The following is a 55,304-nucleotide window of genomic DNA, read 5'->3' as shown; positions in this document are numbered from 1 at the left end:
AGCCTGTAAAAAAGTCACAAAGATTTTAAGAATATTTATCTATCACCTAGCAAGAGGCTCTTAATGAACACCTATCGTCAGGATGCATCCGCCCATGACACCCACAGCAAGGTGATCGGTTACCTGTTGTGGATTCTCGGTTTTACCGGCGCTCACCGCTTCTATTACGGCAAGCCGGTGACCGGGACCATTTGGTTCTTCACCCTTGGTCTATTGGGCATTGGCTGGCTGATCGACTTGTTCCTGATCCCGTCCATGGATCGGGAAGCGGACTTGCGCTTTACCTCTGGTCCCGTGGAATACAGCGTGGCCTGGATTCTGCTGACCTTCCTCGGGGTATTTGGCGTACATCGCATGTACCAGGGCAAATGGTTGAGCGGTGTGCTCTACCTGTTCACCGGTGGTTTGTTCTTCCTGGGGGTGCTGTACGACTTCTGGACCCTGAACGACCAGGTCTCCCTGGAAAACGCCAAACGCCGTTGACCCAGTCAGCGGCGCAGGCAGTGATGGCGTTGCATGTAGCTGTTGCCGCAGGCCGCCATCAGGAGCGGCGGCTCCTTCGGAGCCGTTCGCAGCCTGCGGCAGCGGCTACAGGGCGCCAGCCAGGCAATCAGCCTTGATAGCTGATATGCCCATCCACCAGGGTGTAACGCACCGCGCCCGGCAGGCTATGGCCGAGGAACGGGCAGTTCTCGCCCTTGGACAGCCAGCGCTCGCCGGCCACGGTGGAACTGGCCGGGTCGAACAGCACCAGGTCCGCTGCACCCCCTTCCACCAGCTTGCCCGCCGGCAGGCGCAAGGCCTCGGCAGGACCAGCGCTGAGGCGCGCCAGCAGGGTCGGCAGGTCCAGTAAACCGTCCTGAACCAGGGTCAGGGCCAGTGGCAGCAGCAACTCGACGCTGCTGATGCCGGGCTCGGTGGCCCCGAACGGCGCCAGCTTGGCATCGCGCTCGTGGGGCTGGTGATGGCTGGAGATGGCTTGCACCACCCCGGACTTCACCGCTGCACGCAGGGCATCACGGTCGGCCCGCGAGCGCAGTGGTGGCTGCACGTGATACAGGCTGGAGAAGTCGATCAGCGCCTCATCGGTGAGGATCAGCTGATACAGCGCCACATCGGCGGTCACTGGCAGGCCGCGGGCCTGGGCCTGGGCAATCAGCTCAACGCCCCGGGCGCTGGTCAGCTGGCTGAAGTGAGCGCGCACGCCGCTTTGTTCCACCAGCAGCAGGTCCCGGGCCAGGGCCACGGTTTCCGCGCTTTCCGGGATGCCCGGCAAACCGAGGAAGCTGGCGGTAGCACCTTCATGGGCCAGGCCGCCTTCGGCCAGGTCGCGGTCCTGGGAGTGGAAGATCACCGTCAGGTCGAAGGTGGCGGCGTATTCCAGGGCGCGGCACAGGGTGCGGGTGCTGCGGAAGCCTTCCAGGCCATTGCCGAAGGCCACGCAGCCGGCGTCACGCAGGGCAATCAACTCGGCCAACTGTTCGCCTTCCAGTCCCTTGCTCAGAGCCCCGATCGGGAAGACTTTGCTGTTGCCGGCTTCCCGGGCGCGGTCGAGGATCAGTTCGGCCACGGCCGAGGTATCCAGTACCGGTTTGGTGTGCGGCGGGCAGCACAGGCTGGTGACGCCACCGGCCGCGGCGGCGCGGGTTTCGCTGGCAATGCTGCCTTTGCGGCTGTAGCCCGGCTCGCGCAGGGCCACGCTCAGGTCCACCAGGCCGGGCGCGGCCACCAGGCCCTTGGCGTCGATGATAGTGACGGCATTGAAACCATTGGGTGCGGCGCCGATGGCGACTATCTTGCCGGCTTCCAGATGCAGATCAGTGGTTTGATCCAGGCCGCTGCTTGGATCGATGACGCGGGCGCCGAGAATGCTGAGCTTCACTGGGCGTTCTCCTGCTCGAATTGTCGCTGGGCGGTCTGCCCGCTCATGGCCATGGACAGTACCGCCATGCGCACTGCAATGCCGTAGGTCACCTGATTGAGGATCACCGAGTGCGGACCGTCGGCCACCGCCGATTCGATCTCCACACCGCGGTTGATCGGGCCTGGGTGCATGACGATGGCGTCGGGCTTGGCCCCGGCCAGACGTGCGGTGGTCAGGCCGAACAGGCGGTAGAACTCGCCTTCGCTGGGCAGCAGGCCGCCCTGCATGCGTTCACGCTGCAGGCGCAACATGATCACCACGTCCACGTCTTTCAGGCCTTCGGTCATGTCGGTGTAGACCTTGACCCCGTACTGCTCGATGCCGATCGGCAGCAGGGTTTTCGGTGCGATCACGCGGATGTCCGGGCAGCCGAGGGTCTTGAGCGCCAGCATGTTCGAGCGGGCTACCCGCGAGTGCAGGATGTCGCCGACGATGGCCACCGAGAGGTTCTCGAAGCCGCCCTTGTGCCGGCGGATGGTCAGCATGTCGAGCATGCCCTGGGTCGGGTGGGCGTGACGGCCGTCGCCGCCGTTGATGATCGCCACTTGCGGGCACACGTGTTCGGCGATGAAGTGCGCGGCGCCGGAGTCGCCGTGGCGTACCACGAACATGTCGGCGGCCATGGCTTCCAGGTTGCGCAGGGTGTCCAGCAGGGTTTCACCCTTGCTCGCCGAGGAGGTCGAGACATTCAGGGTGATCACGTCCGCCGACAGCCGCTGGGCCGCCAGTTCGAAGGTGGTGCGGGTACGGGTGGAGTTCTCGAAGAACACGTTGCACACGGTCTTGCCGCGCAGCAGCGGGACTTTCTTGACCGCCCGGGCGCCGACTTCGAGGAAGGAGTCGGCGGTGTCGAGGATTTCTGTCAGCAGCTCGCGGTTCAGGCCGTCGAGGGACAGGAAATGGCGCAGCTGGCCCTGATCGTTGAGCTGCAGCGGGCGCTTGGCGTCTAGAGGCGTCATCGCAATGGACTCTTAAAAGGGCGAGTTAGAGGGCGAGGTCTTGGAGCTCGAGTTGAAGCGGCGCAGGACCGGACAATTTTACCCGCTCGTGGGCGGCCAGCGACAGGGTCGCGCCCACCACATTCGGACGAATCGGCAGCTCGGCGGCGTTCAGGTCCAGCAGGCAGACCAGGGTCACGCTGGCTGGACGGCCATAGTCGAACAGCTCGTTGAGGGCGGCGCGGATGGTCCGGCCGCTCATCAGCACGTCATCGATCAGCACCAGATGCTGGCCTTCGATCTCGAACGGCAGTTCCGAGGGGCGAACTTGCGGGTGCAGGCCGTTCTGGCTGAAGTCGTCGCGGTAGAAGGACACATCCAGGGTGCCCAGGGGTGCGTCGCTGCCCAGGGCTTCCAACAGGGCCTGGGCCACCCACACGCCACCGGTACGGATACCGATGAAGCGCGGCTCGCTGATGGCGCGCTGGGCCAGGTGGGCGTTGAGATCAGTGGCCATCTGGCTGATCAGGGCGGCGGGATTGGGCAGGCTCATGGTGGCTCCTTCGTGGGCTCGCGCCTGCTGCCGGGCAGCAGGGCACGGGAACTTACGGCTGGTGTTGGGCCAGGAGGCGCGCAGCCTTGGGCCGCGCATCTTCAGGATTCGGGATCTCAGGTATTCAACAGCGTGGCGTTTTCGTCGAGCCAGCCCTGCAGCAGCAGGGCTGCGGCGATGGCGTCTACCGGGTTGTCGCGGTAACTGCCTTTCTGCCCGCCCCGGGCCAGGCGTTCGCCCTTGGCCTCGAAGGTGGTCAGGCGTTCATCGTGGGTATAGAAGGGCACATTGAAGCGGCCGTTCAGGCGCCGGGCGAACTTCTCGGCGCGCACGCACATGTCGCTGGGGCTGCCGTCCATGTTCAGGGGCAGGCCCACCACCACGGCGTCGGGTTTCCATTCCTTGATCAGGGCTTCCACCTGATTCCAGTCCGGCACGCCGTTCTGCGCCTTCAAGGTGCACAGCTCCCGGGCCTGGCCGGTGATGGCCTGGCCGACGGCGACGCCGATCTGCTTGGTGCCGTAGTCGAAGCCCAGGATCAGTCGCAAGGCCATCAGGCGTGCCCCGCCTGGCTGGTGAGCAGGCTGAGGTTGACCCCCAGGTGCCGGGCGGCGGCTTCCAGGCGCAATTCGCTGCTGGTGTTGAACAGGATGTCGGCGTCGAAGGGACAGGTCAGCCAGGCGTTGTCCGCCAGTTCGGCTTCCAGCTGCCCGGCTTCCCAGCCGGCATAGCCCAGGGCGATCAGGCTCTTGGCCGGGCCCACGCCGTCGGCAATGGCGAACAGCACATCCTGGGAGGTGGACAGGGACAGCCCTTCGAATTCCACCGTGGCCTGATAGATCGGGCCGTTGGGGTGCAGGACAAAACCGCGATCAGTCTGCACCGGGCCGCCGCTGAAGATCGGCACATGCTGGCACAGCAGCGACGGTTCTTCGTCGGGGCGCAATTGTTCGAGGATATCGGCCAGGCTCAGGTCCAGGGGCCGATTGATCACCAGGCCCATGGCGCCGCTGGCATTGTGCTCGACGATATAGGTCAACGTCTGGGCAAAATTCGGGTCGGCCATATGGGGCATGGCGATCAGGAAGTGATGCTTGAGATAGCTGGGGCTGACATTTTTCATGAGCGCTAGTGTGGCGGTGGCGGGCCCGGCTGACAAGCGCGCCCTGTGCAGGAGCTGGCTTGCCAGCGAAGGCGTCATTGGGATTTGCGCCGCTCTGTCGGGCCTCTTCGAGGTCGCAGGGGCGAAAGATCAGTTGCTGGACAGTTTGTCGCCCCGGGCGAAGCGCCAGGTGCGGATGATTTCCAGGCGGTCGATGTCCGACAGGTCGCCGGTAAAGGGGGCGAACGGCGCCGCCAGGCGCACGATGCGTTGGGCGGCCTGGTCCAGCAGCGGCTGGCCGGAGGACTCCAGCACCAGCACTTCGTACAGGGAACCGTCGCGGTTGATCGAGACCATCAGCCGCAAGTTGCCGTAGATCTGCTTGCGCCGGGCTTCCTCGGGGTAGTTGAGGTTGCCGATGCGCTCGACCTTCTTGCGCCACTCGTCCTTATACCAGGCGCCCTTGTCGCGCATGGTGGAGGCGGCGCTCAGGCGGTGGATGCGTGGGCGCTTGGCGTACAGTTGCTGTTCGTTGGCCAGTTCGGCTTCCAGGCTGGAAATCTCGCTGGACAGTTGGGCGCTGTCGAAACGCGGGGTATCGGCCTTTGGCGTCGGGTCTTTCTTGACCTCTTCACGCTGGGTCACGGTCTTTTTCGGCTTCGGCGCGGTGGTGGCCACGGCCGCTTTGGGCGCGACTTCCTTGACTTCAGGTTTGACTGACGGTGGCGGCACGACCTTTTTCACCGAGTTGTCCTGAAAGGGGGCGACTTCGGTGGTTTTCGGAATGGCCTTCTTGTCCAGGGTGCCGCTGCCTTCCTGGTTTTCCTGGGCGAGGAAGTCGGCCTTCTTCGGCTTGGTCTCGCTCTTGAAGGTGGCCAGGGTGATTTCCAGGGTCTTGCTGATCGCCTTGGGTTCGGCAAAGGAAAAGCCCAGGCCGAGGATCAGTGCCAGGTGCAGGAGCGCCGCCAGGAACAGGGTAAATCCCAGGCGATCGGCCGCGCGCACGCCGCTATGGGCCAGCTCGGGGGGCAGATCGGACGGGAGGTTCATCGACGGTTCGACATCACAGGAGGCATCACACAACCAACATCACGGTTTCACAGGCGGCGCATGATAACGCAATGTTGGTTTCAAGCCTTGAGTGCCAAGCTTCAAGCGACAAGCTGCAGCTTGATGCAGATCAAGCTTGCGGCTTGTTGCTGGCGGCTTGCAGTTTGCGTTCGATGGCATCCATCAGCCGCGCGCCGATCTGGGTGCCGAAGGCATTGTCGATTTCACGGATGCAGGTGGGGCTGGTGACGTTGATTTCCGTCAGGTGCTCGCCGATCACGTCGAGGCCGACGAACAGCAGGCCCTTGGCCCGCAGGGTCGGGCCGACCTGAGCGGCAATCCAGCGATCCTTGTCGCTCAGTGGACGGGCCTCGCCACGACCGCCGGCGGCCAGGTTGCCACGGGTTTCACCGGCGGCGGGGATGCGCGCCAGGCAGTAATCCACCGGCTCGCCATCGATCATCAGGATGCGCTTGTCGCCGTCCTTGATGGCCGGCAGGTAGGCCTGGGCCATGATCTGCTGGCTGCCGAGCACGGTCAGGGTTTCCAGGATCACCGACAGGTTCGGGTCGCCGGCGCGGTGACGGAAGATCGAGGTGCCGCCCATGCCGTCCAGGGGCTTGAGAATCACATCGCCATGCTGGGCGGCGAACTCGCGCAATACATCGGCGCGACGGCTGACCACGGTGGGCGGGGTGCACTGGGGAAACAGGGTGGCAAACAGCTTTTCATTGCAGTCGCGCAGGCTCTGGGGCTTGTTCACCACCAGCACGCCGGCGCTTTCGGCCTGTTCCAGCAGGTAGGTGGAGTAGACGAATTCCATGTCGAAGGGCGGGTCCTTGCGCATCAGGATCACGTCCAGATCGCTCAGCGGGCAGTCGATCTCGGCGTCCAGCTCGAACCATTTCTCCGGGTTGGCGAACACCTGCAGCGGCCGCATGCGCGCCCGGGCCACGCCGGCGCCCTGGTACAGATCGCGCTGCTCCATATAGAAGAGGGTCCAGCCGCGCTCCTGGGCGGCCAGCAGCATGGCCAGCGAGCTGTCCTTCTTGTAGGAGATGCTGGCGATAGGGTCCATGACAATCCCGACGCGAACGCTCATGGGTGGATTCCTTTAAGAAAATGAGTGGATGCAAGGCAAAAAAAGTGGCGTCAGAGTGGCGCTGACAAGGGCCTGGGTCAAGGAAAAACCACTGCCTGGCGTGGTCCATAGATTGCAGGGGGGAGAGTGTGCTAAAAAGGCTCGCATGCCGGGCCGAGGCCTTGAAGTTCAAGGGTTTGGGGCGTTGGCCAGCGGTACCGGATCAAATCATTCGCTGGGGCGATGGCAGAGCAGATATGGAACAGCATTCCAACGCCTTGAAGGTGATGGTGATCGACGATTCGAAGACGATTCGCCGCACGGCCGAAATGCTGCTGAAGAACGTCGGCTGTGAAGTCATTACCGCAGTGGACGGCTTCGAAGCGCTGTCGAAGATCGTCGACCACCACCCCGGAATCATTTTCGTCGACATCATGATGCCGCGGCTCGACGGTTATCAGACCTGTGCGCTGGTGAAGAACCACAGCGCGTTCAAGTCCATTCCCGTGATCATGCTGTCCTCCAAGGACGGCCTGTTCGACAAGGCCAAGGGGCGCATCGTCGGCTCCGACCAGTTTTTGACCAAACCCTTCAGCAAGGAAGAACTGCTGAGCGCAATCAAGGCCCACGTTCCGGACTTTGTCGCGCTTGCGCCACAGTAGACACGCACAATGGTGTCCGGCCCGCGGGCCGCGCGCCTATACCGTATGGGGAAGACCATGGCTCGTATTCTGATCGTCGATGACTCGCCGACTGAAATGTACAAACTCACCGGCATGCTGGAAAAGCACGGCCATGAAGTGCTCAAGGCCGAGAACGGTGCCGACGGCGTGGCCCTGGCCCGGGAAGAAAAACCCGATGCGGTGCTGATGGACATCGTCATGCCCGGCCTCAACGGCTTCCAGGCCACCCGGCAGTTGACCAAGGACGCCGAGACCAGCCACATCCCGGTGATCATCATCACCACCAAGGATCAGGAAACCGACAAGGTCTGGGGCACCCGCCAGGGCGCCAAGGACTACCTGACCAAGCCGGTGGACGAAGAGACCCTGATCAAGACCCTGAACAACGTCCTGGCCGGCTGATCGCCCGGCCATGAGCGAATCCCAGACCGCCTTCGAGCTGCTGCTGGAGATCGACCAGCGCTGCCGCCTGCTGGCTGCCGACTTGCCGTCCCAGGAAACCCGCCAGCACAGCTGGAGCGGTATCGGTTTCCGCCTGGGAGAGCACTGGTACGTCGCGGCCATGGGCGAGATCAGCGAAGTCCTGCACGAGCCGCGCTACACCCTGCTGCCCGGGGTCAAACCCTGGGTCAAGGGCGTGGCCAACCTGCGTGGGCGCCTGCTGCCGATCATGGACCTGTGCGGTTTTTTCGGTCATGAACTGTCGCCCCTGCGCAAGCAGCGGCGAGTGCTGGTGGTGGAGTACAAAGAGCTGTTCGCCGGCCTGCTGGTGGATGAGGTGGCCGGCCTGCAGCACTTTGCCCAGGACAGCCTGGAGCCCGGCCTTGGCGGATTCTGCGACGCCGCGATCAATCCCTACCTGCAAGGGCAGTTCCGTCGTGATCAGGTCTGGCAGGTGTTCAGCCCCTTCGCCCTGGCCCGTTCTCCCGGGTTCCTGGAGGTGGCGGCATGAATGACGCCCCGACGGCTGTGCAGCCCGTTTGCAGTGCCATGGCAGGCCCGTGCCTTCCTGGATCAATCCATGCTGCCCTGGCGATGCGTGCGTCCCGGGGACCCGAACGCGGGACCGCCCGCTCGCCACAGGCCTGATCGATGACCAAAGCCAAAACCGGCAAGCCCCTGGAGGGCTCCCGCAGTCGCTCGCAGATCATCGTGCTGTTCATCGCACTGATCGTGTTCATCATGCTGCTGTTCGCCAACTTCGCTTACCTCAATACCCAGGCCACCTACGACAAGCAGTACATCGGCCATGCTGGCGAGCTGCGGGTGCTGTCCCAGCGCATCGCCAAGAACGCCACCGAAGCGGCGGCGGGCAAGGCCGCGGCGTTCAAGCTGCTGGGGGATGCACGCAACGACTTTGCCCAGCGCTGGGGCTATCTGAAGAAGGGCGACCCGGCCACCGGCCTGCCCGGGGCCCCGGTGGCCCTGCGCCAGGAAATGCGCGCCGTGCAGCTGGACTGGGAAAAACTGCTGAAGAACACCGACGCGATCCTGGCCAGCGAACAGACGGTGTTGTCGCTGCACCAGGTGGCCGCGACCCTGGCGGAAACCGTGCCGCAGTTGCAGGTGGAATACGAGAAGGTGGTGGAGATCCTGCTCCAGCGCGGCGCCCCGGCAGCCCAGGTGGCTATGGCCCAGCGCCAGTCGTTGTTGGCCGAACGGATTCTCGGTGCGGTGAATACGGTGCTGGCCGGCGACGAAAACGCCGTGCAGGCCGCCGATGCATTCGGCCGCGATGCCGCACGATTCGGCCAGGTGCTCAACGGCATGCTGCAAGGCAACCCGGGGCTGAAGATCAGCCAGGTCGAAGACCTCGACGCCCGGTCCCGCCTGACGGAGATTTCCGAACTGTTCGAGTTCGTTTCCGGTTCCGTGGACGAGATCCTCGAAACCTCGCCCGAGCTGTTCCAGGTCCGCGAATCGGCGAGCAACATCTTCAGCCTGTCCCAGACCCTGCTGGACGAAGCCTCGCTGCTGGCCACCGGCTTCGAGAACCTGGCCGGCAGTCGCAAGCTGGACACCATCGGCGGTTATGTCCTGGGCCTGCTGGCACTGGCGTCGATCATCCTCATCGGCCTGGTGATGGTCCGCGAAACCAACCGCCAGTTGCTGGAAACCGCCGAGAAGAACGAGCGCAACCAGAACGCGATCATGCGTCTGCTGGATGAGATCGAGGACCTGGCGGACGGCGACCTGACGGTGACCGCTTCGGTGACCGAGGACTTCACCGGCACCATTGCCGATTCCATCAACTATTCCGTCGACCAACTGCGCGACCTGGTGGCCACCATCAACCTCACGGCGGGTCAGGTGGCCGGCGCGGTGCAGGAAACCCAGGCCACCGCCATGCAGCTGGCGGAAGCCTCGGAGCATCAGGCGCAGCAGATTTGCGAAGCCTCCACGGCGATCAACGACATCGCCCAGTCCATCGATCAGGTCTCGGCCACCGCGGCGGAGTCCTCGGCGGTGGCCGAGCGCTCGGTGGAGATCGCCAACAAGGGCAACGAAGTGGTGCACAACACCATCCACGGCATGGACAACATTCGTGAACAGATCCAGGACACCGCCAAGCGCATCAAGCGCCTGGGTGAGTCTTCCCAGGAAATCGGCGATATCGTCAGCCTGATCGACGACATTGCCGACCAGACCAACATCCTGGCCTTGAACGCGGCGATCCAGGCCTCCATGGCCGGGGATGCCGGGCGCGGTTTTGCCGTGGTGGCCGATGAAGTGCAGCGGCTGGCGGAGCGCTCCTCGGCGGCCACGCGACAGATCGAGACCCTGGTGCGGGCGATCCAGACCGATACCAACGAAGCGGTGATCTCCATGGAGCAGACCACCACCGAAGTGGTGCGCGGTGCGCGCCTGGCCCAGGACGCCGGGGTGGCCCTGGAAGAAATCGAGGGCGTATCCAGGACCCTGGCGGCGCTGATCCAGAGCATCTCCAATGCGGCCCAGCAACAGACCTCCTCGGCCGGTCAGATTTCCCTGACCATGAACGTGATCCAGCAGATCACCTCGCAAACCTCGTCCGGCTCCACTGCGACCGCCGAGAGCATCGGCAACCTGGCGAAGATGGCCAGCCAACTGCGCCGCTCTGTATCCGGCTTTACCCTGCCGGCGACCCGGGGACCGGCCCCGAATGACAACCGCTGACGCTGGGAACCCGTTTGCGATCTGGCGAGCACAGAAGGTTTTGACTGGAGTGGTTATGGTTGACCGGCATGACTATGTGGCCCTGGAATGGGTCAAGGGCGAAATTGCCGAGACCTTGAAGCAGGCCTATCAGGCACTGGAGCACCTGGCGGACGATCCCCAGGCCTTGGACGCCCTCGACCAGTGCCTGGAGGGGATTCATCAGGTCCATGGCAGCCTGCAGATGGTGGAGTTCTACGGCGCCGCGCTGTTGGCCGAGGAGATGGAGAAACTCGCCCTGGCCCTGCAGCAACAGCGGGTGGCCCAGCGTGACGAAGCCCTGCGCCTGCTGCGCCAGGCCATCAGCCAGTTGCCCCAGTACCTGGACCGGGTGCAGAGCGCCCGGCGCGACCTGCCGTTGGTGGTGTTGCCACTGCTCAACGACCTGCGCAGCGCCCGGGGTGAAAGCCTGCTTTCGGAAACCAGCCTGTTCAGCCCGCAATTGCCCAGCCTGCCGCCTCTTTCCGACAAGGCCCTGGCGGCCCTGGAGCCCCTGGAATTCCCGACCCAGTTGCGCAAGCTGCGACACATGCTGCAGACCGCGCTGGTGGACCTGCTGCGTGAGCAGGACGCCGACATTTGCCTGGGCCACATGGCCAAGGTCTTCGAGCGCCTGGAGGCCCTGTGCCAGGATGCGCCGCTGGCGCCTTTGTGGCATATCGCCTCGGCCCTGGTGGAAGGCATGCGCCAGAACGAGATCGCCAACAGCCCGGCGGTGCGCAGCCTGCTCAAGGACGCCGACAAGGAACTCAAGCGGCTCCTGGAGCAAGGCATGCCCGGCATCAACCAGGCGGCGCCCGCCGAGTTGCTCAAGAGCCTGTTGTTCTACATCGCCAAGGCGCGCCATCCCACTCCATTGATGCTGACCATGAAAGAACGTTACGGACTGGACGATGCCTTGCCCGACAGCGCGGTGGTCGACGAGGAGCGGGCCCGCATGGCCGGCCCCGATCGCGATGCCATGCGTTCGGTGCTGGCGGCCGTGTGCGACGGCCTGGTGCGGGTCAAGGAGCGCCTCGACCTGTTCGTGCGCAGCGATCGCCAGCACGCCGGCGACCTGGACAGCCTGCTGTCGCCGCTGCGGCAGATCGCCGACACCCTGGCGGTGCTGGGGTTCGGCCAGCCGCGCAAGGTGATCATCGACCAGTTGGCGGTGGTGCAGAGTCTGGCTCAGGGCCAGCGGGCGCCGAACGACGCGGTGTTGATGGATGTGGCCGGTGCCCTGTTGTATGTCGAGGCGACCCTGGCCGGCATGGTCGGCACTGTGGAGCCGGAGAGTCGCGAAGAAAGCCGCCTGCCCACCACCGACCTGACCCAGATCCACCAACTGGTGATCAAGGAAGCGCGTATCTGCCTGCAGCAGGCCAAGGACCTGATCATCGAGTGCATCGAAGGTGACTGGGAGCGCGAGCTACTGGTTTCGCTGCCAGAGCTGCTGACCCAGGTGCGCGGTGCCCTGGCGATGATTCCGCTGCCCCGTGCCGCCAGCCTGATGGAGGCCTGCAACCAGTTCATCGCCGAGCATCTGCTGTTGGCGCAACCCAGGCCGGCCTGGCAGCAACTGGACCATCTGGCTGACGTGATCACCAGCCTGGAGTACTACCTGGAGCGCTTGAGCGAGGACCATGAAGCCCCGGGCGAAAAGATCCTCGACGTTGCCGAGCAAGGCCTGGCCGCCCTCGGTTATGTACCGGTGGAACAGGTGCCGTTGCTGGATCAGCCCCTGAGTCCCAACCAGGCCCAAGTGGCGCAGGACCTGCAGGCGCTGGATGATCCCCAGGTGGCGCAGTCCCTGGCGGATGCGCTGGCGGTGCCAGTATCGGCCCTCAACCCGCCGGCCCTGATCACCCCGGGCAGCCTGCTGCCGCCCCCTCGGGACGAGGAGCCCGTGGACGACGAACTGCGGGAAGTGTTCCTCGAAGAAACCGAGGAAGTGCTGGAAATGCTTCGCGAGTACCTGCCGCGCTGGGCGGCCGACCCCCAGGGCACTTCCGCCCTGAGTGAGCTGCGCCGGGCCTTTCATACCCTCAAGGGCAGCGGCCGCATGGTGCGCGCGCTGGTGCTGGGGGAGTTGGCCTGGGCGGTGGAGAACCTCCTCAATCGGGTGCTGGAACACAGCGTGGCCCCCGGCCCCGAGGTCCTGCAGCTGGTGGAGGACACGCTGGAGCTGTTGCCTGAGCTGATCGCCGAGTTCGCCGTCCAGGGTCAGCGTCAGCGCGATGATGTCGATCGCCTGGCGGCGCGTGCCCATGCCCTGGCCAAGGGCGCCGAGGAGCCCGCCAGCGTGGCGCCGGACGACCACGCCCTCGACCCGCAGTTGCTGGAAATCTTCCGTGCCGAAGCCCAGACCCACCTGGACAGCATCCAGCGTTTTCTCGATCAGGCCGCCGAGCACGTGCCGTTGCAGGCCAGCGACGCACTGCAACGTGCCCTGCACACCCTCAAGGGCAGCGCCTCCATGGCCGGAGTGCTGCCCATCGCCGAGCTGGCCGGGCCCTTCGACCAACTGGCCCGGGAGTACCGGGCGCACCTGATTCCCTTGGACCTGGACGAAGTGGAACTGCTGCTGGAGGCCGAAGGCCTGCTGCGCCGTGGCTTGCGGCAGCTGGACAGTGATCCGCTGGCGCCCATCGATGGTGCCCGCTCATTGGTCGGCCGCGTCCTGGTGCTGCTGGGGGAGCGGCTGGAAGCCTTGCTCAACGCCCCGGACAGTGCCCCTCGGGGCAAGCGTGATCCGCAACTGATCAATAACTTCCTGGCCCAGGGCATGGACATCCTGCTGGATGCCGAAAGCCTGTTGCGGCGTTGGCAGCAGCATCCCGGCGAGCGCCAGGAGCTCAGCGCCTTGCTGGACGAGTTGACCACCCTTGGCGAAGGCGCTCACCTGGCCGACCTGCATCCGGTGGATGAGCTGTGCGAGGCCCTGCTCGATCTCTATGGCGCCGTGGAGGAAAGCAGCCTGGCGGTCAGCGAGGGCTTCTTCAATGAAGCCGAAAGCGCCCATGAAGCCCTGATCAACATGCTCGACGAGCTGGCGGCGGGCCAGGAAGTCAGCCCGCGGCCGGAGCGGGTCGAGGCCCTGCGCAAACTGTTGCACCAGGGCCTCGACCCGTCCGCCACCGGCTTGATCAGAAGCGATGGCAGTCGCGTCCTGAGTATCAGTGAACTGGGGGCGGCCACCGCTGGCCTGGAGCAGGTTGCAGATCCTCTGCAAGCCGATGACGAGATCGTCGAGATCTTCCTCGAAGAAGCGGTGGATATCCTCGAAAGCGCCGACCAGGCCTTGCAGCGCTGGCTGGCCGATCCTGAAAATGCTGCACCGCTGTCGTCCCTGCAGCGGGACATGCATACCCTCAAGGGCGGTGCGCGCATGGCCGAAGTGGCCCCGGTGGCGGAACTGGCCCATGAGCTGGAGTCGCTGTACGAGGGGCTGGTGGACCGGCGCTACAGCCACAGTCAGCACCTGGGCCTGCTATTGCGCAGCAGCCATGAGCAGTTGGCGCTGCTGCTGGAGCAATTGCAGGGGCAACGGCCGCTGGACGAGTCCCGGGCCCAGGTCGATGCCGTGCGGGCCTACCGGCAGCAGGCCGCAAGCCCTGCGGAACCGGTGCCGAGCGCGGCGCAGGAAGACAGTGCTGCCCAGGACCCGGAGCTGCTGGAGATCTTCCTCGAAGAGGGCTTCGACATCATCGACAGCTCCGCCGCGGCCCTGGGGCGCTGGCAGGCCGACCCCCAGGCCCGCCAGGAAGTGGAAACCCTGCTGCGGGACCTGCACACCCTCAAGGGCGGTGCGCGGATGGTGGAGATTGCCCCCATCGGCGATCTGGCCCACGAGCTGGAGTTTCTCTTCGAAGGCCTGTCCGCCGGCCTGCTGCAACCCAGCCCGGCGCTGTTCACCCTGTTGCAGAAAAGTCACGACCGTCTGGCGCAGATGCTCGACGCAGCCCGGGCTGGGCAGCCCATCGAGGCGGCGCAGAAACTCATCGACGCCATCCACGACCTGAGCCATCCCCGTGTGCCGTCCACGTCTGGGGTGCCAACCCCGCTACCGGCGAGCAAGCCCGAGCCTGTCGCACCCGCTCCAGAAGCGGCGGCAGCCGGGGACATGGTCAAGGTATCGGCGGAGTTGCTGGACGACCTGGTGAACCTGGCCGGGGAGACGTCGATCTTTCGTGGCCGCATCGAACAACAGGTCAACGATGCCCGGGTGGCCCTCGGCGAGATGGAAACCACCATCGAGCGGATGCGTGACCAGCTGCGCCGCCTGGACACCGAGACCCAGGGACGGATTCTCAGCCGCCAGCAGGTGGAGGCCGAGCGCCTGGGCTACGAAGAGTTCGACCCCCTGGAAATGGATCGACACTCGCAGTTGCAGCAGCTGTCCCGGGCCCTGTTCGAATCGGCCTCGGACCTGCTGGACCTCAAGGAAACCCTCGACCGACGCAACCATGACGCCGAGAACCTGTTGCAGCAGCAGGGGCGCATCAACACCGAGTTGCAAGAAGGCCTGATGCGCACCCGCATGGTGCCTTTCGAGCGCATGGTGCCAAGGCTCAAGCGCATCGTGCGCCAAGTGGCCGAAGAGCTGGGCAAGGACGTGGAGTTCGTGGTGGGCAACGCCGAGGGGGAAATGGACCGCAACGTGCTCGAACGCATGGTGGCGCCCCTGGAGCACATGCTGCGCAACGCCGTGGACCACGGCCTGGAGTCCGTCGAGGCGCGGCTGGCCGCCGGCAAGCCGCGACAGGGGCGGATCACCCTCGACCTGTCCCGCGAGGGCGGCGACATCATCTTCGACATGCGCGACGACGGTGCCGGAGTGCCCCTGGAGGCGGTGCGCAACAAGGCCATCAAGCGCGGCCTGCTGGACCCGCAGGCGCCCATCAGCGACCGCGAGGTGCTGCAGTTCATCATGCAGCCGGGCTTTTCCACCGCCGAGAAGATCACCCAGATCTCCGGGCGCGGCGTGGGCATGGACGTGGTCCATGAAGAAGTGCGCCAACTGGGCGGCAGCATGAGCATCGACTCCATTGCCGGCCAGGGGGTGCATTTCCGTATTCGCTTGCCATTCACCGTCTCGGTCAACCGGGCATTGATGGTGCAGTGCGCCGACGAGCAGTACGCCATCCCGCTGAACACCGTGGAAGGCATCGTCCGGGTGCTGCCGGGTGAACTGGACGCCTATTACCAACTCGACCCGCCGCGCTATGAATACGCCGGCCAGCGCTATGACCTGTGCTACCTGGGGGAGCTGCTGCACACCGTGCCGCGGCCCAAGCTCCTGGGCCAGGTGCTGCCGTTGCCGGTGCTGCTGGTGCACTGCAACGAGCAGCGTATCGCGGTGCAGGTGGACACCACGGCCGGCACCCGGGAGATCGTGGTCAAGAGCCTGGGCCCGCAGTTCGCGGCGGTGCAGGGCCTGTCCGGTGCGACCATTCTCGGCGATGGCCGGGTGGTGCTGATTCTCGACCTGCTGGCGCATATCCGCGCACAGCAGTTGCAAGCGCCCCTGCCGCGTCCGGCCGGGGAGGAAGCGGCCAGCGAGGTGGAGCCGCCACGGCCGATGCTGGTGCTGGTGGTGGATGACTCGGTCACTGTGCGCAAGGTCACCAGCCGCTTGCTGGAGCGCCACGGCATGAACGTGCTCACCGCCAAGGACGGAGTCGATGCCATGGCCGTGCTGGCCGAGCACACCCCGGACCTGATGCTGCTGGATATCGAGATGCCGCGCATGGACGGCTTCGAAGTGGCGATCCAGGTGCGCAACGATCCCCGTCTGCAGCACTTGCCGATCATCATGATCACCTCCCGTACCGGCCAGAAACACCGCGATCGGGCCATGGCCATTGGCGTCAACGACTACCTCGGCAAGCCTTATCAAGAGTCGGTGTTGCTGGAAAGCATCGCCCTGTGGAGCAAGAACCATGCTTGATCACCGCTCCAGCACCCTCACCGGGCTGTTGTTGCCCCTGGCCGACCGCACCCTGATCTTGCCGAACGTGGCGGTGGCCGAGTTGATCGACTACCAGCAGGGCGCCTTCGACCTGGACTCGCCACCCTGGTACCTGGGCCAGGTGCTCTGGCGCGAACGGCGGATTCCGTTGATCAGTTTCGAATCGGCTTGTGGCAACAAGACGGTGATCGGCGAGCGGGCTCGCATCGTGGTGCTCAATGCCCTGGGCGGGCGCCCGGAACTGAAGTTCATCGCCTTGCTGGTGCAGGGCATTCCCCGCTCCTGCAAGCTCGACAGCCAACTGAGCTATGTCGACGTGCCCCTGGCGCCCCTGGAAAAAGCCGCGGTGCAGGTGGCCGAGCTGGTGGCCAAGGTGCCGGATCTGCTGGCGCTGGAAGAGTTGCTGGTGGGGGCGGGGGTTAGGTCTTTGAGTGGCTGATTTTTCAGCCGGTCACGTTTGTGAGAGTGTCTGATTCTGATGGGTATATGAAATAAGGAAGGTGTTTTTGAAAATGGAATTCGCTGATGTCGTGTCTGTTTTTAGTGCAAAGGCAGAGGTAGTGTTTGATGTGGTTCAGAAATTTTTAAACTTTCCTTTAGGGGAGGTTCTTGTTTTCTGGCTGCTGGCAATTTCTATCACTGCAGCAGTTGTCATGAAAGTCAGAACCCGGGCCGGGATAATACTGGGCTTCTTTGTTTCAATAGCGAGTGCAGTCTCGTTGATGGCTCATCTGTCGGCAGCGAGCATCGATTCGAAAAAAATAATTGAGTCTTCAGAGGGGCAGAGAGCCGCCGTCAAGACAGAAGTGGACAAGATAAACAGTAAGCTTTCAGCTTTTTCAGAACCTGACAAGCTGCTTGCTAAGCATCGGAAAGACTTGGCCAAGCATGATGAGTTAATAGGTAAAAACTCAAGGATTCAGGATGTTGTGACGCTCTTGATGAACTTTGTAATCATGACATTAGGTGGTCTGGGGGCTGGGCTTTTGGCTTCGTTTTTGACTTCAGACAAAACGGCGGAAGATGAGGTCGCTATTGAAAACGAGCACAAGATGGAACTCATTCATGTGTTTGAGTATGGAGTTTCATTTGTGTTTATTACCACGCTCCTGTCCATGGTTTATGTTTGTTTTGCTATCGGGGAGGAGGTCGTTCCAGGTGTTGCTCAAACAGTGGTCGATGGTGCAATGGCCATGATTCTTGGGGTTTTCGGGTTTGTTTGGGCTTCGAGCAATATCGAATTCAAACGCCATAAAGTTTTGCTCTTGACCGGCTTTGTACTGTTGGTCGGCTATTTTTACGTTCAGTTCATGACATTCTTCTTGCACTATCAACCGTGGGCACTTGTCGTTTGCCTGCTCCTCGGGTTGTTTCCTTACGGCAAGTTCAGAGCATTTCTGCGCGTGCCCTTCTGAACGCTGACTGGGCCTGTGCTATCAGGTACTCGGCCCTTGTTTCAACCGGTCGCGCACCTCCATCAAGGCATAGCCCAGCAGGTTCAGGCCGCGCCACTGTTGCGGCTGGCTGGCTTTGGGGTCGTCTGCCGCGAGGCCAATGCCCCAGATCCGGTCCACCGGGCTGGCTTCCACCAGCACCTGGTCCCGGGTGGACAGCAAGTACTCGCCCAGGGCCGAGTGCTGGCTGAACTTGGCCAGGTTGCCCTGGACCACGATGTCGAAGCGCGCCGCTTGCCATTGCGTGTCATCGAAACCACGAACCTCACGGCCCAGTTGCTTCACATCGGCGGGCGTCACGGCCTTGAGGATGCGCCCGTGGGTTTCCCGGTCGTCGAACAGCAGGGCCTTGCCGGCCATCATGAAGTGCTCGGCGCTGGGATAGTGGATGCCCTCGATCTCGAAACCGGCGGCAAACCACTGGCTGAAGCAACTCGGGGAAGGGCGCCCGTCCCGGGTAGGCTGGTGCCCCCAGAACATCAGGTAGTCGGGCTTCAGGCCGTGCTTGATCTGTTCCAGCAACGCCTGGTTCGAGCGAATCGGTGTGTCCATGCTGACTCTCATTATTGTCTGCTCAGGCCATTGGCTGGCCGGTCCGGTGGGCATTGTGTACCGAGAGCGAGAAACGGCGCCATTGGCTTGGCAATCGTTACGCTCAGCGTAACTATCCAACGCCGGGCTTGATTGATGACCCCAGGTTTCACTCCTATGGTGACTGCCACGACAGCGAACCCGTGGAGTGAGCATGACAACAATAATTTCCCCCGACGCGCGCTGGTCGCGGCGGCGCAGCGAAAAGCAGCGGCGCCTCGAACAGGTGCGGGCCATCGCCGATGGCGTGGTGTTGCCGAGCGACAAGATTGTCGCCGCCCTGGAAGCCCTGATCCTGCCCGGCGACCGGGTGGTGCTGGAGGGCAATAACCAGAAGCAGGCGGACTTTCTCTCCCGCTCCCTGGCCAAGGTCGACCCGGCCAAGCTGCATGACCTGCACATGATCATGCCCAGCGTCGGTCGTTCCGAGCACCTGGACCTGTTCGAGCGCGGCATCGCCCGCAAGCTGGACTTCTCCTTCGCCGGCACCCAGAGCCTGCGCATCAGCCAGTTGCTGGAAGACGGGCTGCTGGAAATCGGCGCCATTCATACCTACATCGAACTCTATGCGCGGCTGGTGGTGGACCTGATCCCCAATGTGGTGCTGTCCGCCGGTTTCATGGCCGACCGCGCCGGCAATATCTACACCGGTCCCAGCACCGAGGACACCCCGGCGCTGATCGAGCCGGCGGCCTTCAGCGACGGCATTGTCATCGTCCAGGTCAACCAGTTGGTGGACGATGTCAGCGAGCTGCCCCGGGTCGACATCCCCGCATCCTGGGTCGACTTCGTGGTGGTGGCCGACAAGCCTTTCTATATCGAGCCGCTGTTCACCCGCGACCCACGGCATATCAAGCCGGTGCATGTGCTGATGGCGATGATGGCGATCCGCGGCATCTATGAAAAACACAAGGTGCAGTCGCTGAACCACGGCATCGGTTTCAACACCGCGGCCATCGAGCTGATCCTGCCGACCTACGGCGAGTCCCTGGGGCTCAAGGGCAAGATCTGTCGCAACTGGACCCTCAATCCTCACCCGACCCTGATTCCGGCCATTGAAAGCGGCTGGGTGGACAGCGTGCATTGCTTCGGCACCGAACTGGGCATGGAGAACTACATCGCCGCGCGTCCGGACGTGTTCTTCACCGGCCGCGACGGCTCGCTGCGGTCCAACCGGATGTTCTGCCAGCTGGCCGGGCAATACGCGGTGGACCTGTTTATCGGCGCCACCTTGCAGGTGGACGGCGACGGCCACTCTTCCACCGTGACCCGCGGCCGTCTGGCCGGTTTCGGCGGGGCACCGAACATGGGCCACGACCCGCGCGGGCGGCGCCACGGCACTCCGGCCTGGCTCGATATGCGCCAGGATCAAAGCGATGCACCCCAGGCCATGTTGGAGCGCGGCAAGAAGCTGGTGGTGCAGATGGTGGAAACCTTCCAGGAAGGCGGCAAACCGACCTTTGTCGAGACCCTGGATGCCGTGGAAGTGGCGCGCAAGAGCGGCATGCCCCTGGCGCCGATCATGATCTACGGCGACGACGTTACTCACCTGCTCACCGAGGAAGGCATCGCCTACCTGTACAAGGCCCGCTCCCTGGAAGAACGCCAGGCGATGATCGCCGCGGTGGCTGGGGTAACCGCCATCGGCTTGCGCCACAACCCCAAGGACACCGCGCGCATGCGCCGTGAAGGGCTGATCGCCTTGCCCGAAGACCTGGGCATTCGCCGGACCGACGCCAGCCGCGAGCTGCTGGCGGCGAAAAGCGTCGCCGATCTGGTGCAGTGGTCCGGTGGCTTGTACAACCCGCCCGCCAAGTTCAGGAGCTGGTAATGCACGCATTCAACCTGCAATCAAACAGCCTGAGTCTGGCCGAACGCCTGGCGGACCTGGCAGTGGACGCGCTGATCGACGAGGCCGACCTGTCGCCCAAGCCGGCCCTGGTGGACCGCCGTGGCAATGGCGCCCATACCGATCTGCACCTGGGCTTGATGCACGCTTCGGCCTTGTCTCTGTGGCCGGCCTTCAAGGAGATGGCCGAAGCGGCGCTGGCGTTCGGTGAAGTCGGCCTGCCTCTGCGCGAAGCCCTGGGCCGCATCGGCCGCGAAGGCGAACAGGCCATGCTCGCCACCACGGCGGGGGTGAATACCCATCGTGGGGCGATCTGGGCCCTGGGCCTGCTGGTGGCCGCCGCTGCGCTGGAGCCTCGATCCACAGGTGCCGGCAGCGTTGCGCTGCGGGCTGCGCGTCTGGCCCTGTTGGAGGATCGTTACGCGCCACGGCCCTTGAGTCATGGCGCCCAGGTGGCGCTGCGCTACGGCGTGCGCGGTGCTCGGGAAGAAGCCCAGCAAGGCTTCCCCGCGGTGCTGCAATGGGGGCTGCCACAGCTCAAGCGCAGCCGCGCCCAGGGCCATGGCGAACAGAACGCCCGGCTTGATGCCTTGCTGGCGATCATGAGCCGTCTGGCGGACACCTGCGTGCTGTACCGCGCCGGTGAGCAAGGCTTGCAGGCCATGCAGCAGGGCGCCCAGGCGGTGCTCGATGCAGGTGGCAGCGCCAGCCTCGCCGGTCGTCGTCGCTTGCATGAGCTGGACCTGCAACTGTTGACCTTGAATGCCTCGCCCGGCGGCGCTGCTGATTTGCTGGCGGCCAGCCTGCTGTTGGACCGGATCGAATCCGCCGACGCCTTTATCCAGGGAGCGCTGTAATGGAAACCTTGTCTTTTCAATTCCCCGCCGGCCAGCCCGGCCGTGGCCGCGCCCTGGTGGGCTGTGTTGGCTCCGGCGACCTGGAAGTGCTGCTGGAGCCGGGTCAGCCCGGCACATTGACCATCCAGGTGCAGACTTCGGTAAACGGCAGCGCCGCCCGCTGGCAGCACCTGTTCGAGCGCATGTTCGACGGCCAGTTGCCGCCGGCGCTGCTGATCGACATCCATGATTTCGGCGCCACTCCCGGGGTGGTGCGCCTGCGCCTGGAACAGGGCTTCGAGGAGATCGGTCATGACTGACAGCGCACGTTTATTGAACAAGCACAGCTTCGTCGAGCTGGGCGCCCGGCAGCGGGCCCGCGCCTTGCTGGATGCCGGCAGTTTTCGCGAGCTGCTGGACCCTTTCCAGCGGGTCATGTCGCCCTGGCTGGCGCGTCAGGGCGTGGTGCCCCAGGCCGACGACGGCGTGGTGATCGCCAAGGGCAGCATCGCCGGTTTGCCGGTGGTGATTGCCGCCATCGAAGGCGCGTTCCAGGGCGGCAGCCTGGGTGAAGTGGGCGGGGCGAAGATCGCCGGAGCCCTGGAACTGGCTGCCGAGGACAACCGCAACGGCATCCCGACCTGTGCCGTGCTGCTGCTGGAAACCGGTGGCGTGCGCCTGCAGGAAGCCAACCTCGGACTGGCGGCGATTGCCGACATCCATGCGGCGATTGTCGACCTGCGCCAGTACCAGCCGGTGGTCGGCGTGGTGGCCGGCAGTGTCGGCTGTTTTGGCGGCATGTCGATTGCCGCCGGGCTGTGCAGTTATCTCGTGGTCACCCAGGAAGCGCGCCTGGGGCTCAACGGCCCGCAGGTGATCGAGCAGGAAGCCGGGCTTGAGGAATACGACTCCCGGGACCGGCCGTTCATCTGGAGCCTGACCGGCGGCGAGCAGCGTTTCGCCAGTGGCCTGGTGGACCGTTACGTGGCCGACGATGTGGCGCAGATCCAGGCCCAGGTCCGCGAGTTGCTGGCCCTGGGCTTGCCCGAGCGGCAACGCAGCCGCGAGGCCGATCTGTACCTGCAACGCCTGGCCCGTTTGGACACCACGCCGCAAATCGATGCGGCGACGGTTCGCGATCTGTATCAAGGAGACCGCTCATGAGTGCTTGTTCTTTGCGGGGTTTGAACTGGTTCAACGCCTTGAGTGGCGGCGCCGCGCTGGTGGCCGGCCTGCCGCCGTCGCTGCGGGTGGCCGATGGTCAATTGGCGGGGCAGCCGGTGCGTTTTATCGCCGTGGTGGCCGACCCGGAAAATCGCTTTCCCCGTGCCCGTCAGGGCGAGGTCGGCCTGCTGGAAGGCTGGGGCCTGGCCAAGGCCGTGGATGAGTTGATCGATGCCGACTGCGACCAGCCTCACAAGCGGGCGCTGCTCGCCATTGTCGATGTACCGAGCCAGGCCTATGGCCGTCGCGAAGAAGCCCTGGGCATCCATCAGGCCCTGGCGGCGGCGGCCGACAGCTACGCCCGGGCGCGGCTGGCCGGGCACCCGGTGATTGCCTTGTTGGTGGGCAAGGCCATGTCCGGAGCCTTTCTGGCCCACGGTTATCAGGCCAACCGCTTGATCGCCCTGCGCGATCCCGGGGTGATGGTGCATGCCATGGGCAAGGCGTCGGCGGCGCGGGTCACCCTGCGCAGTGTCGAGGAACTGGAAGCCCTGGCCGCCAGCGTGCCGCCCATGGCCTATGACATCGACAGCTACGCCAGTCTCGGGCTGCTCTGGGAAAGCGTATCGGTGCGGCAGATTGAACAGCCGGCAGTGGAGGATCTGGCGGTCGTCGAGGAATGCCTGTTGGCGGCGATTGCCGATGTGCGGGCCAAAGGCGTCGACCTGAGCTGCCGTCTGGGGGCGTCGAACCGGGCGGCGTCGAGCCGGGTTCGCCAATTGCTGCGGGAACAATGGTGAACGGGCTCGGCCCCTGGCTGCCCCACGACTTGCTGTGGGGCATGACCCCGGCGCAGTTGGCCGCCGATGCGCCGGATTGGGCCTTTGCCGTGCTGGAGGCCGGGCAGCCGGTGGTGGTGCGGCGGGCACTGACGGCGCCGGGGCAGATTGCTGTCGGCCTGCGCGGTCGCACCCGCGAGCAGCGCTACCCGGCTGTGCTGGCGTTGGAATCGGTGCAGCGTGGGGTACATCCCGAGGCGCTGTGCCGGATGTCCGGCTCGCGCTCATTGCCGGCGCTTCGGGCGTTGCAGCAGTTACGCGGCGAGCTGGATGCCCTGGGCCTGGTCTGGGGCGTCAGCGGCAGCGCCGGTTTTGAGTTGGCCTGCGGGATTGCCGCGCTGCATCAGCACAGCGACCTGGACCTGATCCTGCGTACGCCGGAACCTTTTTCCCGGACTCAGGCCCGCGAGTTGCTGGCCCTGCTGGAGTGCGCCGAGTGCCTGGTGGATCTGCAACTGCAGGTGCCGGCCGGCGCTCTGGCCCTGCGGGAATGGGCGGGAACGGCGCCTCGGGTGCTGCTCAAGAGTGCCGGGGGCGCACGCTTGGTCAGCGACCCCTGGTGCGCGCTGGAGCAGGCGGCATGAGCAGCTTGCTGGTGTTCCCGGGCCAGGGCGCGCAGCAGCCGGGGATGCTCCAGCGTTTGCCGCCAAGCCCTGAAATCCGCGCCTGCCTGGACGAGGCCAGCGAAGTGCTGGGCGAGGATGTGCTGACCCTGGATTCGCCCCAGGCCCTGGCCAGCACGCGGGCCGTGCAGTTGTGCCTGTTGATCGCTGGCGTGGCCTGTGCCCGGACCCTGCTGCAAGCGCCGGTCAAGGCGGACTATGTGGCGGGCTTGTCCATCGGTGCCTACCCGGCGGCGGTGGTGGCCGGGGCCTTGGGGTTTGCCGATGCGTTGCGACTGGTGAGCCTGCGTGGCCAGTTGATGCAGCAAGCCTATCCGCAGGGCTATGGCATGACCGCATTGATCGGCCTGGATCTGGCGCTGGTGGAGGGGTTGCTGGCCCAGGTCCACAGCCCGCAAACGCCGGTGTACCTGGCCAACATCAACGCCGACAGCCAAGTGGTGATCGCCGGCAGCGATGCGGCGATGCATGCCGTGGCCGAGCTGGCCCGGGGTTGTGGAGTCGGCGTGGCCAAGCGTCTGGCGGTCAGCGTGCCGTCCCATTGCCCGTTGCTGGAACAACCGGCCCAGATCCTGGCCGCCGCTTTTGCCGAAGTGCCCTTGCAGGTGCCCACCCTGGGTTATCTGAGCGGCAGCCGGGCCCGACCGTTGCGCACGGTGGAACAGGTGCGCGATGACCTGGCGTTCAACATGTGCCGGGTGGTGGACTGGCGCGGCACCGTGCAAAGCGCCTACGAGCGCGGGGTGCGCCTGCAGATCGAACTGCCGCCCGGCGCGGTACTCACCGGGTTGGCCCGCCGCGTGTTTGCCCAGGGGACGGTGATCGCCTTCGACGGCGCGCGCCTGGACACCTTGCAGGCGCTGATGCGTGAGGAGGGAAGCCGCGACCGATAGAGCACCGACTCAGGCTGACGAAGCACAAGAACAACAACTTCGACGATGCACTTTGAGGACAACAACAATGATTATCTACGGTGTGGCCTTCCTGGCCTTTTGTACCCTGGTGGGTATTTTCATCGGTGAGCTGCTGGGCAAATTGATCGGCGTGCCGGCCAATGTCGGCGGCGTCGGTATTGCCATGCTGCTGTTGATCGGCCTGGGCAGCTACCTGCACAAGCGCGGCTTGTTCGCCGGCAAGTCCGAGCAGGGCGTGGAGTTCTGGGGCGCGGTGTACATCCCCATCGTGGTGGCCATGGCCGCCCAGCAAAACGTGTATGGCGCCCTCAAGGGCGGGCCGATGGCGATCCTGGCGGGCACCCTGGCGGTGGTGATCGCCTTTGCCCTGGTGCCGGTGCTGGTGCGCATCGGCAACAAGGCGCCGGATGTGGCCGCTCCTCAGAAAACGGTGGGGTAAGGGCCATGTACGAATCGATGATGAAGGTTATTAGCGGCTACGGGCTGATCAGCGGTTTTGCAGTGATCGGGATCACCATGTGGGTCTCCTACTGGATCTCCAACACCTTTACCAAGGGCCGCCTGCATGGCTCGGCCATCGCCATTCTGCTGGGGCTGGTGCTGTCCTACGTGGGCGGCGCCTTCACCGGCGGGCAGAAGGGCGTGGTGGATATCCCGCTGCTTTCGGGCATCGGCTTGTTGGGCGGGGCCATGCTGCGGGACTTCGCGATTGTCGCCACCGCCTTCGGTGTCAGTGTCGAGGAGCTCAAGCGCGCCGGATTCGTGGGGGTGCTGGCGCTGTTCGTCGGGGTTGGCTCGTCCTTTGTGGCGGGAGTGGGGGTGGCCATGGCCTTTGGTTACACCGATGCGGTGAGCCTGACCACCATTGGCGCCGGGGCGGTGACTTACATCGTCGGGCCGGTGACTGGCGCCGCCATCGGCGCCAGCTCCGAGGTCATGGCACTGTCGATTGCCGCGGGGTTGATCAAGGCGATTCTGGTGATGGTGATGACACCCTTCGTGGCACCGCTGATCGGCCTCAACAACCCGCGCAGCGCGGTGATCTTCGGCGGCTTGATGGGCACTTCCAGCGGCGTCGCCGGGGGCTTGGCGGCCACCGATCCGAAGCTGGTGCCCTATGGTTGCCTGACGGCGGCGTTCTATACGGCCCTGGGCTGCCTGCTGGGGCCGTCGCTGCTGTTCCTGCTGATGCGTGGCCTGCTGGGCGCGTAGGCGCCGGCTTGCCGGCGAAGGGGCCTTTGAGACGTGCGCAGGTCTTATGGACGCCTTCGCTTACGGCGGGTTGCGGTGTTGCGAATGACGCGTTTTGGCAGGAACCGGCTTCCTACGTGATTTGCCGATTGGCGTACATCCGGCATTCGGCCAACAGTGCCAACAGGTTCGGGTCGCGCTCCTTGGCCTTGAGAAACACCACACCGATATGTTGCTGCAGGCGGTAGCGCGCCTGCAGCGGTATCAGTTTCACGCGGTTCTCGTAGACGGCCGCGATCCTCCCCGGCAGCAACGCATAACCCACCCCTGAACTGACCATGCTCAGCAAGGTGAAGATGTCGTTGACCTGCATCGCTACCTTGGGTTCGAACCCCGCCTGCTTGAACACCCGCACTCCGTCCTGATGAGTGGCAAAGCCTTGGGTCAGGGTGATGAAGGTGGCATCGCGCACATCGGCCAGGTCCACTTCACGCTGCTGGGCGAAGGGCGAATCGGCGGGAGTGGCAAGGAAAATGTCGTCGGAAAACAGCGGCAGTTGTTCACAGTCCGGGTCGTTGACGCTGTCGTCCAGGGAAATCAGGATGGCGTCCACTTCCATGTTCTTGAGCTTGTACAGCAGGTCGATGTTGGAGCCCAGGATCAGGTCGATGTTCAGTTCACTGCGGCGCAGCTTCAGGCCCATGATCAGCTGCGGCACGGTTTTCACCGTCAGCGAGTAAAGCGCGCCGAGCTTGAAACGTTCTGCCGAGAAGCCCGCCGCTTCACGGGTCAGGCGCACGCTCTCGACCACGTCCTGGATCAGTTTCTGGGCGCGTTCTTCGAGGACGAAGGCGCTTTCCAGCGGCGTCAGGTTGCGCCCTTCGTGCTTGAACAGCGGGCAGCGCAGGGCGTTTTCCAGGGAGTGGATGGCCCGGTGCACGCTGACATTGCTGGTCTGCAACTCGGCGGCAGCGCGGGCCAGATTGCCGGTGCGCATGAAGGCCAGAAACACTTCGAGCTTTTTCAGGGTCAACTCTTCGTCGATGAGCATGGACTGGCCTCGGCTGATGAGGGGCTGATGATGCCCGATGAGTCAGGGCGTGAGCGCTGGTTTTTTATTGGCCGTGCCCCAATAGACATGTTGCGCTTTCAAGCTGCAGGCCTGAGCCTTGCGTGTTTTTTCAATGTTTCAAGGGTGAGCGACAGATGTATCACGGAGAAAGATTCAACGCCTGGACCCACTTGCTGGGAGCGATCGCCGCGTTTGTCGGCGGGATCTGGCTGGTGGTGCTGGCCAGCCTCGATGGCGACCCGTGGAAGATCGTCGGTGTGGCGATCTATTCCTTCACCTTGCTGGTGCTCTACAGCGTGTCCACGGTCTACCACAGCGTGCGTGGGCGGGCCAAAGGCATCATGCAGAAGGTCGATCACTTTTCCATCTATCTGCTGATTGCCGGCAGCTACACCCCCTTCTGCCTGGTGACCCTGCGCGGGCCCTGGGGCTGGACCCTGTTCGGGATTGTCTGGGGGTTGGCGCTGATTGGCATCCTGCAGGAGATCAAGCCGCGTTCCGAGGCGCGAATTCTGTCCATCGTGATCTACGCGGTCATGGGCTGGATCGTGCTGGTGGCGGTCAAGCCGCTGCTGGCGGCCTTGGGCCCCGCCGGTTTTGCCTGGCTGGCCTCGGGTGGCGTGCTGTACACCGTGGGCATCATCTTCTTTGCCCTGGATAGCCGCCTGCGCCATGCCCATGGCATCTGGCACCTGTTCGTGATCGCCGGCAGCCTGCTGCACTTCATCGCCATCCTGTTCTACGTCCTATAAGGGGTGGTCCAGCTGGGCCTGGGCCTGACGAGAGAAAATCTGCAGCAGGCTGGCCAGGGTGTGGGGCGGCGGTTCGGCGGTGCGGGTCACGGCGTACAGGGTGATCGGCAGGGGCGGACTCAGGGGGCGGATGGCGGTGCTGGCCGGTGAGGCGCCCAGGGCGGTGAAGGGATCGATCAAGGCCAGCCCGGCACCGGACTCCACCATGGCCCGGGCCAGGGAGTAGGTCTGCACGGCAATGCTCACCCGAGGCGGCGGTTCCACGGTCTTGAGGTAGCTGTCGAGGCGGGCTGACAGCGGATCGGTGCTGCTCAGGCCAATCAGCGGTGCATCCGCCAGTTCCATCAGGGCCAGTGGCTGGCCCCGGGTTGGCTCCGGCCAGTAGTCCAGCGGTGCCAGGGCCACCAGCACGCCCTCGGCCAGGGGCTGTGCACAGAGCCCGGGGTGATCCGGGCGCTGCAGGGTCAGGGCCACATCGATTTCCCGCATCAGCAGGTTCTGCACCAGTTCGCGGCTATGGGCGCTGGACAGTTCGCACAGGCTGTCCGGGTAGCGGCGGGTCCATTCGCTGATGGCCGGTGGCAGCAGTGCCAGGGCCAGGGCCGGGGTGGCGCCGATGCGCAGGCTCTGGCCCGGCGCCCGGCGCAGGTTCTGCGCCAGCCGCCTGACCCCTTGCAGGCTTTCGCTGACCTTGTCCACTTCCCGCTCCAGCTCCAGGGCTTCGGGCGTGGGCTGCAACTTGCCCCGTACCCGCAGGAACAACGGAAAACCCAGTTGCAGTTCGGCGTGCTGCAGGACCTTGCTCACTGCTGGCTGGGAGACGTGCAGCAGCTGCGCGGCGCCGCTGATGGAGCCGGTCTGGCGAATGGCCTGGAAGATTTCGATGTGACGCAGTCGCATGGGCAGTCCATAACCTTTGTTTATGGGTGGTCCATCTTTATTCATTGTTCGGCGCCTGTCACCTGCCCCTAACCTTGCGCCATTCAACAAGCGGTCGGGGACAGTCATGAGTCAGCGGGTTTGCATCATCGGCGGTGGCGTCATTGGCCTGGCCAGCGCCTATGCCCTGGTTCGCCAGGGCCTGGAAGTGACGCTGGTGGAAGCCCAGGATGCCCTCGGCAGCCAGACCAGCTTCGCCAATGGCGGGCAGTTGTCCTATCGCTATGTAGCGCCCCTGGCCGATGCCGGTGTGCCTTGGCAGGCCCTGGGCTGGATGCTCAAGGGCGACTCGCCGCTCAAGCTGCGCCCGCGCCTGGACCCGGCGCAATGGCGTTGGTTGGCGGGGTTTCTCGGTGCCTGCCGGCATTCGGTGAACCAGCGCAATGGCGCCCACCTGCTGCGTTTGGCATTGCTCAGCCAGAGCACCCTGCAACGCTGGCGCGAAGAGGATGGCCTGCAGGGCTTCGACTGGCGGCGCAATGGCAAGCTGGTGACCTTTCGTGAGCGTGGCAGCTTCGACCACGCCCGGCACAACCTCGCGGACTGCCGCCAGCAGCAGGTGTTGTCAGCCGCCGAGTGCGCGGCGCTGGAACCGACCCTGGGCGACGCGCCCTTTGTCGGCGGCATCTACACCCCCGACGAGGAAGTGGCCGACTGTCATGGCTTTTGCCAGCAGTTGGCGGCGCGGCTGCGGGCTTCCGGGCGTTGCGAGATTCTCCTGGGCCAGCGGGTTCGGGGCATTCATCACCAGGGCGACCGGGTGCAGGCCATCGATCTGGGCGACCGGCTCTTACCGGTGGAGCACCTGGTGCTGGCGGCCGGTCACCGCAGCGCCGAGCTGCGCCTGCCCGGGCTCAAGCTGCCCCTGTATCCGCTCAAGGGCTATAGCCTCAGCGTGCCCATCGGTCCTGAGCACCGCGCGCCGGATATCAGCATCACCGACTACAACCGCAAGATCGTCTACGCCAGGATCGGCCAGCAGTTGCGGGTGGCGGCCATGGTCGACATCGTCGGCTTCGATCCCTCCCCGGACCCGGCTCGGCTGGCCTTGATGCGGCGTCAGGCCGAGCAGACCTTCGCCGCCGCCGGTGATTATGCGGCGGCCAGCGAATGGGCCGGGATGCGTCCCGCCACTCCCAGCGGCGTGCCGCTGATCGGCGCCACCGCCTATCGCAATCTGTGGCTCAACCTTGGTCACGGCGCGCTGGGATTCACCCTGGCCTGTGGCAGTGGCCAGCTGCTGGGCGAACTGATTGGCCAGCGTTCCACCAGCATCGACATGCAGGGCCTGGCGCCCCGCGTCGCCTGAACGTTCAACAGGAGTCTTCAGATGAGTATCCAGCGTATCCACAGCAACCATCGCCTCAGCGGCGCCGTCACCTTTGCCGGACTGGTGTTCCTTTCCGGCCAGGTGCCGGGGGCCAGCAGCGACATCGGCGGCCAGACCCGGGAGGTCCTGGAGAAGATCGACGCCTTGCTGGCCGAGGCGGGCAGCGACAAGGATCATCTCTTGAGCGCGACGATCTACCTCAAGGACATCCAGGCCGATTTCGCGGTGATGAACGAAGTCTGGTCGGCCTGGCTGTCCCCCGGGCAGGCGCCGGCGCGCACGACCTTGCAGGCGGCCCTGGCGCGCCCGCAGATCCTCGTCGAAATCAGCGTCATCGCTGCTCGCCGCTGAATCACCTCTACCCACAACGGAGAATAACAATGCATAAGATCACGTTGCTCGGCTGCACCCTGGGGCTGTTGTTCAGCGCCGTTTCCCAGGCCAATGAGGCGCCCCTGGACGGCACCCTGGCCAAGATCGCCAATAGCTCCAGTATTACCTTGGGTTATCGCGATGCCTCGGTGCCCTTTTCCTACGTCGGTGACAACAGCGGTCAGCCCATGGGCTATTCGGTGGAGCTGGCGGGCAAGGTGGTGGAGCGCATCCAGCAGCAGTTGCACCTGCCCAAGCTGAAGGTGAAGTACAACCTGGTGACCTCGCAGACGCGCATTCCCCTGGTGCAGAACGGCACCGTGGACCTGGAGTGCGGTTCCACCGGCGTGACGGCCGAGCGGCAGAAGCAGGTGGCGTTTTCCTACGGTTTTATCTACGTCAAAGGGCAACTCTTGACCGCCAAGGACAGTGGGATCAAAAGCTTCGCCGACCTGCGGGGCAAGAACGTGGTGACCACCGCGGGGACCACCAACGAGCGGTTTCTCAAGAGTTACAACGTCGAGCACAAGATCGACATGTTCGTGATCAGCGCCAAGGACCACGGCGAGGCGTTCCAGATGCTGCAGTCGGGGCGTGCGGCGGCGTTCTACATGGATGATGCGCTGCTCTACGGCGAACGGGCCAAGGCGCGGGACCCGCACAACTGGGTGGTGGTGGGGGAGGAGCAGTCGCGTGAGATCTACAGCTGCATGGTGCGCAAGGATGACCCGCAGTTCCTGGCCCTGGTCAACGGCGTCCTGGCGGATCTGTATCGCAGTGGCGAGATCAACGGCATCTACCAGCGTTGGTTCCAGCAGCCGATTCCGCCCAAGGGCCTGAACCTGGAGTTCCCCATGACTGCCGAGCTGAAGGCGATCATCGCCCAGCCCACCAGCGACCCGGTGCAATAACCGGCGAAGAGCTCCCTGAGAGGTGTGCCGGGCTGGCGGGCGCCTTCGCTGGCAAGCCAGCGCCTGCACAAGCCGGCGTTGCTCAACTCAGAAGTCGCCCCACAGTTGCTGGGCCACGGCCAGGGCGACCACGGGGGCGGTTTCGGTGCGCAGCACGCGAGGGCCAAGACGGGCAGGCAGAAAGCCTGCACCGTGGGCCTGCTCCACTTCGGCATCGGACAGGCCGCCTTCCGGGCCAATCAGGAAGGCCAGGGTCTGGGGTTTGGCGTGGCTTTCCAGGGGCTGGGCCACGGGATGCAGGACCAGTTTCAGGTCCGCCTGGGTCTGCTTGATCCAGTCCGCCAGCATTACCGGTGCATGAATCAGCGGAACGCGGGAACGACCGCATTGCTCACAGGCGCTGATGGCCACCTGGCGCCAGTGCAGCAGGCGTTTGTCAGCGCGTTCGTCCTTGAGCCGCACTTCGCAGCGCTCGCTGAAGATCGGGGTGATTTCGCTCACCCCAAGTTCGGTGGCTTTCTGGATCGCCCAGTCCATGCGCTCGCCCCGGGACAGGCCCTGGCCCAGGTGAATCTGCAGCGGCGATTCGTCCTGGCCGGCAAAGCTTTCATCCAGCTGCACCCGTACCCGCTTCTTGCCCACTTCCACCAGCGTGCCGCGAAACTCCATCCCTGAGCCGTCGAACACCTGCAAGGCATCACCTTCGGCCATGCGCAGCACGCGTCCGATGTAATGCGCCTGGGCTTCCGGCAGTTCGTGTTCGCCAAGGCTCAAGGGGGCGTCGATAAAGAAGCGGGACAATCTCATCTGGTTTCTCTGTGCTGTAGGAGCCGGCTTGCCGGCGATGAACGATGGTGCGGTGCGTGTCGAAGCGCTTCGCTGACAAGCCAGCTCCTGCGCCAGAGGGTGCAGGAGCGGGGCGAGGGACTCAGCCCGGATCGCGGAAGCCCGGGTGGAAGTCCTTGGGCACGGCCACGCTGACGCTGTCGCGGGTGGCGATGTCGATGCCTTCGCTGGCGACTTCGGCGAGGAAGTCGATCTGCTCCGGGGTGATCACGTAGGGCGGCAGGAAATACACCACGTTGCCCAGGGGACGCAACAGGGCGCCGCGCTCCAGGGCGTGCTGGAACACCTTCAGGCCGCGACGTTCCTGCCACGGGTAGGCGCTCTTGCTGGCCTTGTCCTGGACCATTTCGATGGCCAGGACCATGCCGGTCTGGCGCACTTCGGCCACGTGGGGGTGATCCACCAGATGCGCAGTGGCGCTGGCCATGCGCTGGGACAGGGCGCGGTTGTTCTCGATGACGTTGTCCTGCTCGAAGATGTCCAGGGTCGCCAGCGCCGCCGCACAGGCCAGCGGGTTGCCGGTGTAGCTGTGGGAGTGGAGGAAGGCGCGCAGGGTGGGGTAGTCATCGTAGAAGGCGCTGTAGACCTCATCGGTGGTCATGCACGCAGCCAGAGGCAGGTAGCCGCCGGTCAGGGCCTTGGACAGGCACAGAAAGTCCGGGCGGATGCCGGCCTGCTCGCAGGCGAACATGCTGCCGGTGCGGCCGAAGCCCACGGCGATCTCATCATGGATCAGGTGCACGCCGTAGCGGTCGCAGGCTTCGCGCAGCAGCTTAAGGTACACCGGGTGGTACATGCGCATGCCGCCGGCGCCCTGGATCAATGGCTCGACGATGACTGCGGCTAGCGTGTCGTGGTGTTCGGCCAGGGTCTGTTCCATGGCGGCGAACATGTTTCGCGAATGCTCTTCCCAGCTCATGCCGTCGGGACGCAGGTAGCAGTCCGGGCTAGGCACCTTGAGGGTGTCCAGCAGCAGGGCCTTGTAGGTCTCGGTGAACAGCGGTACGTCGCCCACCGACATGGCGGCGATGGTTTCGCCGTGGTAGCTGTTGCTCAGGGTGACGAAGCGCTTCTTGGCCGGCTGGCCGCGGTTGAGCCAGTAGTGGAAGCTCATCTTCATCGCCACTTCGATGCACGACGAACCGTTGTCGGCGTAGAAGCAGCGGGTCAGGCCTTCGGGGGTGATCTGCACCAGGCGCTCGGACAGCTCGATCACCGGCTGGTGGCTGAAACCGGCGAGGATCACATGCTCCAGCTGGTCCACTTGATCCTTGATGCGTTGGTTGATGCGCGGATTGGCGTGGCCGAATACATTGACCCACCAGGAACTGACCGCGTCCAGGTAGCGTTTGCCTTCGAAGTCTTCCAGCCAGACGCCTTCACCGCGCTTGATGGGGATCAAAGGCAGTTGTTCGTGGTCTTTCATCTGGGTGCAGGGATGCCACAGTACCGCGAGATCGCGTTGCATCCACTGGTTATTCAGGCCCATGTAGAGTCTCCTGGAGGCGGAATCGGGCAAGCCTATGCAATGCATGGCCGCGGGACAACCTATTGTGTGGGGCGGCGGTCAGACAAATGCGCCCTGTACGCAAAGACGTGCCTGAGAGCTGCCAGGGCACCCGCCCTTGGTTATCCCTGAGTCTTCTGAAACGGTCCTTAATCTTTTCTTAACGAGCCCGGCCCAGACTATCGATCGTATTTCTCGATATTTCAAAGCAAAATTTTTCGCTTTAATTCGATAGGTAAATCGCTAGTCTTGGTCAGCGTTTCTTACAGGATGCAACTCGATGCAGTTACGTAATTCTTCTTCGCGCTACGGCTGGGTAAGCATTGTTCTGCACTGGGGCGTGGCCCTGGCCGTCTTCGGATTGTTCGCTCTGGGCCTGTGGATGGTCGGTCTCGACTACTACAGCACCTGGCGCAAAGACGCCCCGGACCTGCACAAGAGTATTGGCCTGACGCTGTTTGCGATCATGCTGCTGCGGGTGCTGTGGCGTTTTGTCAGCCCACCACCACCGGCACCGGCCAATCATGGACGTCTGACCCGCCTGGGGGCCAAGTTGGGACATGGGTTCCTGTACCTGGGTCTGTTCGCGGTCATGATTGCCGGTTACCTGATCTCCACCGCAGACGGCGTCGGTATCCCGGTGTTTGGCTTGTTTGAAGTTCCTGCCCTGGTTTCCGGCCTGCCGGACCAGGCAGATGTAGCAGGCGTGGTGCATTTGTACCTGGCCTGGGCGCTGGTGATCTTTGCCGGCATCCATGGTCTGGCGGCCTTGAAGCACCACTTTATCGATCGTGATGCGACCCTCAGCCGAATGCTGGGTCGCAAAGCCTGATGTTCAACCTCGACTCAAAAGGAATAGAAAGCATGTTGAAAAAGACTCTCGCCGCTCTGGCAATCGGATCGGCTGTATTGGCGGCCGGTCAAGTGATGGCAGCGGACTACGTGATCGACAAGGAAGGCCAGCACGCCTTCATCGACTTCAAGATCAGCCACCTGGGCTACAGCTTCATCACCGGTACCTTCAAGGACCTGGACGGCAAGTTCAGCTTCGACGCGGCCAAGCCTGAAGACGCCAAGATCGAAGTCAACGTGCGCACCGCCAGCGTGTTCACCAACCACGCCGAACGTGACAAGCACATCACCAGCAAGGACTTCCTCGACGCTGGCAAGTTTGCCGATGCCAAGTTCGTCTCCACCAGCGTCAAGCCGACCGGCAAGAATGCCGACGGCAAGCTGACCGCTGACGTGGCCGGCGACCTGACCCTGCACGGTGTGACCAAGCCGGTTGTGGTCAAGGCCACCTTCCTGGGTGAAGGCAAGGACCCATGGGGCGGCTACCGTGCCGGTTTCGAAGGCACCACCAGCATCAATCGCCAGGATTTCGGCAAGATGATGGACCTGGGCCCGGCGTCCAACAACGTCGACCTGTACATCACCTTCGAAGGTGTGAAAGCGAAGTAATGCTTCGTCTGTAGCCGCTGCCGCAGGCTGCGATAAGGCCCGCAGGGCCTTCGCGATTCAATTCGCACAGCCCTTATTGGACTGATCGCAACCTGCGCCAAGGCAAAAAAAGCGCCCCCGACCACAAATCGGGGGCGTTTTTTATTGCCCGTCATGCAACCCGGTGAGCCTGGCAGGCCCTTGCGCCGGGCTCCCCGTCGTTCGCAGCCTGCGGCAGCGGCTACAGAAAGCGGCCTCGACCAGCCGCCACAAAAAACGCCCCGGGTCTTGCGACCAGGGGCGTTTTTCATTGCAGCCTGCGGACTCAGCGATTGCGGGTCAGCAGTGCCGGCTTCTCGCCCCGTGGGCGGCTCGGCAACTGGTCCAGTTGCTCAGGCGTCGGGAAGCGATCGGCCTTGGACTCCTTGTGCATGATCTTCGGCTGGTTGCCCCGAGGATTCTGCACTGCCGGCTCCTGGCGTGGCTGTTCGTCACGGTTCGGGCGACGATTGCGCGACTCGTCGCGACGACCCTGGCTGTCACGAGGGGCGCCGTTGCGTGGGCCGCCGCTGCGCTTGGCCGGTGCGGTGCCGGTGGTGCTGCCGTTGCTGTTGCGTGGGTTGCCTGAGCGACCCTGGCCACCACCAGCGCCGCCGCGTGGCGGATTGCCGGCACCGGCGCCCTGGGCCGGAGCCCCTGGACGGCGACCACGGCCCTGGTTGTTCTTGTTCTGGTATGGGCTGACGTAGTCAGCGCGGTTACCGAAGTTGTCCACGTCGTCGTCGAGGAACTCATCCGGTGCCCGGTCGGCACGTGGCGTCGGCTGGCGCTGTTCGCGGGCCGGAGTGCCTTCACGCGGTTTCTGCTCGCGGGCCGGGCGCTCGCCACGGGCCGGCTTGTCTTTGCCGCCCTTGTCCTTGCCCTTGTCCTTGCGACCACCGCCGCCACCGCCGCCGTTCGGGCCGTCGCCACGTGGGCCACGAGGATTGCGCGGGTTGCGTACGTCCGGACGCTCGCGCACTTCCGGCTTCTCGGCTTCCACGGCGCTGGCATCGAAGCCCATCAGGTCGCCATCGGCGATCTTCTGCTTGGTCATGCGCTCGATGCTTTTCAGCAGTTTCTCTTCGTCCGGAGCCACCAGGGATATGGCCTCGCCCGAGCGACCGGCACGGCCGGTACGACCGATACGGTGCACGTAGTCTTCGTCGACGTTAGGCAGCTCGAAGTTGACCACGTGGGGCAGTTGGTCGATATCCAGGCCGCGGGCGGCGATATCGGTGGCTACCAGAATGCGTACGTCGCCGGCCTTGAAATCGGCCAGGGCCTTGGTGCGGGCGTTCTGGCTCTTGTTACCGTGGATCGCCACAGCGCTCAGGCCGTGCTTGTCCAGGTACTCGGCCAGGCGGTTGGCGCCGTGCTTGGTACGCGTGAACACCAGCACCTGTTCCCAGGCGCCAGCGGTGATCAGGTGCGCCAGCAGCGAGCGTTTGTGGCTGGCGGGCAGGCGGAACACCCGCTGCTCGATACGCTCAACCGTGGTGTTCGGCGGGGTGACTTCGATGCGCTCGGGGTTGTGCAGCAACTTGCCGGCCAGGTCCGTGATGTCCTTGGAAAAGGTCGCGGAGAACAGCAGGTTCTGACGCTTGGCAGGCAGGCGGGCGAGGACCTTCTTGACGTCATGGACGAAGCCCATGTCGAGCATGCGGTCGGCTTCGTCGAGCACGAGGATTTCCACGTGGGACAGATCGACGCTGCCTTGGCCGGCCAGGTCCAGTAGGCGGCCGGGGCACGCCACCAGCACATCGACGCCACGGGCCATGGCCTGGACCTGCGGGTTCATGCCGACGCCGCCGAAGATGCAGGCGCTGACGAACTTCAGGTCGCGGGCATACAGCTTGAAGCTGTCATGCACTTGCGCGGCCAGTTCGCGAGTCGGGGTTAGGACCAGTACGCGCGGTTGGCGCGGGCCGTGACGCTGGGATTTGTCCGGGTGACCGTTGGGAAACAACCGCTCCAGGATCGGGAGGGCGAAACCGCCGGTTTTACCAGTACCTGTCTGTGCCGCGACCATCAGATCGCGACCTTGCAACACGGCGGGAATGGCCCGCTGTTGCACCGGAGTAGGCTGGGTGTAGCCGGCGGCTTCGATGGCACCGACTAAAGCCTCGGAGAGACCGAGGGAAGCAAAGGACATGAGTAATCCTGTTTTAGTGAGGGCTTGGCCCAAAGGGATAATCTTGCCGGGCGTGAATGGCGTTTAAGAGGACGCAATCCCGTCCGGTCCTGCTGGCCTGAAGACTCATCCAACACAGGCTCGCGCGGGCCGGATGGCTGCGCCGTAGCGGGGTGGAGAGGCCTTGAACAGGTTCCAGCGTCCGGGCGTGAGCCTGGCGGGAGGCCGGAGTATAACAGAGCAATCAGTATGCGCTGCTTTCCTGCTGCTCAACGGTTTTTTCTGACCCCCGGGTAGAGGATGACCTGACAGGGGGCAGAACAGGTTCCGCTCCGTACTTGGCGCTCAACTCGGCATAGGCCGGTTCGCGCTTGAAGCGCTTGAGTTCGGCGCCGAAGCGTTGCACCAAAAGGTCCATCCCGGCGTTGCGGCGCAGCGCCAGGTACTGGCTCTGGCGGCTGATGACCGTAGGGTTCTGGCTGACCTGATCGCGAATGCCCAGGCTGTCCAGCAGATGCTGGCCCACTCGCTTGTCGGTGATCAACAGGTCGATGCGTCCCAGTAGCAGCTTGCCGAAGTTGGCTTCATGGGTCGGTGCCGGCTCGCGGTTGAACAGGGTCGAATTGCTGAAGTCATCGCTATACAGGTAGCCGGGAGAGGTGCCGATGGTCAGGCCCTTGAGTTCATCCAGATGCTTGAACGGATGTGGGCGCTGCTTGGCGTAGAACATCACGAACTCCACATCCGAGAGAGGTTCGCTGGGATAGAGCAAGGTGCGGTCGCGCTGGTCGCTATGGAAGATATCCAGGGCTCCGTCGGCCTGGCCGGTTTCCAGCATGGCCAGGCAGCGTTTCCACGGTAGGAACTGCCACTCTACTTCTATCCCCAGACGCTGAAAGACAATGGCCGTGGTTTCGTAGTCCAGCCCCAGGGCCTTGCCGTTTTCCTCATAGACATAAGGCGCCCAGGGTTCGGTGACAATGCGCAGCTTCTCGCCATGGGCGGCGACGCTCAGGCAAGTACAGAGGAGGGCTATCAGCAGCTGGGCAATGACGGACATTGCTGGAGATTACGACGAGAGATCATGCAATTGCTAGGGGGAGTTCCAGCCGCTCTGGCTCAAGGCTTGGGCAAATAAAAAGGCCCCGGTTTACGCCGGGGCCTGGTGAAGGGTTGCCGATCAGCGCGGCAGCTTCAGGTTGTTCCAGATGGCCAGGCTCGGGTCGGCCTGGTTCAGGGTGTAGAAATGTAGGCCCGGTGCTCCACCTTGAAGCAGGCGCTCGCACATCTGGCTGATGACCTGCTCACCGAAAGCCTGGATGCTGGTGCTGTCGTCACCGTAGGCTTCCAGTTGCTTGCGGATCCAGCGAGGGATCTCGGCGCCGCAGGCGTCGGAAAAACGCGCCAGCTTGCTGTAGTTGGTGATCGGCATGATGCCCGGCACGATCGGGATGTTTACGCCCATCTTCTGCACGCGCTCGACGAAGTAGAAGTAGCTGTCGGCATTGAAGAAGTACTGGGTGATCGCACTGTCGGCACCGGCATTGGCCTTGCGTACGAAATGGGTGAGATCGTCTTCGAAGTTGCGCGCTTGCGGGTGCATCTCCGGATAGGCGGCGACTTCTATATGGAAGTGGCTGCCGGTTTCTTCACGAATGAAGCTCACCAGATCGTTGGCGTGGCGCAACTCGCCGCTGGCCATGCCCATGCCCGAAGGCAGGTCGCCGCGCAGGGCAACGATGCGCTTGATACCAGCTGCCTGATACTGCTGCAGCAGACCGCGCAGGTCGTCCTTGCTGTCGCCGACGCAAGACAGGTGCGGTGCGGCAGGGACTTTTACTTCGCTCTCCAGTTGCAGCACGGTGTTGACCGTACGATCACGGGTCGAGCCGCCGGCACCGTAGGTGCAGGAGAAGAAGTCGGGGTTGTAGCTGGCCAGCTGACGGGCAGTGGCAAGCAGTTTTTCATGCCCAGCATCGGTCTTGGTCGGAAAGAACTCGAAGCTGTAGCGACGATCTTGGGACATGGAAGCAACCTCCAGCTACAAGCCGCAAGCTGAAAGCGCCAAGAGAAGCGTGGGTGCGCTCATCTCCTGATTCTGGAGCCTGTTGCCTGACACTGTTTAAGCAAATAGGGGCAAAGCGTGAGGCTTTGTGCGGCAAGCCCGGCTTGTGGCCCTGGCTTGCCGCTTGAAGCTCAACGCTTGCAGCTGCTCTTAGTAGCGATAAGCGTCTGGCTTGAACGGACCTTCGACGGTCACGCCGATGTAGTCAGCCTGTTGCTTGGTCAGTTGAGTGACCACGCCGCCGAAGCCGCGAACCATTTCCAGGGCCACTTCTTCGTCGAGTTTCTTCGGCAGGACTTCAACGGTCAGGCGCTCGGCTTTCTGGGCTGGCGACAGGTCGGCGTACTTCTGGCCGAACAGGAAGATCTGCGCCAGAACCTGGTTGGCGAACGAACCGTCCATGATGCGGCTTGGGTGACCAGTGGCGTTGCCCAGGTTCACCAGGCGGCCTTCGGCCAGCAGGATCAGGTAGTCGTCGTTCTGTGGGTCGAAATCGCCATGGCCGGTACGGTGGATCTTGTGTACCTGTGGCTTCACTTCTTCCCATGCCCAGTGCTTGCGCATGAAAGCGGTGTCGATTTCGTTGTCGAAGTGGCCGATGTTGCAGACCACGGCGCGCTTTTTCAGGGCCTTGAGCATGTTTGCGTCGCAAACATTGACGTTACCGGTGGTGGTCACGATCAGGTCGATCTTGCCCAGCAGGGCCTTGTCGATGCAGGCTTCGGTGCCGTTGTTGATACCGTCGATGAACGGCGAAACCAGTTCGAAACCGTCCATGCAGGCTTGCATGGCGCAGATCGGGTCGACTTCGGAAACCTTGACGATCATGCCTTCCTGACGCAGGGACTGGGCCGAGCCCTTGCCCACGTCACCGTAGCCGATGACCAGCGCTTGCTTGCCGGACAGCAGGTGGTCGGTGCCGCGCTTGATGGCGTCGTTCAGGCTGTGACGGCAGCCGTACTTGTTGTCGTTCTTGCTCTTGGTCACCGAGTCGTTGACGTTGATCGCAGGAATCTTCAGCTCGCCCTTGGCCAGCATGTCCAGCAGGCGGTGTACGCCGGTGGTGGTTTCTTCGGTCACGCCGTGAACGCGATCCAGTACCTGTGGGTATTTGTCGTGCAGCAGCTGGGTCAGGTCGCCGCCGTCGTCGAGGATCATGTTGGCGTCCCAAGGCTGGCCATCCTTGAGGATGGTCTGCTCCAGGCACCACTCGTACTCTTGTTCGGTTTCGCCTTTCCAGGCGAACACAGGAATGCCGGCGGCGGCGATGGAGGCAGCGGCCTGGTCTTGAGTCGAGAAGATGTTGCAGGACGACCAGCGTACTTCGGCACCCAGGGCAACCAGGGTTTCGATCAGCACGGCGGTCTGAATGGTCATGTGGATGCAGCCGAGGATTTTCGCGCCCTTGAGAGGCTGTTCAGCCAGGTACTTGCGGCGCAGACCCATCAGAGCGGGCATTTCCGACTCGGCGATGATGGTTTCGCGACGGCCCCAGGCGGCCAGGGAAATGTCGGCGACTTTGTAGTCGGTAAAATCTGCAGGCGTGTTTACAGCGCTCATGAAGAGCCTCCATTCGTAGTGTGCGAATGGGCGCCGTTGTGCGTTTAGTGTCCGTACAGGGAAGCCTGTACCGACAACGCCCCATCCGAGCCTGACAGGTCATGCCTGCTGCAGCGCCCCTCGGACAGGTGGCGGGAAAACGGTATCAAGTGCAGATGACCGTTTTGAAACGGTGGCGATTATAGCCGCCAGAGCCAGACTTCCAAAAGTGTTTCTGTCGCCTGGATGAAGATCGTTAATCGCGACCATAGTCGATGTTGCGTAGAGCATGACCGTCCGGTCTGCCATTATGCCGGGCATCAATTGGCAGGACGGTCAGGAGTGAATATGAATTTCCACACCCGCAAGTGGGTAAAGCCCGAAGACCTCAACCCCAACGGCACGCTGTTCGGCGGCAGCCTGTTGCGCTGGATCGACGAAGAAGCGGCGATCTACGCCATTGTCCAGTTGGGCAACCAGCGAGTGGTCACCAAGTACATCTCGGAAATCAACTTCGTCAGTGCCTCACGCCAGGGCGACATCATTGAGCTGGGCATCACCGCCACCGAGTTCGGTCGCACCTCCATTACCCTGACCTGCGAAGTACGCAACAAGATCACCCGCAAATCCATTCTCACCGTAGAGAAGATGGTCTTCGTCAACCTAGGTGAAGACGGCCTGCCGGCGCCTCACGGGCGCACCGAAATCAAATACGTCAAGGACCAGTTCAAGGACGAAGCCTGAACCCACGCGTCGGCGAATGCCTTGACCCCATTCGCCAGCCTGAGGTCTCCAATCCGAACGGAACAGCCCTGAACCTCGCATGTCGTAACTCATACGACCCACCTGGTTCAGGACTCCCATGGACACTCGACACGACGGTAAAACCCCCGGTCTTTCGGCCGCGGAGCAGCAGGACGTCGACCGTAACCAGCCGCCCCGCGCGGCGGTCCTGCATGAAATCATCCGCACCCAGGGCGATCAGGAGCTGGAGCGCAGCGTCGCTGCCCTGTGGTGGTCGGCCTTGGCTGCCGGCCTGACCATGGGCCTGTCCCTGATGGGCATGGGCCTGCTCAACTCCCGCCTGCCGGATGGCGAAGCCTTCAAAGTGATCGCCAGCTTCGGCTACTGTGCGGGCTTTCTGGCGGTGATTCTCGCGCGCCAGCAACTGTTTACGGAAAATACTCTGACCGCGGTATTGCCGGTGATGAGCAAGCCGAGCCTGCAGAACTTCGGGCGATTGTTGCGCTTATGGGGTGTGGTGCTGGTGGGTAACCTGTGCGGCACCTTGCTGGTGGCCTACGTGATGCTGCACCTGCCGATCTTCGACAGCCGGACCGACCAGGCCTTTCTGGAAATCGGCCGCAAGGTGATGGAGAACGACAGCTCGCAGATGTTCGCCAAGGGCATCATCTCCGGCTGGATGATCGCCACCATGGTGTGGATGATTCCGTCCATGGAGAGCGCCAAGATGTGGATCATCATCCTCATCACCTACCTGATGGCGCTGGGGGATTTCACCCACATCGTGGTGGGTTCGGCCGAAGTCTCTTACCTGGTGTTTGCCGGCGAGCTGGGGTGGCGGGATTTCTGGCAGGTGTTCGCCGGGCCGACCCTGGCGGGGAACATCATCGGCGGCAGTTTCATCTTCGCTCTGATCAGCCATGCCCAGGTGCGCAGCGAGAGCGGCACGCCGAACAAAAACGCGGATCGGGCAGGGGCACCCGATCCGCGACAGATCAAGAAGTGATCAGTGGGCCTCGGTCTTGGCTGCCGGGGTTTCCTGGGTGACATGGCGCACCAGCTTGCCGATGCTCAGACCCTGCAGCAGGATCGAGGACAGCACCACGATGTAGGTGATGCTCAGCACCAAGTCGCGTTCCGGCCCCAGGGGCAGGGCCAGCGCCAGCGCCACTGAGACGCCACCGCGCAGGCCACCCCAGGTCAGCACGCGAATGGTGCCCCGGGGCACGCTGCGCCAGCGGCGCAGCAGGAGGATTGCCGGGGCCACGGTCAACAGGCGCGACAGTATGATGGCCACTGCCAGCAGGCTCGCGGCCGCCAGGTGCAGCCAGTTGAACGGCAGCAGCAACAGTTCCAGGCCGATCAGGGCGAACAGCAGGGCGTTGAGCATGTCGTCCAGCAGTTCCCAGAAACCATCCAGGTAACGCCGGGTCATGTCGTTCATCGCCAGGTTGCGCCCCAGATTGCCGATGATCAGGCCGGCTACCACCATGGCGATCGGTGCCGATACGTGGATCTCGCTGGCCATGGCCGAACCACCGATCACTAGAGCCAGGGTCAGCATCACTTCGATCTGGTGCTGCTCGATGCTCTTGATCATCAGGTACACCAGGTAGCCGATCAGCCCGCCGAACACCACGCCGCCGATGGCTTCATGCACGAACAGCCAGGCAGTGGCGCTCACCGTCGGAGTTTCACCCAGTTGGGCGATGCCCAGCAGCACGGTGAACACCACGACCGCCGTGCCGTCGTTGAACAGCGACTCGCCGACGATAGTGGTCTTCAGCGGCTTGGAGGCGTTGGCGGTCCGCAGTACGCCCAGCACCGCGATGGGGTCGGTGGGGGAAATCAGTGCGCCGAACAGCAGGCAATAGAGGAAGCTCACGTGCCAGCCGAACAGGCCGAAGATCCAGTAGGCCAGGCTGCCGATGACGAAGGTGGCGATCAGCACGCCGACGGTGGCTAACAGGCCGATGGGCCAGCGATAGCTGCGCAGATCGTTGAGGTTGACGTGCAGGGCGCCGGCGAACAGCAGGAACGACAGCATCCAGTTCATCAGCAGGTCGCCGAAGTCGATCTTGCCGATCAGTTCCTCGACATGCTCTTCCAGGCCGGGGAAGCCGAGGTAGCTCAGTCCTTGCAGCAACAAGGAAAAGAGCAGGGCGGTGACCATGACGCCGATGGTCGGCGGCAGGCCGATAAAACGGAAGTTGACGTAGGTGAGCAGGGTGGTCAGGCAGATAAAAGCAGCGACAAGTTCAAGCATCCGGACTCCTTTGGATGATCGCAGGAAAAGCAGCCTGAACTCTTTCAGGCCAAAGGTTTGATGTGCCGGCGACGGGACGGGACACAGTTCGTTATGGCGCGGGAGTCCGCTCCCTTGCCACGGCAATGCTGTTGAGCCGCACCCATTGACCGCAGCGAGGGGGCGACGTTGCAGGCCTGGCGGTAAAAATGCCCCGGGCACGCCCATGCTGCCGAATTCGCTGTCGCCACTGCCAAAAAAGCTGGCAACCAGTGCAAGCCGGGCAGCCGGCATGCGAGGATTCCCGCTCTGTGGTCGGGCACTCTGCCCAAGCATGACCGTGCCGCACGAGATCCGATGACCTTCAGGCAAACAGGGAGTGTGAGGTGCTGGCGACAAGTCTGGTTCTGGTGGCGGCGCTGCTGCATGCGGCATGGAACACCCTGATCAAGTTCAGCGGTGAACGATTGCTGGTGGTGGCCTGCATGGACAGCGTGGCGTTGCTGTTCGTGGCAATCATGCTGTTTTTCCTGCAATGGCCGCCACCGCAGATCTGGCCCTGGATCATCGCCTCGGCGGCCTTCGAACTCTTGTACCGCTATTTGCTGATCCAGGCGTATCGGGTAGGTGACCTGGGGCTGGTCTATCCGTTGATGCGCGGCTTGTCGCCCCTGGTGGTGCTGGCCCTGACCCTGATCTTTGCCGGCGAGGTCCTGAGCACCCAGCAAATCCTCGGCATCCTGCTGATTCCCTTCGGCATGCTGTGTCTGCTCTGGCAAGGCGGAGGCGGCGCGCGCCTGCCCTGGAGCATGCTGCCGGTGGTGGCGCTGATCGGCCTGTGCATCGGTTGCTATACCTTTATCGACGGCCAGGCCCTGCGCCGCTGGTCGCACCCGCTGGACTACCTGACCTGGGTCACGCTGCTCAGCGCCTGGCCTTTTCCCCTGGTGGCTGTGGTGTGGAAGCGGCCCGCGTTCGCGCAGTTCTGGCGTGAGCAGTGGCGCTTGGGGCTGAGCGTCGGCTTCTGTGTACTGTTCAGCTACGCTCTGGTGCTTTGGGCCATGCAGTTGGGCTCGATTGCAGAAGCGGCGGCGCTGCGTGAAATCAGTGTGATTCTGGTGGTGCTGTTCGGTATGCGCTACCTGAAAGAACCTTTCGGCCGGCCACGGCTCTTAGCCTGTGGATTGGTGCTGATTGGCATGTTGGTGATGAAGTTCTGAACACCCCCTAAAACTCTAAAAAAGGATTTGCTCCATGACTGTCGCTTTCTGGTGTGTGTTGATCGCAATTGTCCTGCCCTACTTGTGTACCGCCATCGCCAAGGGCGCAGGCAAATACGGGCTTCGCTACAACCATGACCCACGGGCGTTCCTGAGTACCCTGGAGGGGCTGCCCAAGCGTGCCCACAACGCGCAGCTCAATGGTTTCGAGGTGACTCCGGCATTTGCTGCGGCGGTGATCATTGCCCATGTGGCGGGTAACGCCGAACTGGTGACCATCAACGTCCTGGCGGTGCTGTTTGTCACCAGCCGTCTGCTGTACATGATCTGCTACCTGGCGGACTGGGCGATCCTGCGGTCCCTGGTGTGGTTCGTGGGCATGGGCCTGATCGCCAGTTTCTTCTTCGTTTCAGTCTGAAACACCCTCTTGCCGGCGAAAGCGTCTTCATGGTCGCCTCCGCCGGCAAGCCGGCTGCTACTGGGGTCAAGGGGTATCGGGCACTTCCGGTACTTTGGGCAGCGCCGCGCCCTTGGGCCAGAGCATCCAGATCTGTCCCTGCTGCTTCATGTCGCCGGCCAGTTGTCCGGCCGCCTCGCCGGTGCCCCAGAACAAATCGGCACGGACTTCTCCGGTAATCGCGCCGCCTGTGTCCTGAGCGGCTACGGGGCGTACCAGGCTGCTGCCGTCGGGACGAGTGGTGGACAGCCACAGCAGGCTGCCCAGGGGAATGACCTTGCGATCCACTGCGACGCTGTAGCCGGAAGTCAGCGGCACGTTCAATGAGCCACGGGGGCCTTCGTTGCTGTCCGGGTTGCGATTGAAGAACACGTAGCTTGGGTTGCTGCCCAGCAGTTCGGGAATCCGCGTCGGATGGGCCTTGGCCCAGGCGGCGATGGTGCCCATGGTCACGTCCTCTTTTTTCAGTTCCCCCTGCTCCACCAACCAGCGGCCGATGGGCCGGTACGGGTGGCCATTCTGGTCGGCGTAGCCGATCCGCAGTTGGCGACCGTCATCCAGCTGGATCCTTCCCGACCCCTGGATCTGCAGGAATTGCAGGTCCATCGGATCGGTCAGCCAGGCCAGCACCGGAGCCTTCACCCCCTTGGCTTCGATGGTCGCGGCATCGTCATAGGGCTTGAGCACCCGGCCTTCGAGGCGGCCCCTCAGGCGCTTGCCCTTGAGTTCCGGATAGAGGCTGTCCAGAGCGACGATGATCATGTCGTCCGGCACGCCGTACACCGGTACATTGGCCGTTCGGGTCTGGGTCAGGCTGCCGGGATACACCGGTTCGTAATAGCCGGTGATCAAGCCGGTGCTACTGCCGCTGCCCGAGCGCAGCCCATAGACTTCCAGGTGTTCCTTGAGAAAGTCGCGGATGGCAGCCGGAGTCTGTGGCACGTTGGCTGCTGCAGCGCAGGTGGCGCCCCACACCGGGTCGGCTTTCAGGCGGTTGCAGGCACTGCGCCAGGAGCCGAAGCCGGCCAGCAGGTCGTTATCGGCTACGCTGGGCAACGACTCCCAGGGCGCACTGTTGTAGGTGGCCAAGGCGTGGGTTGGCGCAGGCTTGCCGTTATCGCCGCCGTTGCAGCCGGCAAGCAGCGCCAGGGCTGGCAGGGTCCAGAGCAGGTGGCGACGCCAGCGGAGGAAGCTCGGGTTCATGCTGTATTTCCTTGAGGGGTTATCCACAGACTGGGTGGCAGTGGGCAACCCCTATTGTTAATAGGGCTATTGGTGTTTGCCGGGGAGGCGAGGATACTGGCCGCCGTTTCCGTGACCTGACCTGAAGCCACCATGACGCTAAAAAGACTTTCTGTTGTATTGCTGGCCTGCCTGACGCTTTCCGCCTGTGGCGGTGTCGATCCCAACTCTCCCCTGGGCCAGCGCAAGGCAATTTTCAAACAGATGCTCAAGACCGGCGAGGACCTGGGGGGCATGCTGCGTGGGCGGATTCCTTTCGACGGTGCGCGTTTTGCCGAAGGTGCGGTCAAGCTCGACAGCCTGTCCCATGAACCCTGGAAGCACTTCCCCGAGGTCAAGGAAGAAGATCACACCAGCGCCACCGATGACGTCTGGCGCAAGCAGGCGCGATTCCAGGAGCTGGCACGCAACCTGGAGGCGGCCACCGGCGAACTGGTGACCATCAGCCAGGTCCAGCCTTACAAGGCCAGTAACCTGGGGCCGGCAGTGCAGAAGGTCGAGGATGTCTGCAGTGCTTGTCACAAAGAATTCCGCAATCACTGAGTGGCGGTTCTGACAAGGTGTTTTGCGCTGGCGAGGGAGCAGTCCCCCTCGCCACGACAAGCGCCGCTTACTTGTCCAGCTCGTCCAGGGCTTGCTGCAGTTCCTTGCGGGATTCGGCGAGTTTGTCCTTGCGCTTGTTGATCTTCTCCGAGTCGCCTTTCTTCATGGCTTTTTCCAGATCGGCCTGGCGCCGGCTGACTTCGTGCTTGGCTTCCAGCACCTTGTTTTCCCGATCCTTCTTCAGCGAGGCATCGGTGCAGTGGGCGCTGACTTCACTCAGGGCGCGCTCCAGGCCGGCTTGCTGATTGCTATTGCCATGAGCCTTGGCTTGTTCAATCTGGGTCATGATCGCTTGGCGCTTGGCGGCACAACCGGTCAGTTGCGGAGCTTGTTCGGCGGCCAGCAGGGGCGCGCTCATCAGGCTGCACAGGGTCAAGGCAGCGAGGGATGGAAACAGTTTCATGGAAGGCTCCAGGTGGAAAAAGATCAAAAAATAACCAATTAAAATATTGACGCTGGCATCGGGAGTGGGGTGTTGGAACCCAATCCCGCCTGGGTGGTTCAACCTGCGCCCCAGGATGATGGATTAAAAACCTTCGATACCCGCTTCACTCAAGGTGGCACGCAGGGCCAGTACCTGTGGATCACGAAAGAATGCCGTCAGTTGCGCAGCACGTTCCGCTCCTATTCCTGCCTCGTCCTGCCAGTCCTGGCTGCTTTTCAGCGCCAGGGTTTGCCATGGCCCGCTCAGGTCAGCTGAGCCACTGGGGGGCAGCCCCAGGGATTTCAGCCAGCGAGGGAAGGGTTGCTGTCTTGCCCGGTGCAGGCTCTCGAGTAAACGAGAGCTGCTGCGCTTGCCGAAGCCGGCAATGTTAGCAAGCTCCGCCTGATCCAGGGTCAGCCAATCCAACAGGCCTTTGATACGCCCTGTTTCAATCAGCCTGCTCCAGGTTCGCTCGCCGATATTCTGCAGGTCCAGGCCCTGTTTGCTGCCGAGCCAGGTCAGCCGCGCGAGAAACTGACTCTCGCAACCGGGAGAGGGCTGCCAGCAGCTCAAGCCATGAAAGTCCTCCTGGGCCGGAGCCTGGATGGCCTGGCGTTGCGGGCTCCTGAGTACCACGCTCTCCAGACGCGGAATGGTCAATCCGGCAAGGCTGATGGCCACCTGATCGCCGGGCGCTATATCCAGTGCCCGCCAGCGTTGTAGCGAGCCGACGCTGACGCGACGGATCTGTCGGTCGTCGAGGGTGACAGGCTCGATATCCAGCAAAGGGGTGATGCGTCCGGTGCGGCCGATGCGGAATCGCACCTGACGCACATGGGCCAGGGCCTGGGCGTAGGGATATTTCCACGCGGCGATCCAGTGCGGCGCTTTGGCCTGCCAGCGCTCGGCGGCCGGGCGCTGGCTCTGCCGCAGGATGATGCCGTCGCTGGCGAAGGGCAGGGGTGAGCGGTACCAGTGCTCCCGCCATTGTCGAGCTTCGCTGAACCCGGTGATGGGCCTGCTGTATTCACGGCCCTCGGGAAAACCCAGTTGCGCCAGTTGCTCCAGGCGTTCACTCAAGATGGCGGGGCCTTGGGGCCAGTCCCAGACAAACAGGCCGATCTGCTGTGCTTCTGCCCTCGACAGGTGTTTGCGTGCCAGCCATCCGGCGACCCGGCTGCGAGCATTGAGGCTGCCCGCGCGGGACTGGATGTGTTGCTCCAGTCGTTGATACAGCTCCCCTTGTAGCAGCAGGTCCACGGGCTGTGGCAATTGTTTGGGGATGGCCGGGATCTGACGGGCGCTGGCGCTCCAGTCATGGCCCAGCAGGCCGTCACCCCGACTTAACGCCTGGTGGAAGCGACCCTGACGGTAGATCAGGGTCACGGCCACGCCGTCGATCTTGGGTTGCGCCCAAACACCTTCGCGACCTTTTAGCCAGAGCTGGACGGCATTGTCATCGGGGAGTTTTTCCACTCCGGTGTGAGCAATAGGGTGGGGGATGCTGCCCCGGGCGTCGAGCAACGGCCGGTCCGCAGTCACGGGAATCTGTGGAAAGCAGTGCCGCAGGTTGGCCAGGCGCTGACGGGACTGGTCGTAGAGCTCGTCGGCTACAGGCGATTGGCCGTGCCGGTGGTAGCGGGTATCCCAGTTCTTGAGCTGTTGTTGCAGGGCGGTGATTTCCAGGTTGGCCTGGGACGTTGGCCAGTCAGGACATTGGGCCTGAGCGGGTAGAGCGGCGAGGGCCAGAAGCAGCAGGAAGAGTCTTGGCAGCATGGGGAGCATCCTTGCTCTGATGGGCATGCGCTAAAGGCTAGAGGGGATTGGCTGTGGGCTTGGACGAAGGTGTTTGCCGGGTGTTTCATCGGGCGCCAAAACTCGTCGTCAATGGCGCAGGGCCCTGTATCGACGGTTGTCGGCTGGCTTTGCAAGGAAACCTTCAGCCACAAAAAAGCCCCGCCGGGCGAGCCGGGCGGGGCTTTGGATGTTGCCAGGTGAAGCTTACAGGCCGGCAGCAGCGCGCAAGGCGTCGGCGCGGTCGGTTTTTTCCCAAGTGAAGGTGGTGAAGGTGTCCTCACCCACGGTCTTGGTTTGTGGGGCACGGCCGAAGTGACCGTAGGCCGCGGTTTCCTGGTACATCGGGTGCAGCAGGTCAAGCATGGTGGTGATCGCGTAAGGACGCAGGTCGAAGTGCTCGCGTACCAGCTTGACGATCTTGTCGTCGCTGATCTTGCCGGTGCCGAAGGTGTTCAGCGAGATCGAAGTCGGTTGCGCCACGCCGATGGCGTAGGACACCTGGATCTCGCAACGCTCGGCCAGGCCGGCGGCAACGATGTTCTTGGCCACGTAGCGACCGGCATAAGCGGCGGAACGGTCAACCTTGGATGGGTCCTTGCCGGAGAACGCGCCACCGCCGTGACGGGCCATGCCGCCGTAGCTGTCGACGATGATCTTGCGGCCGGTCAGGCCGCAGTCGCCCACCGGGCCACCGATGATGAACTGACCGGTCGGGTTGATGTGGAACTGGGTGTCCTTGTGCAGCAGCTCGGCTGGCAGCACGTGCTTGACGATCAGTTCCATCACGCCTTCACGCAGGTCGTTGTAGGACACTTCCGGGTTGTGCTGGGTCGACAGCACCACGGCGTCGATACCGACCACGATGCCGTTTTCATAGCGGCAGGTGACCTGGGACTTGGCGTCCGGACGCAGCCATGGCAGCAGACCCGATTTGCGAGCTTCAGCCTGGCGATGGACCAGTTGGTGGGAGAAGGCAATCGGCGCCGGCATCAGCGCTGCGGTTTCGTTGCTGGCGTAGCCGAACATCAGGCCCTGGTCGCCGGCGCCCTGATCTTCAGGCTTGGCGCGGTCAACGCCCTGGTTGATGTCGGGGGACTGCTTGCCAATGATGTTCATCACGCCGCAGGTGGCGCCGTCGAAGCCGACGTCCGAGCTGGTGTAGCCGATGTCGCAGATCACGTCGCGGACGATCTGCTCCAGGTCGACCCAGGCGCTGGTGGTGACTTCACCGGCGACGATGGCAACACCGGTCTTGACCAGGGTTTCCACCGCTACGCGGGCGTGCTTGTCCTGGGCAATGATGGCGTCCAGCACCGCATCGGAAATCTGGTCGGCGATTTTATCCGGATGCCCTTCAGACACGGACTCGGAGGTGAAAAGGGAGTATTCGCTCATCTCGACGGTTTCCTAAAATTTACCGATGGTGAGTGTCGCCAGCCGGTCGCTGAAAGTGGCGGACCTGGATCTGGAAACCATTACGTAAGCCTACATAGAGACTTTCCCCGGGAGTCAGTCCCGCAGCGCTGGCCCAGCGGGCCAAATCATCTTGTTCGAACCCTAGCCAGAGATCGCCGCAAGCCTCTTTGGCCCAACTCTGGTTGTGGCTGCACAAGTCTGTTACCAACAGGCTGCCGCCTGGTTGCAGCAATCGGGCCATCTGCTTGAGGGCTTCGGCCGGTGCGGCGAAATGGTGCAGGACCATATTCAGCACTACGCAATCGGCCGTCAGTGGCACGCCATCCAATGCATCGGCCAATTGCAGGCTGACGTTAGCCAATGTTTCGCGCTCACACAGCTGGCGCGCCAGTTCAAGCATTGCCGGACTGTTGTCCAGAGCGGTTACCTGGGCAAAGCGTCGGGCCAGTTCAGGGAGAAATCCACCGTCACCGGGACCCACTTCAATGGCCGTGGCCATTGGCTTGAAACTCAGCTGGTCCAGCAGCGCGAGAACACTGTCGCGGTACTGCGGCAGTCCTGCGATCAGGTCCTGCTGGGCGCGGAATTTCTCCGCCACCCGGGAAAAAAAGTCTTGACTGGCCGCGGCCCGTTGCCGGTGCACCAGGCCGATCCGGCCCTGGACATCCGCCGGCAGCCGCACCTGGTCCACTTCGTCCAGCAGTGCTGCGTGAAGCTTGCCCCCCAGGAGTTCGGTATGGGGCAGGGCGCGGCGATAGAAAATCGCATTGCCTTCACGGCGGGTCGCCACCAGGTTGGCCTGGGCCAGGACCTTCAAATGGTGACTCATGCCGGACTGGCCGATGGCGAAGATCTGAGCCAGTTCCAGTACACCGAACGAGTCGTTGCTCAGTGCGCGCAATACATTGAGCCTCAGAGGATCGCCGCCGGCCTTGCACAGGGCGGCCAGTTCGTCGCAATCGTCATGCTCAATGGAGGGTGCGTGCAGGTTCATAGGGGCGCAGTCTAGAGGTGCCTGCAAAGCCCTGCAACACCAATATCAAAACTTTTTGATATTGGTGTTGCAGGGGCCTTTGCCAGAGCCGTTCGTTGCCTTGTCAACGAACGGCGAGCGGGTTTCTCCAGTGGATTGAGTGCTTATCCTTGGGAAAAACATGCCTGAGTGACTATCTGTCATTGCCCCCGCCAGACGCCTGAGGGAAAATGCAGGCCTTTTTTCCGTTTCGTTTTATTCAATCCTCAGGAGATCAGCGATGCCCAGCCGTCGTGAGCGTGCCAACGCCATTCGTGCCCTCAGCATGGATGCCGTGCAAAAAGCCAACAGCGGCCATCCAGGTGCCCCCATGGGTATGGCGGATATCGCCGAAGTACTTTGGCGTGACTACCTCAAGCACAACCCGAGCAATCCATCCTTCGCCGACCGTGACCGCTTCGTGCTGTCCAACGGTCACGGCTCGATGCTGATCTACTCGCTGCTGCACCTGACCGGCTACGACCTGTCGATCGATGACCTGAAGAACTTCCGCCAACTGCACAGCCGCACTCCGGGCCACCCGGAATTCGGCTATACCCCGGGTGTGGAAACCACCACTGGCCCACTGGGTCAGGGCCTGGCCAATGCCGTGGGCTTCGCCCTGGCGGAAAAAGTCCTGGCGGCGCAGTTCAACCGTCCAGGTCACGACATCGTTGATCACCACACCTACGTATTCCTGGGTGATGGCTGCATGATGGAAGGCATTTCCCACGAAGTAGCCTCCCTGGCCGGTACCCTGGGCCTGGGCAAGCTGATCGCCTTCTACGATGACAACGGCATCTCCATCGACGGTGAAGTCGAAGGCTGGTTCACCGACGACACGCCCAAGCGTTTCGAAGCCTACAACTGGCAAGTGATCCGCAACGTCGACGGCCACGATCCGGAAGAGATCAAGACCGCCATCGACACCGCGCGCAAGAGCCCGTTGCCGACCCTGATCTGCTGCAAGACCACCATCGGTTTCGGTTCGCCGAACAAGCAGGGCAAGGAAGACTGCCACGGCGCACCACTGGGTGCCGAGGAAATCGCCCTGACCCGCGCTGCACTGAAGTGGAACCATGGCCCGTTCGAAATCCCGGCCGACATCTACGCCGAGTGGGACGCCAAGGAAGCCGGTCGCGCCGTGGAAGCCGAGTGGGATCAGCGCTTCGCGGCCTACTCCGCTGCGTTCCCTGCCGAAGCCAATGAACTGGTACGTCGCCTTGCGGGCGATCTGCCCGCGGACTTTGCCGAGAAGGCCAATGCCTATATCGCTGAAGTCGCGGCCAAGGGCGAAACCATCGCCAGCCGTAAAGCCAGCCAGAACACCCTGAACGCCTTCGGCCCGCTGCTGCCTGAATTTCTCGGCGGCTCGGCTGACCTGGCCGGCTCCAACCTGACCCTGTGGAAAGGCTGCAAGGGCGTCAGCGCTGAAGACGCCAGCGGCAACTACATGTACTACGGCGTGCGCGAGTTCGGCATGACCGCCATCATGAACGGCGTTGCCTTGCACGGTGGCCTGGTGCCTTACGGCGCGACCTTCCTGATGTTCATGGAATACGCACGCAACGCAGTGCGCATGTCGGCGCTGATGAAACAGCGGGTGATCCATGTCTACACCCACGACTCCATCGGTCTGGGCGAAGACGGCCCGACTCACCAGCCGATCGAGCAACTGACCAGCCTGCGCAGCACCCCGAACCTCGACACCTGGCGCCCAGCCGATGCCGTGGAATCGGCGGTGTCCTGGAAGTACGCCCTGGAGCGCAAGGACGGCCCATCGGCGCTGATCTTCTCCCGCCAGAACCTGCAGCACCAAACCCGTGATGCCGGGCAGATCGCCGACATCAGCCGCGGTGGCTACGTGTTGAAAGACTGCGCAGGCGAGCCTGAGCTGATCCTGATTGCCACCGGTTCGGAAGTGGGCCTGGCGGTCCAGGCTTTCGACAAGCTGACTGAGCAGGGCCGCAAGGTGCGCGTGGTTTCCATGCCGTGCACCAGCGTGTTCGACGCTCAGGACGCGGGCTACAAGCAATCGGTTCTGCCGTTGCAGGTCAGCGCGCGGATCGCCATCGAAGCTGCTCACGCCGACTTCTGGTACAAGTACGTGGGTCTGGAAGGCCGGGTGATCGGCATGACCACCTACGGCGAGTCGGCGCCTGCGCCGGCCTTGTTCGAAGAGTTCGGTTTCACCCTGGACAACATCCTGGGCCAGGCCGAAGAGCTGCTGGAAGACTAAAAAAGCACGCGGTGGCCCAGCCACCGCGATCCCTTTGTAGGCGCTGGCTTGCCAGCGATTCGCGGCCTGCCTGACACGCCGCTGATCGTTGGCAAGCCAGCTCCTGCGATGGGGTGCGTATAACAAGTTCGTCTGCCTGTGCCTGATCGAGAACCCCATGCCTCAATCGCGTCCCTATAAAGTTGCACTCAACGGCTACGGCCGGGTTGGTCGTTGCGTCTTGCGTGCTCTGTTCGAGCGGGGGGCTGCGGCTGGATTCGAGATCGTCGCCATCAACGATCTGGCCGACATGGCCAGTGTTGAATACCTGACACGCTTCGACTCGACCCACGGCCGGTTTCCCGGCGAGGTGAAGGTCGATGGCGACTGTCTGCATATCAATGGCAACTGCGTGAAAGTGCTGCGCAGTGCCACGCCTGAAGGCATCGATTGGGCGTCCCTGGACGTCGATCTGGTGCTGGAATGCTCCGGTGCCTACCACACCCGGGCAGACGGCCAGCGTTTCCTCGACGCCGGCGCGCCACGGGTGCTGTTCTCCCAGCCGATGGCCAGCGAGGCGGATGTCGACGCCACCATCGTTTACGGGGTCAACCAGGAGTGTCTGACCGGCGCCGAGCTGCTGGTCTCCAACGCCTCCTGTACCACCAACTGTGGTGTGCCGCTGTTGCGCCTGCTGGATCAGGCCATCGGCCTGGAATATGTGTCGATCACCACCATTCACTCGGCGATGAACGACCAGCCGGTGATCGACGCCTATCACCACGAGGATCTGCGTCGGACCCGTTCGGCGTTCCAGTCGGTGATCCCGGTGTCCACTGGTCTGGCGCGTGGTATCGAGCGCTTGTTGCCGGAACTTGCCGGGCGAATTCAGGCCAAAGCTGTGCGAGTGCCGACGGTCAATGTGTCCTGCCTGGATATCACCATGCAGACCGTGAGCGATACCGACGCCACCGAGGTCAACCGGATTCTGCGCGAGGCCGCCACCAGCGGTCCGCTCAAGGGCTTGCTGGCCTATACCG

General features: G+C 63.4%; 52 protein-coding genes and 1 riboswitch (1 of these 53 running past the window's edge). Of the genes, 30 read left to right on the top strand and 22 right to left on the bottom strand.

Translation table 11 applies throughout. The features are described 5' to 3' along the window. The first annotated feature begins 63 nt into the window (after positions 1-63). Complete coding sequence (locus tag KHO49_RS14675) at positions 64-483, top strand: NINE protein (RefSeq protein ID WP_102862075.1); 420 nt, start codon at positions 64-66, stop codon at positions 481-483. 127 nt (positions 484-610) lie between these two features. On the opposite strand, the gene KHO49_RS14670 is transcribed toward KHO49_RS14675, so the two are convergent. The 7 genes from KHO49_RS14670 to gshB form a co-directional block, all read right to left on the bottom strand. Continuing rightward, a complete protein-coding gene (locus tag KHO49_RS14670) occupies positions 611-1,882 on the bottom strand; it encodes a dihydroorotase (RefSeq protein ID WP_123389934.1) in 1,272 nt (423 codons plus the stop codon). Further along, on the bottom strand, positions 1,879-2,883 hold the full coding sequence (locus KHO49_RS14665; protein ID WP_011064007.1) for an aspartate carbamoyltransferase catalytic subunit: 1,005 nt from the start codon (positions 2,881-2,883) through the stop codon (positions 1,879-1,881). Before KHO49_RS14665 ends, KHO49_RS14670 begins: the two co-directional genes overlap by 4 nt. A gap of 25 nt (positions 2,884-2,908) precedes the next feature. Then, positions 2,909-3,415, bottom strand: a complete 507-nt coding sequence (gene pyrR, locus KHO49_RS14660) for a bifunctional pyr operon transcriptional regulator/uracil phosphoribosyltransferase PyrR (protein ID WP_060841533.1) — start codon at positions 3,413-3,415, stop codon at positions 2,909-2,911. Positions 3,416-3,531: 116 nt separating this feature from the next. Next, positions 3,532-3,969, bottom strand: coding sequence for a Holliday junction resolvase RuvX (gene ruvX / locus KHO49_RS14655; RefSeq protein WP_016964942.1), 438 nt, complete (start codon positions 3,967-3,969; stop codon positions 3,532-3,534). Then, positions 3,969-4,538 carry a YqgE/AlgH family protein gene (locus KHO49_RS14650; RefSeq protein WP_102862072.1) on the bottom strand — a complete coding sequence of 190 codons (570 nt, stop codon included), beginning with the start codon at positions 4,536-4,538 and terminating at the stop codon, positions 3,969-3,971. The genes ruvX and KHO49_RS14650 overlap by 1 nt, the downstream gene beginning before the upstream one ends. 129 nt (positions 4,539-4,667) lie before the next feature. Further along, the gene (locus tag KHO49_RS14645) at positions 4,668-5,567 is read right to left on the bottom strand and encodes an energy transducer TonB (protein WP_102881163.1); all 900 of its coding nucleotides are present in this window, start codon (positions 5,565-5,567) and stop codon (positions 4,668-4,670) included. Between the two features lie 130 nt (positions 5,568-5,697). Further along, a complete protein-coding gene (gene gshB, locus KHO49_RS14640) occupies positions 5,698-6,669 on the bottom strand; it encodes a glutathione synthase (protein WP_102881162.1) in 972 nt (323 codons plus the stop codon). 236 nt (positions 6,670-6,905) lie between these two features. Here gshB and pilG point away from each other — a divergent pair, with 236 nt between their 5' ends. From pilG to KHO49_RS14605, 7 genes are all read left to right on the top strand, one after another. Beyond that, the gene (pilG, locus tag KHO49_RS14635; RefSeq protein ID WP_025131048.1) at positions 6,906-7,310 is read left to right on the top strand and encodes a twitching motility response regulator PilG; all 405 of its coding nucleotides are present in this window, start codon (positions 6,906-6,908) and stop codon (positions 7,308-7,310) included. A 57-nt stretch (positions 7,311-7,367) separates the two neighbouring features. Next, on the top strand, positions 7,368-7,733 hold the full coding sequence (pilH, locus tag KHO49_RS14630) for a twitching motility response regulator PilH (protein ID WP_011064000.1): 366 nt from the start codon (positions 7,368-7,370) through the stop codon (positions 7,731-7,733). Positions 7,734-7,743: 10 nt separating this feature from the next. Continuing rightward, complete coding sequence (locus tag KHO49_RS14625) at positions 7,744-8,283, top strand: chemotaxis protein CheW (RefSeq protein WP_102881161.1); 540 nt, start codon at positions 7,744-7,746, stop codon at positions 8,281-8,283. Positions 8,284-8,423: 140 nt separating this feature from the next. Next, a complete protein-coding gene (locus KHO49_RS14620; RefSeq protein ID WP_102881160.1) occupies positions 8,424-10,487 on the top strand; it encodes a methyl-accepting chemotaxis protein in 2,064 nt (687 codons plus the stop codon). 55 nt (positions 10,488-10,542) lie between these two features. Beyond that, positions 10,543-16,458 carry an Hpt domain-containing protein gene (locus tag KHO49_RS14615; protein ID WP_213665206.1) on the top strand — a complete coding sequence of 1,972 codons (5,916 nt, stop codon included), beginning with the start codon at positions 10,543-10,545 and terminating at the stop codon, positions 16,456-16,458. Continuing rightward, positions 16,451-16,918, top strand: a complete 468-nt coding sequence (locus tag KHO49_RS14610; protein ID WP_213665205.1) for a chemotaxis protein CheW — start codon at positions 16,451-16,453, stop codon at positions 16,916-16,918. The genes KHO49_RS14615 and KHO49_RS14610 overlap by 8 nt, the downstream gene beginning before the upstream one ends. A gap of 73 nt (positions 16,919-16,991) precedes the next feature. Continuing rightward, positions 16,992-17,894, top strand: coding sequence for a hypothetical protein (locus KHO49_RS14605; protein ID WP_213665204.1), 903 nt, complete (start codon positions 16,992-16,994; stop codon positions 17,892-17,894). Between the two features lie 21 nt (positions 17,895-17,915). Here the strand turns inward: KHO49_RS14605 and ybiA are convergent, their stop codons facing one another. Further along, positions 17,916-18,485, bottom strand: a complete 570-nt coding sequence (gene ybiA, locus KHO49_RS14600) for a riboflavin biosynthesis intermediates N-glycosidase (protein WP_213665203.1) — start codon at positions 18,483-18,485, stop codon at positions 17,916-17,918. Positions 18,486-18,678: 193 nt separating this feature from the next. Here ybiA and mdcA point away from each other — a divergent pair, with 193 nt between their 5' ends. From mdcA to madM, 9 genes are all read left to right on the top strand, one after another. Further along, positions 18,679-20,355: a malonate decarboxylase subunit alpha gene (gene mdcA / locus KHO49_RS14595; protein ID WP_102881157.1), complete on the top strand. Its 1,677-nt coding sequence runs from the start codon at positions 18,679-18,681 to the stop codon at positions 20,353-20,355. Further along, positions 20,355-21,230, top strand: coding sequence for a triphosphoribosyl-dephospho-CoA synthase (locus KHO49_RS14590; protein ID WP_213665202.1), 876 nt, complete (start codon positions 20,355-20,357; stop codon positions 21,228-21,230). The genes mdcA and KHO49_RS14590 overlap by 1 nt, the downstream gene beginning before the upstream one ends. Further along, on the top strand, positions 21,230-21,529 hold the full coding sequence (locus KHO49_RS14585) for a malonate decarboxylase subunit delta (RefSeq protein WP_102862062.1): 300 nt from the start codon (positions 21,230-21,232) through the stop codon (positions 21,527-21,529). The genes KHO49_RS14590 and KHO49_RS14585 overlap by 1 nt, the downstream gene beginning before the upstream one ends. After that, complete coding sequence (locus KHO49_RS14580; RefSeq protein ID WP_102881155.1) at positions 21,522-22,373, top strand: biotin-independent malonate decarboxylase subunit beta; 852 nt, start codon at positions 21,522-21,524, stop codon at positions 22,371-22,373. Before KHO49_RS14585 ends, KHO49_RS14580 begins: the two co-directional genes overlap by 8 nt. Beyond that, complete coding sequence (gene mdcE / locus KHO49_RS14575; RefSeq protein WP_110594349.1) at positions 22,370-23,173, top strand: biotin-independent malonate decarboxylase subunit gamma; 804 nt, start codon at positions 22,370-22,372, stop codon at positions 23,171-23,173. The genes KHO49_RS14580 and mdcE overlap by 4 nt, the downstream gene beginning before the upstream one ends. Continuing rightward, positions 23,170-23,796, top strand: a complete 627-nt coding sequence (locus tag KHO49_RS14570) for a malonate decarboxylase holo-ACP synthase (RefSeq protein ID WP_213665201.1) — start codon at positions 23,170-23,172, stop codon at positions 23,794-23,796. The genes mdcE and KHO49_RS14570 overlap by 4 nt, the downstream gene beginning before the upstream one ends. After that, on the top strand, positions 23,793-24,728 hold the full coding sequence (mdcH, locus tag KHO49_RS14565) for a malonate decarboxylase subunit epsilon (RefSeq protein WP_213665200.1): 936 nt from the start codon (positions 23,793-23,795) through the stop codon (positions 24,726-24,728). The genes KHO49_RS14570 and mdcH overlap by 4 nt, the downstream gene beginning before the upstream one ends. A gap of 67 nt (positions 24,729-24,795) precedes the next feature. Beyond that, positions 24,796-25,188: a malonate transporter subunit MadL gene (madL, locus tag KHO49_RS14560; RefSeq protein WP_102881152.1), complete on the top strand. Its 393-nt coding sequence runs from the start codon at positions 24,796-24,798 to the stop codon at positions 25,186-25,188. Between the two features lie 5 nt (positions 25,189-25,193). Continuing rightward, a complete protein-coding gene (gene madM, locus KHO49_RS14555) occupies positions 25,194-25,961 on the top strand; it encodes a malonate transporter subunit MadM (protein ID WP_102881151.1) in 768 nt (255 codons plus the stop codon). Positions 25,962-26,073: 112 nt separating this feature from the next. Here the strand turns inward: madM and KHO49_RS14550 are convergent, their stop codons facing one another. Then, positions 26,074-26,991 carry a LysR family transcriptional regulator gene (locus tag KHO49_RS14550; RefSeq protein ID WP_213665199.1) on the bottom strand — a complete coding sequence of 306 codons (918 nt, stop codon included), beginning with the start codon at positions 26,989-26,991 and terminating at the stop codon, positions 26,074-26,076. Positions 26,992-27,146: 155 nt separating this feature from the next. Between KHO49_RS14550 and trhA the strand changes: the two genes are divergently transcribed. Continuing rightward, complete coding sequence (trhA, locus tag KHO49_RS14545; RefSeq protein WP_102862057.1) at positions 27,147-27,764, top strand: PAQR family membrane homeostasis protein TrhA; 618 nt, start codon at positions 27,147-27,149, stop codon at positions 27,762-27,764. Here the strand turns inward: trhA and KHO49_RS14540 are convergent. Further along, positions 27,759-28,664 (bottom strand): LysR family transcriptional regulator, encoded by a 906-nt coding sequence (locus KHO49_RS14540; RefSeq protein ID WP_110594354.1) that lies wholly within the window; start codon positions 28,662-28,664, stop codon positions 27,759-27,761. The two genes, trhA and KHO49_RS14540, sit on opposite strands and share 6 nt — an antisense overlap. A gap of 106 nt (positions 28,665-28,770) precedes the next feature. On the opposite strand from KHO49_RS14540, the gene KHO49_RS14535 reads away from it, so the two are divergent. From KHO49_RS14535 to KHO49_RS14525, 3 genes are read left to right on the top strand one after another with little or no spacing between them, the layout of a single operon-like run. After that, positions 28,771-30,012 carry a D-amino acid dehydrogenase gene (locus tag KHO49_RS14535; protein ID WP_213665198.1) on the top strand — a complete coding sequence of 414 codons (1,242 nt, stop codon included), beginning with the start codon at positions 28,771-28,773 and terminating at the stop codon, positions 30,010-30,012. Between the two features lie 21 nt (positions 30,013-30,033). Next, positions 30,034-30,384 carry a RidA family protein gene (locus tag KHO49_RS14530; protein WP_102862054.1) on the top strand — a complete coding sequence of 117 codons (351 nt, stop codon included), beginning with the start codon at positions 30,034-30,036 and terminating at the stop codon, positions 30,382-30,384. Positions 30,385-30,413: 29 nt separating this feature from the next. Then, positions 30,414-31,316 (top strand): transporter substrate-binding domain-containing protein, encoded by a 903-nt coding sequence (locus KHO49_RS14525; protein WP_102862053.1) that lies wholly within the window; start codon positions 30,414-30,416, stop codon positions 31,314-31,316. A gap of 87 nt (positions 31,317-31,403) precedes the next feature. Here the strand turns inward: KHO49_RS14525 and KHO49_RS14520 are convergent, their stop codons facing one another. Then, positions 31,404-32,123 (bottom strand): 16S rRNA (uracil(1498)-N(3))-methyltransferase, encoded by a 720-nt coding sequence (locus KHO49_RS14520; protein ID WP_213665197.1) that lies wholly within the window; start codon positions 32,121-32,123, stop codon positions 31,404-31,406. A gap of 121 nt (positions 32,124-32,244) precedes the next feature. Further along, positions 32,245-33,651 carry an adenosylmethionine--8-amino-7-oxononanoate transaminase gene (locus tag KHO49_RS14515; protein ID WP_110652416.1) on the bottom strand — a complete coding sequence of 469 codons (1,407 nt, stop codon included), beginning with the start codon at positions 33,649-33,651 and terminating at the stop codon, positions 32,245-32,247. A gap of 298 nt (positions 33,652-33,949) precedes the next feature. On the opposite strand from KHO49_RS14515, the gene KHO49_RS14510 reads away from it, so the two are divergent. Both KHO49_RS14510 and KHO49_RS14505 read left to right on the top strand, forming a co-directional pair. Beyond that, entirely contained in the window at positions 33,950-34,501 is a 552-nt protein-coding gene (locus tag KHO49_RS14510; RefSeq protein WP_102881143.1) for a cytochrome b, read from the top strand. A 32-nt stretch (positions 34,502-34,533) separates the two neighbouring features. Further along, a complete protein-coding gene (locus KHO49_RS14505; RefSeq protein WP_102881142.1) occupies positions 34,534-35,130 on the top strand; it encodes a YceI family protein in 597 nt (198 codons plus the stop codon). A 304-nt stretch (positions 35,131-35,434) separates the two neighbouring features. On the opposite strand, the gene rhlE2 is transcribed toward KHO49_RS14505, so the two are convergent. From rhlE2 to ahcY, 4 genes are all read right to left on the bottom strand, one after another. Next, complete coding sequence (gene rhlE2, locus KHO49_RS14500) at positions 35,435-37,303, bottom strand: RNA helicase RhlE2 (RefSeq protein WP_102862050.1); 1,869 nt, start codon at positions 37,301-37,303, stop codon at positions 35,435-35,437. Between the two features lie 223 nt (positions 37,304-37,526). Continuing rightward, positions 37,527-38,342 (bottom strand): substrate-binding periplasmic protein, encoded by an 816-nt coding sequence (locus tag KHO49_RS14495; RefSeq protein ID WP_110594367.1) that lies wholly within the window; start codon positions 38,340-38,342, stop codon positions 37,527-37,529. A 120-nt stretch (positions 38,343-38,462) separates the two neighbouring features. After that, positions 38,463-39,308, bottom strand: coding sequence for a methylenetetrahydrofolate reductase [NAD(P)H] (gene metF, locus KHO49_RS14490; RefSeq protein ID WP_102881139.1), 846 nt, complete (start codon positions 39,306-39,308; stop codon positions 38,463-38,465). A 189-nt stretch (positions 39,309-39,497) separates the two neighbouring features. Next, positions 39,498-40,907 (bottom strand): adenosylhomocysteinase, encoded by a 1,410-nt coding sequence (gene ahcY / locus KHO49_RS14485; protein WP_102862047.1) that lies wholly within the window; start codon positions 40,905-40,907, stop codon positions 39,498-39,500. A gap of 21 nt (positions 40,908-40,928) precedes the next feature. Beyond that, positions 40,929-41,035: riboswitch (S-adenosyl-L-homocysteine riboswitch) on the bottom strand. Between the two features lie 199 nt (positions 41,036-41,234). Between ahcY and KHO49_RS14480 the strand changes: the two genes are divergently transcribed. Together KHO49_RS14480 and KHO49_RS14475 are read left to right on the top strand one after the other, a co-directional pair. Next, the gene (locus KHO49_RS14480; protein ID WP_060841501.1) at positions 41,235-41,630 is read left to right on the top strand and encodes an acyl-CoA thioesterase; all 396 of its coding nucleotides are present in this window, start codon (positions 41,235-41,237) and stop codon (positions 41,628-41,630) included. A 118-nt stretch (positions 41,631-41,748) separates the two neighbouring features. Continuing rightward, on the top strand, positions 41,749-42,636 hold the full coding sequence (locus tag KHO49_RS14475) for a formate/nitrite transporter family protein (RefSeq protein ID WP_102862046.1): 888 nt from the start codon (positions 41,749-41,751) through the stop codon (positions 42,634-42,636). Here the strand turns inward: KHO49_RS14475 and KHO49_RS14470 are convergent, their stop codons facing one another. Then, a complete protein-coding gene (locus KHO49_RS14470) occupies positions 42,637-43,896 on the bottom strand; it encodes a cation:proton antiporter (protein WP_213665196.1) in 1,260 nt (419 codons plus the stop codon). Between the two features lie 365 nt (positions 43,897-44,261). On the opposite strand from KHO49_RS14470, the gene KHO49_RS14465 reads away from it, so the two are divergent. Further along, positions 44,262-45,095 (top strand): EamA family transporter, encoded by an 834-nt coding sequence (locus tag KHO49_RS14465; protein WP_170001831.1) that lies wholly within the window; start codon positions 44,262-44,264, stop codon positions 45,093-45,095. A gap of 34 nt (positions 45,096-45,129) precedes the next feature. Continuing rightward, complete coding sequence (locus tag KHO49_RS14460; RefSeq protein ID WP_102862043.1) at positions 45,130-45,513, top strand: MAPEG family protein; 384 nt, start codon at positions 45,130-45,132, stop codon at positions 45,511-45,513. Positions 45,514-45,579: 66 nt separating this feature from the next. On the opposite strand, the gene mltA is transcribed toward KHO49_RS14460, so the two are convergent. Continuing rightward, complete coding sequence (gene mltA, locus KHO49_RS14455) at positions 45,580-46,755, bottom strand: murein transglycosylase A (protein WP_110652415.1); 1,176 nt, start codon at positions 46,753-46,755, stop codon at positions 45,580-45,582. A gap of 132 nt (positions 46,756-46,887) precedes the next feature. Here mltA and KHO49_RS14450 point away from each other — a divergent pair, with 132 nt between their 5' ends. Continuing rightward, entirely contained in the window at positions 46,888-47,337 is a 450-nt protein-coding gene (locus tag KHO49_RS14450) for a c-type cytochrome (RefSeq protein WP_025131121.1), read from the top strand. A 67-nt stretch (positions 47,338-47,404) separates the two neighbouring features. Here the strand turns inward: KHO49_RS14450 and KHO49_RS14445 are convergent, their stop codons facing one another. The 4 genes from KHO49_RS14445 to KHO49_RS14430 all read right to left on the bottom strand — a co-directional run bounded on the left by KHO49_RS14445 (position 47,405) and on the right by KHO49_RS14430 (position 52,028). Beyond that, entirely contained in the window at positions 47,405-47,800 is a 396-nt protein-coding gene (locus KHO49_RS14445) for a DUF1090 domain-containing protein (RefSeq protein ID WP_110652414.1), read from the bottom strand. A gap of 123 nt (positions 47,801-47,923) precedes the next feature. Further along, positions 47,924-49,606: an NAD-dependent DNA ligase LigB gene (gene ligB / locus KHO49_RS14440; RefSeq protein ID WP_213665195.1), complete on the bottom strand. Its 1,683-nt coding sequence runs from the start codon at positions 49,604-49,606 to the stop codon at positions 47,924-47,926. A 216-nt stretch (positions 49,607-49,822) separates the two neighbouring features. Then, complete coding sequence (gene metK / locus KHO49_RS14435; protein ID WP_110594377.1) at positions 49,823-51,013, bottom strand: methionine adenosyltransferase; 1,191 nt, start codon at positions 51,011-51,013, stop codon at positions 49,823-49,825. Between the two features lie 19 nt (positions 51,014-51,032). After that, entirely contained in the window at positions 51,033-52,028 is a 996-nt protein-coding gene (locus KHO49_RS14430) for an ArsR/SmtB family transcription factor (protein ID WP_110594379.1), read from the bottom strand. 259 nt (positions 52,029-52,287) lie between these two features. On the opposite strand from KHO49_RS14430, the gene tkt reads away from it, so the two are divergent. Further along, the gene (tkt, locus tag KHO49_RS14425) at positions 52,288-54,285 is read left to right on the top strand and encodes a transketolase (protein ID WP_102862037.1); all 1,998 of its coding nucleotides are present in this window, start codon (positions 52,288-52,290) and stop codon (positions 54,283-54,285) included. Between the two features lie 157 nt (positions 54,286-54,442). After that, a protein-coding gene (gene epd, locus KHO49_RS14420) for an erythrose-4-phosphate dehydrogenase (RefSeq protein WP_102862036.1) crosses the window boundary here: on the top strand, positions 54,443-55,304 show its 5' portion. It continues 218 nt past the right edge of the window; the window shows 862 of its 1,080 coding nt (coding positions 1-862); its start codon is at positions 54,443-54,445; its stop codon lies off the right edge, out of view.

It is taken from the genome of Pseudomonas sp. RC4D1, assembly GCF_018390395.1.
In the GTDB taxonomy this organism is placed as follows: domain Bacteria; phylum Pseudomonadota; class Gammaproteobacteria; order Pseudomonadales; family Pseudomonadaceae; genus Aquipseudomonas; species Aquipseudomonas danubii.
This window is presented reverse-complemented; position numbering and strand designations above follow the sequence as displayed.

What these genes read in the sequence shown, in the direction of transcription:
- KHO49_RS14515 (WP_110652416.1), bottom strand. Translation starts at nt 33,651, where the DNA reads ATGGGCCTGAATAACCAGTGGATGCAACGCGATCTCGCGGTACTGTGG.
- KHO49_RS14615 (WP_213665206.1), top strand. Translation starts at nt 10,543, where the DNA reads ATGGTTGACCGGCATGACTATGTGGCCCTGGAATGGGTCAAGGGCGAA.
- KHO49_RS14525 (WP_102862053.1), top strand. Translation starts at nt 30,414, where the DNA reads ATGCATAAGATCACGTTGCTCGGCTGCACCCTGGGGCTGTTGTTCAGC.
- KHO49_RS14625 (WP_102881161.1), top strand. Translation starts at nt 7,744, where the DNA reads ATGAGCGAATCCCAGACCGCCTTCGAGCTGCTGCTGGAGATCGACCAG.
- KHO49_RS14550 (WP_213665199.1), bottom strand. Translation starts at nt 26,991, where the DNA reads ATGCTCATCGACGAAGAGTTGACCCTGAAAAAGCTCGAAGTGTTTCTG.
- KHO49_RS14495 (WP_110594367.1), bottom strand. Translation starts at nt 38,342, where the DNA reads ATGTCCGTCATTGCCCAGCTGCTGATAGCCCTCCTCTGTACTTGCCTG.
- ybiA (WP_213665203.1), bottom strand. Translation starts at nt 18,485, where the DNA reads ATGGACACACCGATTCGCTCGAACCAGGCGTTGCTGGAACAGATCAAG.
- KHO49_RS14475 (WP_102862046.1), top strand. Translation starts at nt 41,749, where the DNA reads ATGGACACTCGACACGACGGTAAAACCCCCGGTCTTTCGGCCGCGGAG.
- KHO49_RS14620 (WP_102881160.1), top strand. Translation starts at nt 8,424, where the DNA reads ATGACCAAAGCCAAAACCGGCAAGCCCCTGGAGGGCTCCCGCAGTCGC.
- ahcY (WP_102862047.1), bottom strand. Translation starts at nt 40,907, where the DNA reads ATGAGCGCTGTAAACACGCCTGCAGATTTTACCGACTACAAAGTCGCC.
- KHO49_RS14460 (WP_102862043.1), top strand. Translation starts at nt 45,130, where the DNA reads ATGACTGTCGCTTTCTGGTGTGTGTTGATCGCAATTGTCCTGCCCTAC.
- KHO49_RS14665 (WP_011064007.1), bottom strand. Translation starts at nt 2,883, where the DNA reads ATGACGCCTCTAGACGCCAAGCGCCCGCTGCAGCTCAACGATCAGGGC.
- tkt (WP_102862037.1), top strand. Translation starts at nt 52,288, where the DNA reads ATGCCCAGCCGTCGTGAGCGTGCCAACGCCATTCGTGCCCTCAGCATG.
- KHO49_RS14540 (WP_110594354.1), bottom strand. Translation starts at nt 28,664, where the DNA reads ATGCGACTGCGTCACATCGAAATCTTCCAGGCCATTCGCCAGACCGGC.
- pyrR (WP_060841533.1), bottom strand. Translation starts at nt 3,415, where the DNA reads ATGAGCCTGCCCAATCCCGCCGCCCTGATCAGCCAGATGGCCACTGAT.
- KHO49_RS14430 (WP_110594379.1), bottom strand. Translation starts at nt 52,028, where the DNA reads ATGAACCTGCACGCACCCTCCATTGAGCATGACGATTGCGACGAACTG.
- mdcA (WP_102881157.1), top strand. Translation starts at nt 18,679, where the DNA reads ATGACAACAATAATTTCCCCCGACGCGCGCTGGTCGCGGCGGCGCAGC.
- madM (WP_102881151.1), top strand. Translation starts at nt 25,194, where the DNA reads ATGTACGAATCGATGATGAAGGTTATTAGCGGCTACGGGCTGATCAGC.
- trhA (WP_102862057.1), top strand. Translation starts at nt 27,147, where the DNA reads ATGTATCACGGAGAAAGATTCAACGCCTGGACCCACTTGCTGGGAGCG.
- KHO49_RS14505 (WP_102881142.1), top strand. Translation starts at nt 34,534, where the DNA reads ATGTTGAAAAAGACTCTCGCCGCTCTGGCAATCGGATCGGCTGTATTG.
- pilG (WP_025131048.1), top strand. Translation starts at nt 6,906, where the DNA reads ATGGAACAGCATTCCAACGCCTTGAAGGTGATGGTGATCGACGATTCG.
- mltA (WP_110652415.1), bottom strand. Translation starts at nt 46,755, where the DNA reads ATGAACCCGAGCTTCCTCCGCTGGCGTCGCCACCTGCTCTGGACCCTG.
- KHO49_RS14675 (WP_102862075.1), top strand. Translation starts at nt 64, where the DNA reads ATGAACACCTATCGTCAGGATGCATCCGCCCATGACACCCACAGCAAG.
- rhlE2 (WP_102862050.1), bottom strand. Translation starts at nt 37,303, where the DNA reads ATGTCCTTTGCTTCCCTCGGTCTCTCCGAGGCTTTAGTCGGTGCCATC.
- KHO49_RS14510 (WP_102881143.1), top strand. Translation starts at nt 33,950, where the DNA reads ATGCAGTTACGTAATTCTTCTTCGCGCTACGGCTGGGTAAGCATTGTT.
- KHO49_RS14580 (WP_102881155.1), top strand. Translation starts at nt 21,522, where the DNA reads ATGACTGACAGCGCACGTTTATTGAACAAGCACAGCTTCGTCGAGCTG.
- KHO49_RS14605 (WP_213665204.1), top strand. Translation starts at nt 16,992, where the DNA reads ATGGAATTCGCTGATGTCGTGTCTGTTTTTAGTGCAAAGGCAGAGGTA.
- KHO49_RS14480 (WP_060841501.1), top strand. Translation starts at nt 41,235, where the DNA reads ATGAATTTCCACACCCGCAAGTGGGTAAAGCCCGAAGACCTCAACCCC.
- KHO49_RS14445 (WP_110652414.1), bottom strand. Translation starts at nt 47,800, where the DNA reads ATGAAACTGTTTCCATCCCTCGCTGCCTTGACCCTGTGCAGCCTGATG.
- KHO49_RS14650 (WP_102862072.1), bottom strand. Translation starts at nt 4,538, where the DNA reads ATGAAAAATGTCAGCCCCAGCTATCTCAAGCATCACTTCCTGATCGCC.
- KHO49_RS14610 (WP_213665205.1), top strand. Translation starts at nt 16,451, where the DNA reads ATGCTTGATCACCGCTCCAGCACCCTCACCGGGCTGTTGTTGCCCCTG.
- KHO49_RS14470 (WP_213665196.1), bottom strand. Translation starts at nt 43,896, where the DNA reads ATGCTTGAACTTGTCGCTGCTTTTATCTGCCTGACCACCCTGCTCACC.
- KHO49_RS14450 (WP_025131121.1), top strand. Translation starts at nt 46,888, where the DNA reads ATGACGCTAAAAAGACTTTCTGTTGTATTGCTGGCCTGCCTGACGCTT.
- KHO49_RS14520 (WP_213665197.1), bottom strand. Translation starts at nt 32,123, where the DNA reads ATGAGATTGTCCCGCTTCTTTATCGACGCCCCCTTGAGCCTTGGCGAA.
- KHO49_RS14590 (WP_213665202.1), top strand. Translation starts at nt 20,355, where the DNA reads ATGCACGCATTCAACCTGCAATCAAACAGCCTGAGTCTGGCCGAACGC.
- gshB (WP_102881162.1), bottom strand. Translation starts at nt 6,669, where the DNA reads ATGAGCGTTCGCGTCGGGATTGTCATGGACCCTATCGCCAGCATCTCC.
- mdcH (WP_213665200.1), top strand. Translation starts at nt 23,793, where the DNA reads ATGAGCAGCTTGCTGGTGTTCCCGGGCCAGGGCGCGCAGCAGCCGGGG.
- pilH (WP_011064000.1), top strand. Translation starts at nt 7,368, where the DNA reads ATGGCTCGTATTCTGATCGTCGATGACTCGCCGACTGAAATGTACAAA.
- metK (WP_110594377.1), bottom strand. Translation starts at nt 51,013, where the DNA reads ATGAGCGAATACTCCCTTTTCACCTCCGAGTCCGTGTCTGAAGGGCAT.
- KHO49_RS14645 (WP_102881163.1), bottom strand. Translation starts at nt 5,567, where the DNA reads ATGAACCTCCCGTCCGATCTGCCCCCCGAGCTGGCCCATAGCGGCGTG.
- KHO49_RS14535 (WP_213665198.1), top strand. Translation starts at nt 28,771, where the DNA reads ATGAGTCAGCGGGTTTGCATCATCGGCGGTGGCGTCATTGGCCTGGCC.
- mdcE (WP_110594349.1), top strand. Translation starts at nt 22,370, where the DNA reads ATGAGTGCTTGTTCTTTGCGGGGTTTGAACTGGTTCAACGCCTTGAGT.
- metF (WP_102881139.1), bottom strand. Translation starts at nt 39,308, where the DNA reads ATGTCCCAAGATCGTCGCTACAGCTTCGAGTTCTTTCCGACCAAGACC.
- ligB (WP_213665195.1), bottom strand. Translation starts at nt 49,606, where the DNA reads ATGCTCCCCATGCTGCCAAGACTCTTCCTGCTGCTTCTGGCCCTCGCC.
- ruvX (WP_016964942.1), bottom strand. Translation starts at nt 3,969, where the DNA reads ATGGCCTTGCGACTGATCCTGGGCTTCGACTACGGCACCAAGCAGATC.
- madL (WP_102881152.1), top strand. Translation starts at nt 24,796, where the DNA reads ATGATTATCTACGGTGTGGCCTTCCTGGCCTTTTGTACCCTGGTGGGT.
- KHO49_RS14530 (WP_102862054.1), top strand. Translation starts at nt 30,034, where the DNA reads ATGAGTATCCAGCGTATCCACAGCAACCATCGCCTCAGCGGCGCCGTC.
- KHO49_RS14585 (WP_102862062.1), top strand. Translation starts at nt 21,230, where the DNA reads ATGGAAACCTTGTCTTTTCAATTCCCCGCCGGCCAGCCCGGCCGTGGC.